The sequence below is a fragment of the Paucibacter soli genome (assembly GCF_037482845.1).
GTDB lineage: Bacteria > Pseudomonadota > Gammaproteobacteria > Burkholderiales > Burkholderiaceae_C > Paucibacter_B > Paucibacter_B soli.
This window is the reverse complement of the sequence record NZ_JBBHJW010000007.1, coordinates 279,996-333,753: the sequence shown is the minus strand read 5'-3', so window position 1 is coordinate 333,753 and position 53,758 is coordinate 279,996. Positions and strand designations below refer to the sequence as shown.

Here is a 53,758-nt window from a genome sequence, read left to right as displayed (position 1 = left end):
CCCCACCAGCAACCGCACCAGCGGTGCGCTGCTGGTGCGCTGAGTTAATGAGTAATGTCTGAATCAATGAATGACATGGTAGCGGTGACCCTCTGGTTGACGGGCTTGTCGGGCTCCGGGAAAACCACCTTGGCGCAAGCGGCGCACCGAGCCTTGTGCCAACAGGGACGGCTGAGTTTTGTATTGGACGGCGACGTGGTTAGAACTGGGTTGTGCCGGGATCTGGGCTTTTCACCATCCGATCGAAGCGAAAACATCCGGCGTGTTGCCGAAGTCGCGCGCCTAATGAACGAGGCCGGGGTGACGGTGATATGCGCCTTGATATCGCCACTGCGGGAAGATCGTGCGTTGGCTGGTGCTGTCATTGGGGCGACGCGCTTTTACGAGGTTCATGTATCGACGCCGTTGGCGGTCTGTGAGCAGCGGGACCCGAAGGGGCTCTATCGTCGCGCCCGCGCCGGCGAGATTAGCGAGTTCACTGGTATTTCGGCGCCCTACGAGGCCCCGCTGACGCCTGCCTTGGTACTTGACACCAGCGCACTGCCGATGGGCGCTGCGCTTGAGCGCCTGCTGGATCTGTGGCGTCGCGCCTGAATATGCCCATCTAAGTGGATAAGATGGCCTGTGCCAGTCGCGCTGCATGCAGGCGCAGTTCAGGCACCGCAGTGGCCTCCCAGAATTGCGCCTTTAGAAGTGGGCCGATATAGTGCAACCCATCCTGGGGATGGCCCTGTTCATCGAGCAGGCGGTACTGCTCGTCGACGTGAATGCCGAGCCCGAGCGGGCAGCGCTGCAAACGCCCCTGCTCTGCCAGTCGCCACAGCAGGGGGCAGGTATCAGCGGTGATGCTGGCGCTGGGGCCGGTGCAATTGATCACCCTGACAGCCTCGAACTGCTGCAAGGCGCTTGCGTGCCGCGGTCGCCATGCCAGACGCAGGCCGGTGACACATGGTTCTACGGCCACCAGGCGTCCCGCCGCGACCTGCAACTGGCCGGTATCGAGCGCGGCTTGCACGGCGGTGATCGCATCGGGCGCCGCGCGGTGCCGGTGCACATCCCAATAGACCTGGGCATGCCGCAGAAACTGCGCGCGTTGTCGCATGGACAGGCCGGCCCATAGCTGCGGCGTCTGGCTGCGCAAGCCCACCCAGAGGTCGCGCCAGTCGCCGCCAACTGCCCGCAGCTTCGCGGCTTCCGCGCGCAGGGCTCGCAGCAACTTTACAGGGGTATGTGGCGCTGCCACCCAATCCGGCCTCGGTTGCCAGGCGGTCGGCGGCAACTCGTTGCGCCGATGTGCAAGCGGCGGCAAGCCCCGTCGTGACAAAGCCAGAATCCTGCCTTCATGCCCTTGTTTGCGCAGCGACAGTAGCGTATCGACCATGGTCAGGCCCGTGCCCAGCAGCAGCAGAGACGCGTCAGGGGGCAGGTCTTGCAGGGCGTTTGCAGACCAAGGGTCGTTGACATAGCGCTTTGGCGGCAGGTGACCCAGTGCTGGCAGAGGACTTGTCGGTGCGAAATGGCCCAGCGCAAGGATCACCTGATCGACCTTCAGGACGGTGCCGTCGGCCAGGCGCAGCAGTTGTTGATGATCAAGCAGTTCGGCGACGGCCTGATCGTATCGAGTCACCTGCATGTCGCGACGGCTCGCGATGGCTTCGTCGAGTCTTGCCGCCAAGTAGTCGCCATAAAGCCGCCGGGACACGAACTGGTGGGCATCGTGCGGGTTCCCCTGCGAGCGTAACCAAGAAATGAAGTCGTCGCTCCGCGCCTCGTCGAGGCTCATGCGTGCCGCCGGAACATTAAGCACATGGCTGTCGGAACTGGTGCCATAGGCCAGGCCGCGTGCGTAGCGACCCGAGGCGTTAATTATGGAAATCCTGTTTCCAGCCGGGGAGCGCCGCAGCAACTGATAGACCAGGGATGCGCCGCTGAATCCGGCGCCGATGACAGCGATATGCACGTTGAACCCGCAGTTTGTTGAAACGGTATTTTCTCGCCTGCGGCCTAGGCAGCGTATGGCTTGAGTTCGAACTAGCAGCAACTAACCGAACAAAACTGCGGGCGCCGCGCCGCGCTGTCAAGCGTAATGGCGCAAACACTTACCCGACTAGCACGTCTTTACATTGAAGGCTGTGCGTTTCCCGCAACGCGATATCGAAAAGTCGGGCCACAAAGTGTTTACTCTAGCTACCTGCTTCGAGGGCTCTGCTAAGCTTCCCTGCGTCTCACTGGCACCGCACCGTGCTTTCTTTGATAACGGCTAGGGGCGTGAAGGGGAGATGAGCGGTTCGTCGGTTAGTGCTTACCTGCGCGATGGCTTTGCAACTGGGCTGTCTTGCGGATTGGCGTTGACAGGTTCGAGGTTCCGTGCCTTAGAATCGCCGGCGAGCGGCTTATGCGCTCGATTCGCGAATCAGTGCGTCATGTTCCAACAAATTTGTGGAGTCTATTTAATGAAAAAGCGTAATGTCTTTGTGCAGGGTGCAGTGGCTGCGGCTCTGGTTGCTGCCTTCGGTGTGGCTCAAGCCGGTACCATCACCGCTGGTAACGTCAACTACGCGGTGGAAGCCATGGCCTCCACCACCCCAGTGACCCTGGGCAACGTGGTTTACAACATGGGCGTGGCGCGCACGACGACCCAGCCGTTCACGCTGATCTATACGCTGAGCAGCGGCACCTTCAATGCCACTCCGGCTGTGCCTACGGCCGCTGGCGGTACCGCTGCGATCGTTGGTTCGTCGCTGAAGCGCGGTGGCGCCGGCAGCAATGAAGTTGTGTACGACATCGTCGTCAGCGGCAACATCTCGGCTACCGATACGCTGACCCTGGTGGCTCCGGTGGTGGTGGGTCACAACCTGACGACGTCTGGCAATGCCGTGTCGATGTCGGTCAAGCTGCTGGATACCGGCGAAACCGCTTGCGTGGACAACTCCGGTACGCCTTCGACCTGCGCGGTGACCTCGGCTCGCGCTACCGCTGCCAAGGCTTCTGGCTTTGACGCGGCGATGGCCACCAACGACACGACTACCGTGACCGACGTCGGCGCAACCGTGCCCTTGGCCGGTTTCGTGGCTGGCACTGGCGCTGGTATCGGCCTGGACACCGCGACGGTTGCCAAGGTCGCCGTGAGCGTCAACAACAACACGGCTGGCGTCAAGGGCACCGGCGGTGTGGTTGACTACACGCTGGTTGCAGGTGACACCGTGACCCTGACCTTGACCGATGCAACCGGCTTCCTGGGTCTGAAGGCCAACAAGCTGTGTTTCGACAAGGACGCCGACACGACCCTGTGCGAAGCGGGTGAAGTGTTCACCGTGAGCGGCAACACCGCCACGTTGGCGGGTATTCCGGGTAATTCGGCCGCTTTCGGCATCGGCGGTGCCGCTTCGGGCACGCTGTCGTTCGAGACCGATGCTACGACTCCGATGGGCGTGTCGCGTACCATCGGTCTGGCTGGTGCTGTGACCCCGACGACCGCTGGCGCTGTGGGTTTCAGCTACGCGCCTAACGCCAGCTTCTGGCAGTGGAGCTCGAACGGCACGCAGCTGCAGTCGCCCTGGTTCACCACCTACACCGGCTACCAGAGCAACTTCTTCCTGACCAACACCGGTACCAACCCCGCCAGCTACACCGCACGCGTGCTGACCGAGACTGGCAATGCTTGCACGGCAGGTACCGGCGCTTCGGGCACGATCCCGGCCAATGGTCAGCTGTTCGTGTCGGCCACCGGCGCAGCTGGCCTGTGCTCGTCGATGGCTACCGCAACCCGCGGCACGGCGATCTTCACGATCAATGCCCCGAGCGCCACGGTGCAAGGCGGCTACAACGTGGTCGCTCCGAACGGTTCGATCAGCAACCAAGTGCTGGTTCGCCCGGGCAGCAACTAATCAGTTCGTATCATCGACTGATGAAAAGAGGGCTTCGGCCCTCTTTTTTTATGAGTGATCGCTTTGGCTGACCGACGTTCACGATGGTGCGTCGAGAAGGCGATCGAGCCGATCCTCAGACCTTTAGAGTATGTGTACCGTGGGTGGCCCAATGATGCGTAGATGGAATTGGATTTGTGGAGGCGCAGTTGCGATGCTGGTCTGTGGCTTGGTTCAGGCACAGCAACTTGCCGGGCCGGTGGCTGCGCCATCGGCTACCAAGGCCGTGGAGGCGCCTGCGCTGGTAGCCCAGCTTGCACTGGCCAAGAAGGGGAGCGCCGATGCGCAGTTCCTAGTTGCCGGTATGTATGAGCGCGGCCAAGGCGCGCCGCAAAGTTATGTCGAAGCGGCTAAGTGGTATCGCTTGGCTGCTGAGCAAGGCCATGCAGGTGCGCAGTTCTTTCTGGGCGCGATGTATGGCAGCGACCGTGGGGTGCCGCGTGACTTCGTGGAGGCCGTGAACTGGTACCAGAAGTCGGCGGCCCAAGGCTACCGTGACGCACTCTATCCAGTCGCGTACGCCTATGAAAACGGCATCACGGTGCAGCAGGATTTTGTCGAGTCGCACAAGTGGTACCTGAGGAGCGCCGAAGCCGGGGTTTGGCAGGCCATGGACAGGTTGGCGCGTGCTTATACAGCGGGTGAGCTGGGCCTGAAACCTGATGCCGAGCAGGCTTCGATTTGGCGTGCCAAGGCAACTGCGGCACAAGGCGACCAGAGGATCATCAACGCGCCGGCTCGGCAGCGTTCGGCCAATCAGAACGAGGCAAACAAATGAAGCAACAGAAGTGCCGCATTGGGCATCGCGGCTTCACGCTGTTGGAACTGCTCGTGGTGCTGGTCATCATTGGCCTGATCGCTGGACTGGTAGGCCCAAAGCTGTTTTCAAAACTGGACCAGGGTAAGGTCAGTGCCGCCAACGCCCAGGTCAAGTATCTGAGAAGCTCGGTCGACAGCATGAGGCTGGACCTTGGGCGTTTTCCGACGACTGAAGAGGGATTGGCTCTGTTGATGAGGCCGCCCGTGGACCCCGCCCAGGCCGGTCGTTGGCGCGGGCCTTATTTGGCCGACGCCTTGCCCCTGGACCCTTGGGACAATCCTTATCAGTACAGTGTTCCAGGCGCCGATGGTCAGCCCTTTGCCCTTTACTCCTTTGGTGCGGACGGCAAGCGGGGCGGAGAGGGTGATGCCAAGGACATTGGGATCCTTCCTGCGCAATAGGCCGGCGGTATCGGGCTTTACGCTGCTGGAGTTGTTGGTGGTCATGGCCTTGATTGCCATGCTTGCCGGGCTTGTTGCTCCCAGTGCACTGAAGGCTGTCGAAGCCGCCAAGCGGCGCGGTGTGGCGGCGGACTTGAAGTTCGTCTTGCAGTCCCTGCCAGTACGCGCCTTCCATTCCGGTGAGGAGCTCAATCTTGATGCGGACGCCTTGCGCAAGCTGCAGCCTGAATTCCCGGCGGATTGGGGCATGCTGGTGCGGCCCAAGTTGCACTACAGCCATACCGGCATCGCTGCCGCGGCCGAGGTCAAGCTTTTGCCGCCTGGTGAGGCAGTGACGCTCACCTTCCGGGTTTTGCCTGTGACCGGCGAGGTCGTCGAGCAATGAGTGTCGGAAGCATCCGTGATGCGGGCTGCTAGGGCGCGCTCTGCAGGGTTTGGCCTGCTTGAGGCGGTGGTTGCTTTGACGTTGCTGGCAGGGACGGGCGTGGTGCTTTTTTCCTGGATCAATCAGAACGTGCAAGATGTTCGGCGGCTCAAGGTGGCCGAGCAGGAGGCTGCCATGCTCTTGTCGGCGCAGGCCCTGATCGAGACTGTCGATCCGATGCATGCGTTGGAAGGCGAGTTGGATTCCGGTGATCTGCATTTACAATGGGCGGCCCAGTTGATTGAGCCGGCCCGGAGCAATAGCGCGTTTGGACCGGAAGGCCCGGTGCCGGGTGCCTGGCAGCTCGGCTTGTACAGACTTGCGGTGCAGGCGCGCGATAAGCAAGGGCTTTCGATACGTTTCGAGCAATTGCGAGTTGGCACCCGCAGACTGCGCCCTATCGGAGCAGGGCCATGAAGAACCGGGGGCTGACGCTGCTTGAAATGCTGGTGAGCTTGGTGATGGTCAGCATGATCAGTGCCTTGCTTGGTCAGGCCTTGATGCATCTTCGGCGGATCGAGGAATTGCTGGATGGCGGGCGCCTGCATGCAAGCGTCGAGGGCGTGCGGATGGAGTGGATTCGTTCTGCGCTGGAGTCTTTGCTTCCGGCCCCGATCAGTGCCACGGAGCGCTTTCGAGGTACAGAGCGAGAATTGACCGGGCTATCGGCCGACGCCCCGACTCCGCCATCACCTGGTGTGGGAAGCGTCACTTTCTCCGTTGTGTACGACGCAGTGCTGGATCAGACGAGTCTTGAAATGCGAACCGGTGCCGCTGAAGAGGCACCGCAAGTGCGCCTGCTTCGCTGGCGCGGCAAGAAGGGCGGGTTCCGCTACATGGATGGCGCAGGTGCCTGGCGCGATACCTGGCCAGACCCGCAGCGCAAACTGCCGGCACTGCCCAGGGCAATCGCGCTTGATATGGGGGAGGACCCTCCTGGGCAATTGGTTGCCGTTGTCAGGGCTTATGGCACCGAGTCTGTGCCCACCCGCGCGGCGCTGGAAAACCTTTGATGCGCGCCGAGCGGGGTTACGTTTTGATTGTGGTTCTGGGCGCGCTTGCCCTGATTGCCGTTGTGGCTGCGCGCTTCGCGCAACGGTTGGATGGGTTGCGAGAACAGGTGCTTTCGATGAAGACTTATGCGCAGCAGCGTCTCGATCAGCACAGCGCGCTGGCCGCTGCCCTGTATGTCGTGACGACAAGGCCGCCTGGGCCGGGCGGCTTTGGATCGATAGCGCGACCGGACTTGTGGGCTGATGGCCGCAACTACCAGTTCCCCTCCGGGGCGCAAGTCTCGATTCAAGACCAGCGTGGCCTTTTCTCGCTGGCATCCTTTGAACGATCCGACTTGGAGCGCCTGTTGCGCTCGCTAGGTGCTGAAGCGGGGAGCACGGATGCACTGATCGACGTTCTGTTGGACTACCAGGACACGGACTCATTGAAGCGCCTCAACGGTGCCGAGGCACCAGACTATGCAAGCGCTGGTTTGCCGCCGCCGCGTAACGACTGGCTGATTTCGTCGCGAGAGCTTGAGCGCATGCCTTTGTGGCGTGATCGCCCGGAGTTGCTTCGCAAGCTTGATCGGCTCGCTTCGATTCGCCGTGGGGCTGAGGTCAACATCAATACGGCACCTAAGGAATTGCTGGGGGTCATCCTGCCGCAGGCGCGGCCTGATCAAGTGGAACGCTTGGACGCTTGGCGGCGGCAGATCCCCTTCGTCACTGCGGCTGCTGCCCAAGAAGCCGCAGGCCTGATGATCGCCAGCGAAGCTTACGCCTTCCATGTGGGTGACCAGTTCCTGCTGCGCGTTGCAGCCGCAGGGGCGCCCAGGGCGCTGCAGTACAATTTACAGCTTGCTCCCGACGGGAGGGATGCGCCTTGGACCATTTTCGAGGCGCACCCGGTAGTCAATTCAAAAACAGCTGCTGTACGCCCAGAACGTGCGACTCCCTTCCCCCTGGAACTCCGCCCAAATTGACGCTTACAGCCTTCCGCGCCTAACGCTGGAAGGACCTGTCCTGACGTCGAACACTAGACCGTCCCGCCTCATCTTGTCGCGCGGCCTGTGCCGACAGCGGTACTTCGGTCTGGACGGCATTCCGCCAGCTGAGCGCCGATCGGCACTGCGAGCCATGGTGTTGGCGTGGGCACCGTTCGAGCATTGCGGCTTTTGGCTTGGTTTGAAAGACGGTGCAGCGCTCGCTTATGCATGGGATGTGCAGCGTCTGAGCAAGATGCTTGAGCCGCTGGGTTTGGGTCCGTCCGATGTTGAGTTGTTGCCCGAGTCGCTGCTGCGCGCACCGGCTTCTGCGGACGGTTTGGTCGTTCAGCAAGGGCTGGACGGTGTCGAGGCCCAGCATTGGCAACAAGGCTGGCCGGTGCAATCGCGTTGGTGGCGCCAGGCGCCCGATGACGCGGCATGGCAGGGTTTTCTTAAACAAGCTGGGCTCACTGACAGTGCCAATCCGCCTGTAGAGTCTGCAGTCTGGCGAAAGCGTCCTTGGCTTGCGGGAGCGTCGGTTGATCGGGAGCAGCTGAGTTCGCGAGCCGAGCGACTGGCGATTCGAACGGTTTTCGGTTTGATGCTGGTGCTTAGTGGCGCAGTGGCGGAGCAGATCTGGAGTGCGCAGCATCAACGCGATGCCGTTCGCGGACAACTTGACGCAGCGAAGGCCTTGGCGGCTCCCAACATCGCGGTTCGTTCAGAAGCCTTGGGATTAGCTGAGCGCACAAACCTGTTGGCGCGGGAGTTGACCGGCCCCCGTCCGCTTGACGTGATGCAGCACCTTGCCGAGATGCTTCCTGCCAAGGGTGTCATGTTGAAGGAGTTGGAGCTTGTTGGCAATCGTCTGCGTCTCAGCTTGGAGCTGTCTGCGGACGTTCAGCGTACAGCAATCGTGCGGGAGTTGCAGCTTGGCGGCTGGTTCAGCGGCGTTACCGAACTCCGTGATTCAAGCGGGCGCGGGTGGGCCGTGTTTGAGATGACCCTGAGTTCGGCGCAGGTGCCTGCAGTACGACCCAAGCGAACGGCTGAGCAAGCTCCTTCACCCAAACCATGACCCCCACCTTACTCAAAGCCTGGCTGGACATCCGTGAGCAATGGGTCGCCAATGCGCGGCTTCGCGTTGGCAGCCTGCTTGTTTTCGCAATTCTTTGGATCTACGCCCTGCTGTTGGGCGATGACTATCAAGCGCGGCTGAACAAGGATGCGGCTGGGCTGCGCGCCGAATTGCAACTCGTCCAACCGATGGCCAGCGATACGCAATGGCGCGGGCGGCTGGAGGACGCTACCCAACGACTGCAGGCTGTGCGCTCAATGATGTGGGGTGAGGGTGACCTCGGCCTGGCCGAAGCGGCGTTGCAGGACTGGCTCCGCCTGACCGCCACCAAGACACGACTTCCCTTGCGTGATTTGCAGCTCTCTCGAGGTGAGGAGGCAACCCAGGCGAAGCGCAACGCGGATGAGGCCTGGCGTACGGTGAAGGTCCGGATGACTGCTGATTTTGATCGCGCAGCATTGCTTGCCTTCTTGTCAGAGATTGGGCGCAGTGAGCGAGTGCTGGTGGCCGAACGGTTATTGATGCGTCCGGGCACTGTCGGGCAACTTGTAGAGATAGACATTCGTTCGGTTGCGGCCATGTCAGCGGAGGGGGCTCCATGACGCTGGTTGGTGATCGCCTGGCATCAAGGCGTTCGGCGGCACTGCTTGCGGTGAGCGCAGTCGCAATTGGTTGGTGGCTGGGGAGCCTTTTTGCGCCGGGCGCATCTGACCGGTCTGTTGTGCAGCCGATGCGGGATGCTTGGCAGCTTGAATTGCCGCCAAGACAGGTTGATCAGACGGCGTTGGCTGCGGTGGTCATGAGCGCGCCCTTTTGGGGCAGCGCGGCACAGGCCACATCGGCGCCTGTTGTGCCGGTGATCGATGAGCGCTGGCGCATCGCAGCGGTTTTTGGGCATGGCAAGGACCGAAACGTTCTGGTAGTTTTTAGCGCAGAGGGCAAACCCCCGTTGCGACTTGGTGTAGGCGACAAGCTGCCCAGTGGGCACAGAATTGTGAGTGTTGGTGAGCGGGATGTTTGCATTCAAATTGGCAGGAAAACGTATCGCATGGGGGTCGAGGCAGGTGCTCTCTGAACCAACAAACGTGAATCTCACCCCGCTGGTGTTGGGCCTCGCATGTGCGCTGCTTGCGGCTTGTGCGCTACCTGATCGCCCGATCATCCCCGCGCCCTTGTCGCTTCCCAAGACGGCTGCTGCGGCAGTCGACGTCGACCGAACCAACCGCGGTGTCATGCGCGTTGAAGAGCTGCCAGCGCCGACCCGTCCTGCGGCGACCAAGCCGGCAACCCCGCTATCGCCAGCAGCTCTGCAAGCGGCCTCGACGGCGTCCAGTGAAGGCGTGAGCGTCAATCTTGAACAGGTCACTCTGGGGGTGTTCGCGCAGTTGGTCTATGCCGACATGCTCAAGAAGAACGTCAACATTGATCCTCAGGTGCTGGCGCGCAAGGATTTGGTGACCTTTCGATCGGGCACTTCGCAGGCTCCGGAGCAACTGGAAAACGCAGCGAGATTGCTGCTGAAGAGCTATGGTGTGGCGGCCATCGACCTAGGCGGTTTGGTCCGGGTGCTGCCTGACAACGCGAACCTTGGTCATTTGCCTGAGATTCGACGCGGCACCGCGCTGCCGGAAACGCCTCTGCCGCTGAGGCCGGTGTTCCAACTCGTTGAATTGCAAGCGGTGCGACAGACGGAAGTTGTCAGTTGGTTGCGGACCCTGTTTGCAGACCGTGTAAAAGTGCAGGAGGACCCTGGTCGAAACGCTGTGCTATTGAGTGGCACTCCGGACAATATGGGCGCCGCCTTGGAGGCGCTGCGGGTGCTGGATCAGCCCTCGTTCAGTGGGGCGCAGAGTGTGGCCATTACGCCGGTCTATTGGTCCGCCGATGAACTGGCACGCCGGCTTGTTGATGTGCTGAACGCGCAGGGCTATGCCGTGCAGCCGGTGAATCAACCGTCTGGCGTTCGCTATCCAATCATCGTTCTGCCTGTGTCTGGCCTGAATTCGGTGTTTGTATTTGCCAATAGCAGCGATGTTGTCAAGCACATTACCGAGTGGGCCCGAACCTTGGATCGCCCCAATGAACGTGGCATCGGCAAGAACTTTTTCACCTATGCCGTCAAACACACGGATGCCTCACAGCTTGCCCAGACACTTGAGCAATTGCTGAGTGGGGTCCGTCCCAGTACCGCTGCAGCGGCAACGACAGCTGCAGCGCCAGCGGGTACTGCGGCCGCCCCGGCCCGCAGCAGCATGGTGGTCGTTGACAAGGCCAGCAATATGTTGATCTTCCAGTCCAGCCAAGACGAACATTCGCAGTTGATGACGCTGCTGCAGACATTGGATCGACCGGCCAAGGGCGCATTGATCGAAGTGACCGTTGCTGAGTTATCTATCGACGATAACAACCAACTGGGTGTCGAGTGGCTGGCCACCCATGCAATGGCCAACGGAGCTCAAATCATCGGCGGCACGAAGGGTGGGCTGCCCATCGGCAATTCCGGGGCAACGTTCCGTGTGTTTGATACGGTAGGGGGCGTACGCGCGGTGCTGAACGCGATGGCGTCAAGCAATCGCGCAACCATTCTTTCGAGCCCGCGCGTTCAGGCGCGCAATGGCGAGACCGCCACGATCCAGGTGGGTCAGGAAGTTCCTATCGTTACTAGCCAACAGACTGCGGCCGGCGCAGTCAGTCTGCCGACCCAAGCAGCCGTACTGCAGACGATTCAATATCGCAACACCGGCGTGATACTGAAGGTGAAACCGGTGATCCACTCCGGCGACCAGATTGATCTAGACGTCACCCAGGAGGTCAGCGCCGCGCAGTCCACCAGCACCGGGGTGAACAATTCACCTACGTTCAGCACGCGGAAAGTCGACACCAAGCTCTCCCTTAAGAATGGTGCCACTGTCCTGCTTGGAGGCCTGATTTCCGACGAGAACAATCATGGCAGCGCAGGTGTTCCATATTTGAAAGACATCCCTTTGATCGGAGCGTTGTTCAGCAACCAGACACGTGGAGGTGTTCGGCGCGAGCTGATTGTCTTGATCACACCCTATGTCATTGACGACAACCATGGCGCCGAGGCGGTGACTGACGCATTCAGGAGAATGCTCGGGCCATGGGCGGGTAACGTGCCTGGCGTCAGGGCCGAGCCCGAGCCTTCCAAGTGATGTCCGGATCAACTGTAGGTATGACGAAGCTCTTGGGTGAAGTGCTTCTCGAATTGGGGCATATCGGCGCCAGCGAACTGGAGCAGGCCCTGGCCTATCAAGTGGTTCACGGCGGACGAGTTGGCGCCGTGCTGATGCGGATGGGCGCCCTGTCGGAAGAGGCACTCTTCCTTGCCCTTGCTGAGCAAGCGGGCCTGCCGCTGATTCGGAATGATCAGCTCAGCGAAGCGGAAATTGAGTCAGCGCTGGCGGTGAGCGAATATGGGCGCGCCTGGTGGTGGCGGCAACAGGCATTGCCCTGGCTGGACGCCGAGGGTGGTTTGCACATTGCAACGGCTGACCCGCGCAATCCGGACTTGCTTGAATGCCTGGAGTCGGGTGCGCAAACCAAGGTGAGCTGGCATTTCGCGATGCCGAGTGATCTGGAGCGTTGGCAGCATCGCCTGGAGCAACAAGAGCCTTCGGGCTCGGCCGCCGATGCCCGTTCTTTGCGCGAATTGGCGGAAGACGCGCCGGTTATCGCGTTTGTCAACAACGTCATTGCCCAGGCGGCTGAAGCGCGAGCCTCAGACATACACCTAGAGCCCGGCGAACGTGAGTTCCAGGTTCGCATGCGTATCGATGGCGTGCTGCATTCGCGCATGTCGCTGCCGATGAGCCGATACCCAGCCATCAGCTCGCGCATCAAGCTGGTCTCGCAGCTCGACATTGCAGAGCGTCGTCTGCCTCAGGACGGTCGTACCTCGATTCGAGTCGCAGGTATGGACATGGACGTTCGTGTCTCTTCCATTCCTGCAGTGCATGGCGAATCCATCGTCATGCGCTTGCTGCCCAAGAAGCGCGCTGACCTCGCGCTTGAGCGGCTTGGTATGGCTGACGACCATTTGGCCATGTTCAGGGATTGGCTGGCTTGGCCCAATGGCTTGGTGCTGGTGACCGGCCCGACAGGTTCGGGGAAGAGCACAACCTTGTATGGCGCTTTGCACGCCGTCAACGACCTGAGCCGCAAGATCGTCACGGTTGAGGATCCGGTCGAGTTTCGACTGCCCAATATTGTGCAGATTCAGACACAGGCGGAGATTGGCTACACCTTCGCAAGAGCCCTTCGCGCCATATTGCGGCACGATCCGGACATCATCATGGTTGGTGAAATCCGCGACAAGGAGACGGCCGAGATCGCCGTCCAGTCGGCGTTGACGGGGCATTTGGTGCTGGCCACGCTCCACACGAACGACGCGTTGTCGGCCATCACGCGCTTGGTCGACATGGGGATCGAGCATTACCTGGTTGCGGCGGCGCTGCGTGGCGTCATGGCGCAACGACTGGTGCGTCGGCTGTGCCCGGAATGTTCAATTCCGATTCAGCCGACGGCCTCGTTGGAGGAGCGCTGGCGAGCAAGGCAGTCCGGCCAAGCGCGGGCCGAATGGAAGCAGGCAGTGGGGTGCCCCAGTTGTCAGTCGACCGGCTTCCGTGGCCGAGTCGGTATTTATGAGCTCGTCCAGGTAGACGAAGCCATGCAGCATCTGATTGCTGCCAATTCGACCGCGAATGAGGTTCGGGCGTTGGCGGATGCTCATGGGCGCCGAAGCCTGGTTGATGATGGTTTGCTCAAGGTTGCTCGCGGCAGCACGACGTTTGACGAGGTACTTCGCGCCAGCGGTGGCGCCGCGGAGGCTTGATTGAAGGATAAGCCGAAACAGTTTGAGTACCGTGCAATGGATTCGTCTGGCGCGATACGCTCGGGACAGTTGTCCGCGAGTGACGAAGGTGATGCTGCGCGTGAGTTGCTTCGCCAAGGGCTCACACCGATCGAACTGAAGGACTTGGCGGCGTCACTTGCGCGTTCCGCGACGACCCGGCGAGCGATCACCGCGGGCGAGCGACTCTCCTTGCTTCAAGAGTTGGCGACTTTGCTTGGCGCTGGTGTTTCGCTGGCTGAAGTGCTGCCGTCCTTGGCGATGGGGCATGGCGGCAGAGCGCTGGGACAGGTGATGTTAAAGGTCTCGGCCGATGTCAGTGCCGGCAAGAGCTTGTCCCTGGCATTGCGTGAAAGCGCTTTGCAGCTGCCTTCGTATGTGTTGGCGCTGATCGAGGCGGGCGAGGCCAGCGGCGAGTTGGCCACAGCCCTGACGGACGCTGCGGCACAAATGGACCACGAACGGCAGATGTCGCAGGAGTTGCGCAATGCCTTGGTCTACCCGGCTGTCCTGGTGTTCGCTGGCATCGTCGCCATCCTAATCATCTTCATTGGCGTCGTTCCACGCTTTGCGAGCTTGCTCAACAGCAGTCGGGCTGAAATACCTGCACTGTCGCGCTGGATCATCGAGGCTGGCTTGTATTTGAAACAGCATTTGTTTGAGTTTGGCCTGGGCAGCAGTGGACTTGTTTTGGCTGGCGTACTGCTCCTCGGGCAGGCTGACTTCCGGCAGCGCGTGCTGGAGTTCGCTGCCAAGTTGCCCATGCTCGGGACTTGGTTGTTGCGGGTCGAGATCGGACGTTGGGCCACCGTCATGGGAGTTTTGCTTACGAATCGCGTATCGATCATCACGGCACTGGAGCTCTCCGCGGGGACTCTGCAATTGCCCAGCATGCGGCACGAGATGTATGTGGCCAAGCGTGAACTGGAACGAGGCAGGGCGCTGTCTGATATCTTGAGCCAGCGCGCCTGGTTTCCCGCCGTGCGGCTGAATTTGCTGCGGGTCGGTGAACGCTCCGGTGAGTTGCCGCGCATGCTTCGCACGCTCGGCGCCATCGAGACTGAGACGGCGCGCGTCCTGCAAAGGCGAGTACTGACCTTGATTGAGCCAGCTGCGATCTTGGGCATCGGCGCGGTGATTGGCGTGATCATGGTGGCTGTCATGATGGCAATTACCAGCCTCAATACGGCCGCAGGCTGAGTACCGCGATGGTCGCCAAGCCGGGCCACGAAGCCCTTGAAATTGACGGCTTGCGCGGTCTGGCTGCACTCATCGTTTTTTTTAGTCATGCCAGCGGCTTGGGCTTGCACCTGCTTCCCGGCCTGAACCTGCACGGAACAGGTAAGTCCGGCGTATACCTTTTCTTTGTCATCAGTGCCTTTTTGCTAACGCGGCAGTGGCTTGAACTCGACGCGCAGCGGCGCTTTGCCGCTGGCCAGTGGGGTGGTTACCTGTTGCGCCGCTTCTTGCGCATCTATCCCTTGTATCTGGTGGTGCTGCTGGTGGGCTGGGCCTTGGCGCCACGCGGCCTTGGCGTGACACTAGATGGCCAAGCAGTGCTAAGACATCTGTTGCTGCAGGAGGGATTGGGGGTGTATTGGAGTGTCGCGGCCGAGTTCAAGTACTACTTGCTGATCCCGCTGATGGCGCTATGGCTCTCCATACCCATCGAGCCGCTGTTGCGTGCTATAGGCGTCGGGAGCTTGATTGCCCTTGTCATCTGCATGTTCCCGGCGCAACTGGCGCCTGACAACGGCATCGACTTGGGCTACTACTTGCCAGTGTTTCTTTGTGGCTCATTTGCGGCATGGTTGCGTCCAGGCAAGGCCAGCCTGCCAGCCTGGCTTCAGCACTGGCTCGAGCTTGTCGCGCTGATGGTGCTCTTGGCCACGGTGCCGGCCGTTCAAGTTGCCATGGGATGGGACCTGGGTAGCGATGCGTTGCACCGCAGCTTTCTCGGCTGGGGCCTGATTTGGTCCGCGTTGCTGCTCAGCGTCGTCGGTGGCTGGGCGCCCGGTTGGGCGCGTGCGCTTCGCTGGGCGCCCTTACGGGCATGCGGGCGCTGGTGTTTCGGCATCTATTTGCTTCACTTGCCCGCGCTCTACCTCGCCAAGCGAGCTCCGTTGCCCAATTCACTCAAAGGGCTGGCCGGACTCGCCCTGGCGCTGTTCTTGGCCTCGCTGAGCTATCGCTATTTGGAGCGACCGGCAATCCGGCTGGGCGCGCGCATCGGGCGCAATTCCAGTTAAGCGCCACGTAGCCTGTTCAGGCCAAAGCTAGTGCGCGCCAGGTCTTGTGTTTCCTGAAAGCGCTCAAGCACAGCAGCATAATCGGGAGGCAGTTGGCGCGAGTAGCGGCTTACTCGCCCCTTCAACGTTCTGTCCAGCGCTTCGGAGACCGCCGCTGAGCGTGGCGTCGAACTCGCTGGCCCGAGATGTTGCCAAACGGCGTGGACCGTGGCCTGGGCGGTATGACGCAGCTCATGCTGATCCACAAGCAACCATTGCTTGGCCGGCACGTTCTGCATGCACCAACGAAGGGTTTTCGTGCATGAGTCAAGTGCGTGCAGCAGGAATTGATCCAGAGCATCGGGGTCAGCGCCATCGGCGATCGAATGGGTGGCGAACATAGCCGTCCACATCTTGCGGTTTGACTCAAACACGTCCGCAGCCTCGCGTGCCATCCAGACGAAGCGAGCGTCAGGAAACCTGTGCAGGATCGCCCTTAACCTGAAGCTGTGGTTGGGCGACTTTAGAATCAGCGGCAGGTCGTAGGCGCCTGCGGAATCAAGGACTCCACGCAGGAAATCTTCCCAGGGCGCGAACCATTCGTCTTGTGCTAGCCAGAAGTCCTGATCCAAGGTCTGCTTCAGCTGTAGGAGCCTATGCGGCATCAGAAAGGCGCGATAGGCCGAGGGCACACCCAAGGAAAGGAGCGCGAACTCATCTTCCTGCGGCGAGTCGTGGCGTATTTCTAGCCCGTCCATTGGCCGAGCGAAGGACTTGCTGTTTGCCGGACGACGGCCAAGTCGAAAGGATGCGGGGTTCATGCACTGCCATGTCTGTGGTGTTGGCCACCCCGAACGAGCGTGGAGAAGTTCGTGCATCACCGTGGTGCCGCTGCGCCAGGGGCCGAGTATCAATAGCGGTGCCTGCAGTGGCCGAGGGGGCGGCATGTTGGCTTGACTGAGCCGCAGATTAACCCCACTCCATAGCCCCTGCCAGCGTTGCAGCCAGCGTTTGCGCGCGGGCTGCGCGGCCCAACCCGGATCGGCCCTAAGCCAATCGAGCAACGGTGGCGACAGGGCCAAGCTGGCGTCTGGGTGTTTGATTGTGTTCAATTGCTTGTACCCATCTGCGACCAAGTCGCCAATCTGCTTTCAAGCAGTTGGCTCAGTCGTGCGAGCAGCTCAGGGCGTAGCAAGAACAGATCAGTTGTTTCTGCTGGGTCGGCTTCAAGGTCGAACAGTTCGTTGCGGTTCTCTTCGCGATGGTGGATCAGCTTGTATCGCCCATCAACTACAACGAAATGCCCGCTGGTCAGCGGTGCGAAACGGCTTTGACGTTCCATGCTCATTGCATATACCGGACGTGCGTCAATTTGCCCCGTTGCGAGCGCCGGGCGCAAGCTGCGCCCGTCCATTGCGATGGCTGGGCGGACGCCGGCGTAGTCCGCGATGGTGGGGGCCAAATCGGCCTGGCTGACGGGGGTGTCGATGCGGTGAGCATGTGCCTGCCCCGGAAGCTTGATCAGCAAGGGCACGTGAAGCAGGGCGTTGTGCATGGCCGATGTTCCGTGACCCAGCAAGCGCTTTTCGAAGGACTCGCCATGATCCGAGGTGATGATGACAAGCGCGCGATCCAGTCGGCCTTCCAGCGCGAGCTGGTCCAGGAACTCGCCAAGCGCTTGATCCGCGCCCATGATGCTTTCCTGGTAGCGCAGACGATGCTTATCGACAGATGGTTGGTCCGTGTCAAGGTAGGGACCAGCGATTCGTTGATCTGCCCATCGGTCCAACTGCCCGGGTGGGAGCAACCGATATTTTGTCGACGCTGGAGGGAGATATGGGTCATGTGGCGGCATCGTGTGGACCCATAGAAAAGCGGGACGGCTTGCCTCATGACGCTTGAGTATTTCGTGGGCCGCATGATACGAAAGCCTTGGATCGTATGGATGCGTCTCGGCATGCGCATGGATGTCATAGGTGTAGACCATGGGGAACAGCGCTGTTCCCCATGCCGCCAAGGTCGATTCAGGAAACCTGCCGAACCATTCACGCAGCTGCATGCCTATCGACGAGCTGCGCGCGATCAGTACTTGGTCGTAGTCCTTGTAAGTTCCATGTTGGCGCGGGCTGGCCAGCAGATTGGCAGACACCGAATAGCTCGAATAGCCTGCAGAGCGCAGGCTGGCGGGAAGGGCTGCTTGGCGAGCCTCTGGCGTGATGCTGGCAACGACTTGGGTGGCCTTGTGCGACCAGGGAAGCAAGCCAGTTTCCATGGTCGACGTCGTCGGCGTCGTGAAGTTCGAACTGGCGTAGAAACGCGAAAAGCAGCTGGCGGATTGTGAAAATTCGTGCAGACGAGGCATCAGCGACCTGGTCTTCTCGTCACAGGCTCCAGCGTCGGCAGCGGCCAAGGTATCGATGGAGATCAGGATGATGTCAGGCGCGCCCGCTTGTGCAGGTGCTGCCGCTTGCGTGGGGCCGTGAAGCCGCGCCGGTGGCCAGATGAGCAGTGCAAACACGGAGACCGACAGGCTGGTCAGCGTGGCGTTACGCAGCGCCAACAGGGCTTGTATTGCCTTCAGGCCGATGGCTCCCAGCCCATAGCGGCGCCCGGCGGCGATAAGCGCGGCAAGCAAGGCCAGCCCGAGGCCCAGCCGCAGTCCTGACCCAAGCGTTGGGCTCGTATCCGACACGGTCTTGAACCAAAGCCAAGCCGTGCCGCCGATCTGCCATGAGCACAGCCAGGCCAGCGGAACAAACACGATCAGCCAGGAGACCGCGGTGCGGACGGGATCAGCCATGCGCAGGGCTCTGGACAGCCCAGCAAGCAATAGCGTCAACGACGCGAGAGCGATAGCTGGCACGGCCAGCAGCAGCAGCGCCAAGGCGATGTCCAGCCAAAGCTGTGCCGGCGTCACGAACATCAGCAAGGCGTCTGCCTGCCGCAGTAATACGAATGGAAGCCACAGGAAGCTCAGGCCCGCGTAGGTGACCACGAACATTCGCATTGCCGTTGCCTTCGGCAAAGCTGTCATGCGTCAGGTTTTCCGGTCAGGCGGTTCCAGAGTCCCCTTGCCTTGGCTGCCAGCCAGCGTCGCAAAAACAACCAAGCGCCGGCGATGGCCGCGAACAAGGGTGCCAGGATCTGGAATAGCATGCCACCGGCGTTCGGGTCGATATAGGCCATTGCACTGCCGGGCGCAAACAGCACGACAAGGGTTGCCGCCCAAAGGGCGAGGCGGTGGGATGGCACGTTGTGCATAGTTGTAGTGACTGGCGCTGCCGACTCTGGGCAGAGATGGTACATGGAGCGGCGGCTGCGTGTCAGCCGCCCTTGGGCAGTGTAGGCGGTGGTAGGTGCTTGGCCAGGAACCGATAGGCACTCAAACTTGTCGCGAAGCCGGCATGCCGGGTAGCCCAGCCCCCAGCGCGCGGAGCCAGCGCCTTTCGAAGAACGCGTCCAATCATCAAGCTCCCTTCCGTCAGCATGGCAAGGATGAGACGACCCAGCGCCACGCGCCAACCATCGCCCTGAGCCTGCTTCCTCACGCACTGCCAGACCTGCTGTCTGTAGGCCCAGCAATGAAACAGGTTGCGGGCGTAGAGCAGGTTGAGGTGTCTCGGTTCCAGGCGATGATGCGTTTGCTTCAAGGCCTCGTTGAAAGAGTAACCCCAGCCGTTGTACGGCGAGAAGAAGCGTGGAATCGCCGAGTCCCACTTCAGGTTCTTGAACCGACGGAGATAGGGGCTGTCCTCGAAGCTGTGTCGATCAGTCTGCGCGGCGCCCGCACCTGCTTCGCTAACCGGAGAAGCCCCAGGGATACAGAACGGATAGTCAAGATGTACCGCTCGTCGTGCCGCGGCGGCGATGAGTATGGCGCTATAGATGTCGGGGCTGACACCGCCGAAGACATGCCCGTGTCGGGCGCGCACCCGCCGCAATAGCTCGTTCGATACCAATCCGTGATAAACGCGAGGGAGGCGCTCCAGTCCTCGGCCGATATTCCGCTTCGCCGCAGCGATTTCATGCGCAACGTCGATGGGGCGGACCCGTGAACTGTGTGACCAGACAAAGACCTTGCCCTGATAGGCATCGCCAAAGTACTTGGACTTCACTCCCGGCCAGTAATACGCAACGCCGAAGCGCTTCGCGTAGGGGATCACCACGTCGATGTCAGCGGCGCGCGCCCAATCGCAAACCATTTCGAGATGAGGCCCCACCAGATCGTCATCTCCAATGTAGAGAACATAATGACCCTCGCAATGGCCGAGCGCGCCCTCGAAGTTTTGGACAACGTTCCATTTGTCCGGAGTTTTCAGGTATTTGAGGCGCGGCAGATCCAGGCCTCGCTGCCGAATGGCAATCTCGAGCGCGTCGCCGTCGCTCGAGTCAGCCACGATTATTTGCGCCGTCGTCGTCGCTTCCAGGGCCGCGGCAATGCATTCGATGGCACAGTGCATGCGATTGCGCGTCGGAATCACAACTGAGACTGGTATTTGTTTCATCATAGAGATTGAATCGCCCCGGATTTACTAGACACTCGCGAGCCGTTGGAAATGGCGTTGTTCGAACTGTACCGGTGACAGGCCATCAGCCGTGGAATGCCGGCGCGTCGGGTTGTAAAACATCTCGATGTAGTTGAAGACATCGGTGCGCGCGTCATTGCGTGTTGCATAGATTTGGCGGCGAATGCGTTCGCGCTTGAGCAACTGGAAGAAGCTCTCAGCCACGGCGTTGTCATGGCAGTTTCCGCGCCGGCTCATGCTGCTAATCAGGCTGTGGTCGCGCAGGAATGTCTGCCATTCATGCCCGGTGAATTGGCAGCCCTGATCGGAATGCACGGTGACGGGGCTGGTGGGCTTGCGCCGCCACAAGGCCATCATCAGCGCGTCCAGGACCAGGCTGGTGTCGATACGGCTGCCCATCGACCATCCCACGACCTGGCGCGAGAACAGGTCCACCACCGCAGCCAGGTAGAGCCAGCCTTCGTGGGTGCGACTGTACGTGATGTCGGTCACCCACGCTCGATTGGGTTCATCCACCCTGAATTGGCGCTGCAGATGATTCGGAGCAACGATGGCGGGCTTGCCGCCACACATGCCAGGACGGCGCCTGTAGCCTGTCTGGGAGCGCAGCCCTTCGAGCTTGAGCAGACGCGCCACGCGGTGCTTGCCGCGGCGCCCGCCCAGGTCGCGCATGTCCAGCGTCAGCTTGCGATAGCCGTACACGCCGCCACTCTGCAGCCAAGCCTGCTTGAGCAGACCGCGCAGGCGCTTGTCCGTAAGCGTCCGGCGAACCCGCCTTGACGAGCGGGTTCGCGTCAGCGCAGCTTGCGAATCGCCCGGTTGGCTGCGTTGATGCTGAAGCCCCGCGGATCGAAGGGGCCACCCCACCAGCGCCAGTAGTCGGCATGCTGCTCGTGCGTGGGGTTGTGCATCGCCTCCAGGAAGTCCATGTAGCCCGGCGTCCCGCCCACATCTTCCGGCGGACAGGCGTTCTCGCCAGCCAGGCACATCGGCCAGTCGTTGCGGCCCTCCTGCACAGGCAGCCGTTCTTCGACCGTGATGCGGTGATCCCAGCCGTCGCCGAAGTCGTAGCTGTAGGCGAAGGACTGGACCTGCTCCCCCAGCACGGCGCCGACGGTGAACTTGCGCTCGTCGAGCATGTCGCCACTGCCGCCCCATTCCTCGTTGGGGATGCCGTAGCGCCGCTGCTCGATATGCCAGTCATGCAGATGGCTGTTGGTCCAGCCCATGGCGGCCTGCACGACACGGTCGAGCTTGGCCAGCTTCAGACTGTCGGGCACGAGGATGCGCCGCCAGATGGGCGGCTTGATGTGCTGCAGTTCAATGCGCAGCTGGTAGATGCGCTGGGGTTGGGCGCGCTGGAACTTGGTGCTCATTCAGCAAGTGTCGCAGCGCCTGGCTGCCAGCGATGCGGCAGCAGCTCGGCAATGCGACTGGCGGGCTGCGTCGGCAGCCGCTCCAGCACGTCACGCAGGTAGGCGTAGGGGTCCAGCTGGTTGAGCTTGGCCGAGTGGATCAGGCTCATCACGGCAGCGGCTCGCTTGCCCGCGCGCAAGCTCCCGGCGAAGAGCCAGTTCTGCCGGCCCAGCGCGATGGGCCGGATGCGGTTCTCCACCCAGTTGTTGTCGATGGGCAGTTCGCCGTCGCCGAGGTAGCGCGGCAACGCCACCCAGCGCTTGAGCGCTGTAGTCGATGGCTCTGGCTGTGGCCGACCCATCGGGCACGCGCTGGCGCTGTTGTCGCAGCCACTGGTGCAGCGCGTCGGCCAATGGCCTGGCCGCCCGCCGGGCATCGAGCCTGGCTTGGCTGTCGGCGTCGGCCACTTGCCGCTCCACCTCATAGAGCTGCCCGAAGAACTTCATCGCCTGCTCGCCGACCTGGCTGCCATGATTGGCCCAGAGTTCGTGGAACTTGCGCCGCGCGTGCGCCATGCAGCCGACCTCGGTCACACCCAGATCGAAGCAGGCCTTGTAGCCGGAGAAGTCGTCACAAACGAGACGGCCCTGCCAGCCGGGCTTGTCTTGCGTCCCGGGCAGCCCCAGGAAGTCTCGGGCGTGCTGGCCACCGCGGCTCTCGGCGAAGTCGAAGACGACGGCCTGCAGTGGATTGAACTGGGTGGTGCAGTAGCTCCACAGGTAGGCACGGTGCGTCTTGCCATCTCTCAGGTTCGCCGGCTTGAGCATCGCCACCGGCGTCTCGTCAGCGTGCAACACCGGTTGGCGCAGCAGCTCTGCGCTCAGCGCATCCACCAGCGGCTGCAACTGCAGGCCGCATTCGCCGACCCACTGGGCCAGCGTGGAGCGCGCGATGGCGTGTCCGGCTCGCTCGAAGATTGCCTCCTGGCGGTACAGCGGCAGGTGATCGAGATACTTGGCGACCAGCACCTGGGCCAGCAGGCCGGTCGTCGGCAGGCCCTTGTCGATGACGTGCGGCGCGACCGGCGCCTGCACGATCTGCTCGCAGCACTTGCACACCCACTTGCCGCGGATGTGGCGCTCGACGGTGAAGACGCCAGGTTGGTAGTCCAGCTTCTCGGCCACGTCCTCGCCGATGCGCTGCATGGCCTGGCCGCAACCGCAGGTGGTGCTCTCGGGTTCGTGGCGCACTTCGCGGCGCGGCAGCTGCGCAGGCAGCTTCTCACGGCGAGGCTGCTGACGCTCGCCTGCAGCCTGGGCGGGCTGCAGCGCCTCGATCCCGGCCGCCACCGCCGCCAGGTCGCTGTCCAGTGTCTCGTCCAGCAGGCTCTTCTGCTCGGCGCTGAACTTCTCGCTCTGCGCGGCGAACCTCAACCTCTTGAGGATTGCGTTCTCGTGCGTGAGCTTGTCGATGATGGCCTGCTTGAACGTCACCTCGGCCCTTGCCGCGCGCAAGGCGTCGCGCAGTTGCTGTGCATCGAGGGTGTCGAGGTCGTCGGCGATCACGGGAAGTGATCGTGCCAGCGCCACCCCATGGCCGCCATCGGCAGATGCAGCAATAGACGCGTGGCTACAGCAGGGTGATGACGCCGGCTTCACCCAGGCGTTGCCAGGGCAGGCCGAGCACCAGCGCGTCGAACTGACCGCGGCTCAGACTCAGCGTGCCCGTCACATCCCGGGGCCAGATGAAGCGGCCCGCGTTCAGGCGCCGCGCGGCCAGCCACACGCCGATGCCATCGTGCACCAGGACCTTCATCCGGTTAGCCCGGCGGTTGGCGAACAGGTAGGCGTTGTGCGGCCGGGCCGCACCGAAGACCGAGACCACCCGAGTTAGGGCAGCCTCAGTGCCGGCCCGCATGTCGAGCGGCTCGATCGCCAGCCACAGTGCATCGACCCGTATCAACGCAGCATCTCGCGCAGCCACGCGGCGCAGGATGACGCACTCGCCATCGGCCAGCGAACCCGCACGCTGATCAGGCCGCGTTGCAGGTCTACTTCGATGCACTGCGGCGCATCGCAGGTCGGCGGCGCCGCCATGACGGTCACCGGAACGAACGCACCAGCGATGGCGGTCTCGCGATCATTCGTCTCGGATCGCCTCCACTTGTGGACGAGGTTGGCGTTCAGGCCATGGCTCATTGCCACCTTGGCCACCGACGCGCCAGGTGCAGCGCATTCGGCAAGGACTTGCCGCTTCAGTTCCGGGCCGTGGCGCCGGCGCGTGTCCGGCTTGGCGTCTGGCATGGTGTCCACCTCTCTTGCTTGGTGGACACCATCCTGGCTGGCACAGGCTCGGCGTTCAAGATGGGTTCGCCGGACGCTTACGCTTGTCCAGACGAGCGCGCGGGCTCACAGGCTTGGCCTTCCAGGCGTAGTACCCGCTGGGGTGAATCTGCAGGACCCTGCACATGCGCCGCACGCTGTACTCCTGATCGTGCTGCTTGACGAACGCGTACCTTTCCCGGACTGCTTGGCAAAGTACGCGGCGGCTTTTTTAAGGATGTCGCGCTCCTCGGTCACGCGCCTGAGCTCGGCCTTGGGCCGGCGCAGTTCTTCGGTCTGCGTCGCTTAAGCTTGGCGCTCGCCAGCGGGCGTCTGGTACGTCTTGATCCACTTGTACAGACTGTGCTGGCTGACGCCGATCCGCGCAGACACCTCGGCCACCTTGTGGCCTCGCTCGGTGATCTGCTTGACCGCCTCGATCTTGAATTCTTCGGGGTATGGTTGCTTCGTCTTCATGGCACCTCCTATTGGGCCTCAGTTTGAGGCTCGAAGGTGTCTACAGAATCCGGGGCGATTCAGATACGGCCAGTGAGGCGGGTTCAGCAGGCGTCCGCGCGAGCGCCCGTCGACAGAAGAAGTACATCAAGGCGCCGTCCGCGGCTGCACGCAGCGTCCATGCCATTGCAGCGCCGGTCACGCCGAACTGACGGGTCATGATGTAGATGGCTACCATGAAAACGGGCAATTCCACAGCGTGGATTGCCGCAGTCAGCCGGAACAAAGCGCGACCCTGAAGGTAGGTAAACGGCACCATCGCCAGGGAACTAAGCAGCATGCCCGCCAACAGTATTTGCAAGGGTACGCTACTGTGGCGCGCGAACTCTGCATTGATCCACCACTCGAGCAGCGGATAGGCCCAAGTGATGCCAGCACCGCAGATTGGCAGCATCACGACAAGAATACCTAGTATCGCGCGCGTTAGGAGGCGCCCGATGACGCGCCGGCCTGGATCACTGGCCTCGGCAATCGCTGGATACATGGCGCTTGTCAGCGCCGTCGGCATAACCCACAGCTTGGTCACTAGTTCGTGCGGCACGGCGTAGTGACTTATGGCCGTAGGCGACACGATGGCGCCGATGATGAACCGATCAACGTAGCCCAGCACGGCGCTGATCAAGTTGCTGAAGCTGAGCCAGCCGCCTGCCCTTATCAGTCGGCTCATGAGCGTCAGGTCCAGCTGTGCTCTTCCGAGCGGCACTGAACTTTGCAGCCAAATGCAGCATGCATGCGCCATCATGGTAAGGAAGCGGCCCGCCGCCAGAATCCAGGCTATTAGGTCCAGTCGGTCGGGATAGACCAGCGCCACTGCCAGGGGCCCGAGAAAGCCGAATAGCCCCATCGGCAGTCGCAACAGGTTGACCGTGGCAAATGCGTGCTCAGCTTCCAGAACTCCGCGCAAGCCAGAGGTAATAGTGATTGTGGGCATCGCCGCTGCGAGCGCGTACGCTGCGCCCATGAACTCGTCTGGACCTGTGACCGTCGGAAATTGCTGACGGCCCCAGTATGCAAGCGCGAGCAACATCAGTCCGGCCAAGCTGCCCATGGCGCCAAGCAGGGTTAGCGCGTTGAGGACCAAAACCGCAGGCGATTCTTGACCATCTTGGCCGCGGATGGCCGCCAGTCGCTGCGTTAGCGCCCGACCCAAACCCAAATCAAACAAGCTCAAGTAATTGACTATGGCCCACATCAGCGCCAAGAGACCAAATCTGTCCGTCCCAAGCGCGCCGATCAAGAGTGGGATGGCGGGTACAGCAGCGAGTAGTGGGGCGCCCAGACCGAGCAGGTTGTAGACAGTGTTTTGGGTCAGCTTCACGCGTATCCAGCGGTACGAATTGAGTCGGCGAAATAGGGACTGTACCTTGCGGTGCGGCTTGGGCTCGACCTGATAGGGCTGCGTCTGCGCCTCTGCTACGCTTATGGGCGACGCGCAGGCGAACATCCGTCTGGCGCAATTCAAGTTGTTGCATCAAGCCTCTATGCGCGCGCGCGATCTCACGCCTCATTTGACGAGCCGACTGTTCAGGCTCTTGGAACTCTGCCGCCAGCCTGGCCTGATGTCCCGAGATCCTCTCAGCGGCAATCGGCTTGAAGGTCGATTGAGCTGGCTGGGGGGCACTCGATGAGTCCGGGCCGAATGCTGCTCTATGCACCCAACGTTCACACAGGCGGAGGCCTGGTGCTGCTGCAGGAATTACTCGATGCCTGGCCGGTTGAAGCGGCGCTGGTGGCCTGGCTGGATCGGCGCGCCATGCCGAAATTGCGCCTGTCGGTGCAAGCCGAGGTGCGATGGGTCCGCCCCAGCCTTGGCTCGCGTTGGGGTGCCGAACTGGCCTTGGCCGGGGTGGCCAAGTCGAACGACCGCATACTTTGCTTCCATGGACTGCCGCCGCTGCTATGTCGGGCGGCGCCTGCGTACCTATTCCTTCAGAATCGCAATTACTTGGGCAACGTGCCGCTGGATGAGTACGGCTGGCGCATTCGAATGCGCAACCGGATCGAGCAACTCATCAGCCGGACGCTCAAGCGTCGCGTCACTGCCTATTTTGTACAAAGTCCCACGATGGGCCGCACGCTGCAGGCCTGGTTTGGCCCAGACCCAGCACCGCTGCGGGTGCTGCCCTTTGCTCCTGCGATGGGCGCAGTGAAGCCGGAAGTGGCCATCCACGAGGCTTGGGACTTCGTCTTCGTTGCCGACGGCGAGCCTCACAAAAACCATCGGCGGGTGCTTGAGGCCTGGATCTTGCTGGCCAAGCAAGGCCTTAAGCCCAGTCTGGCGTTGACGCTGGGTGACCGGCACGCGTCATTGCGCGATTGGGTATTACATCAGGCCGCTGTTCATGGCCTGGCGATACGTAATCTGGCGCCCATGCCGCATGCCGAGGCGCTGCAACTCTATGGCCAGGCGCGTGCGCTGCTGTTCCCGTCGACCGGCGAGTCCTTTGGACTTCCACTGGTTGAGGCTGCGGCGCTGGGCCTGCCCGTGGTGGCCAGTGAGCGCGACTATGTGCGCGACATCTGCACCCCGGTCGAGACCTTCGATCCGGAGTCGGCGGTGTCGATCGCGCGTGCGGTGCGCCGCTTTTTGGGGCGGCCCGAGGCACCGCTCCAGCCGCTCAGCGCGGCCGAATTTCTGCGCTGCATCGATGGTGGCCTGCCGGGATGAGGGTGCTGCTGCTGAGCCAGCATTACTGGCCTGAGTCGTTTGCCATCAACGAGGTGGCTGCTGCGCTATCGGATCAGGGCTGCCAGGTGACGGTGCTGACCGGCAAGCCGAACTACCCCGAAGGGCAGGTGTTTCCCGGCTATCGGGTCCGCGGTGTCCAGCGTGAACATCATCAAGCTTGCGAGATCGTGCGCGTGCCGCTGCTGCCGCGTGGGCAGGGTGGGGCACTGCGCTTGGCGCTGAACTACCTCTCCTTCATCGTCGCCGCTTCGTTGCTGGGGCCGTGGGCGCTGCGCGGGCGGAGCTTCGATGTGATCCTCGTCTATGGCACCTCACCGGTTTTGCAGGCGCTTGCCGCGATTGCGCTGAAGCGCATCAAGCGTGTGCCGCTGGTGACCTGGGTCCAGGATCTCTGGCCTGAAAGTCTGGAACTGACTGGATATGTTCGCAGCAAACGACTGCTTGCGGCGACCGCTGTGGTAGTGGCTTGGATCTACCGTCGATGCGATTTGTTGCTGGTGCAGTCGCGCGGTTTCATGGAGCCGGTGCAGGCCTTGGCAGGAAGCACGCCCGTGCGCTATCACCCGAATCCGGGCCGGGCGCTTGCACCTCGCTCTCCAGGCGCCATGCCGGCGCTCGGCGGTGGTTTCAAGATCGTGTTTGCCGGCAACCTGGGCCGGGCGCAAGGCCTGCATACCGTGCTGCAGGCGGCGCAGCTGCTTGGCCCTGAAAGCGACATCCGCTGGGTCCTGGTGGGTAGCGGTGCACGCTTGGATTGGTTGGCAGAGCAGGTGCGTCTGCGAGGCCTTGAGCTGCAGGTGCTGCTGCCTGGGCGCTTCGATCCCGCGCAGATGCCGGCCATCTACGAGCAGGCAGATGTGTTGCTGGTATCGCTGGGCCGAAACCCGGCGCTGAGTCGCACCATCCCCAGCAAGTTGCAGGAATACCTGGGCGCCGGCCGACCCGTGCTGGCGGCGCTGGATGGCGAAGGCGCCATGCTGGTAAATGAATCTGGCGCGGGCTTGGCTTGCCCGGCCGAGGATGCGGCCGCGCTGGCCGCCGCTGCGCAGCAATTGCAGCGGTGCAGTGCGGCTGAGCGCGCTGCCATGGCCGAAGCCGGACGGCGCTGCTATGAAGAGCAGTTCGCCCCTGTACCGCTGGCGCGCGCGATGTGTGCACATCTGGCCAGCGTCTGCACAGGTGATCCTGAGCGAGAATCCTGTCCATGACAGGAACAACAGGTCGCCGTCTGTTGGTGTTGGGCGCCAACGGCATGCTGGGCAACGCGGTGCTGCGCTGGTTCGCGCAAGATCCGGGATATCAGGTTTTCGGCTCTGTACGCAAGCGGGAAACCATTCAGGAGCTGCAGCAGCGGCTGCCGCAGGTATGCTTCGTCGCCGATGTTGAAGGTGAGAGTCTGGCCAGCCTGCGGCATTTGTTCGCCGAGGTCCGGCCTGAGCTGGTGATCAACTGCATCGGCGTGGTCAAGCAACTGGCGGGCGCGGAGAACCCGGCGATCGCGATCCCGATCAATGCGCTGCTGCCGCACCGGTTAGCAAGGTTGTGTCACGCTGGCAAGGCGCGGCTGATCCACATCAGCACCGACTGCGTGTTTTCAGGCGCGCTCGGTGGCTACACCGAGGATGATGCGGCGGATGCGAGCGACCTGTATGGCCGCAGCAAACTGATGGGCGAGGTGGACTATCCACATGCAGTGACGCTGCGCACCTCCATCATCGGCCATGAGCTGAGCAGTGGGCACGGGCTGGTGGGCTGGTTTCTGTCGCAGCCAGGTCCGGTCAGGGGCTTCAGCAAGGCAATCTTCTCGGCGCTGCCCACCGTGGAGCTGGCACGTGTGATTCAGCAGCATGTGATCCCGCATCCCGAGTTGCACGGCACCTATCATGTGGCGGCCGAGGCCATCAGCAAGTACCATCTGCTCGAACTGGTGGGTCAGGAGTATGGACGGCCGAATCCATTGCGGCCGGACGCGGAGCTGGTGATGGACCGCTCACTGAATGCCGACCGGTTCAATGCGGCGAGTGGCTACCGGCCGCCTGACTGGCCTGAGCTGGTGCGCCGCATGCGCGAGTTCAGCTGAGCTTGCGGCTATGGCCGGCGCAGTCGGCCAGCCAGCGCTCCAACTGGCCGATCAGGGTCGCCCGGTCAAACTCCTGCCGGCAATAGGCCTGGCCATTGCGTCCCATGGTGGCTCGCGCCTGTTCATCGAGCGCTGCCATTTCGGCCACACATGCGGCCAGTGCCGCGCCGTCGCCCGCCGCACAGACCAGACCGGCGCTGGCGTCGCGTATGACTTGCGCGCCTTCACCATCCAGCATGCCCAGCAGCGGCCTGCCGGCCGCCAGATAGGCCTGTACCTTGCCGGGAATGGTCATGGCGAAGATCGGCTCGGCTTTGAGCGAAACGAGCAAGGCATCTGCACCCTTGAAGAAGCCAGGCATGCGTTCCAGCGGATGGCGGCCCAGCATGAATACGGTCTCTTGCAGCCCACGGTTTGCAATGTCGGCGCGCACAGCCTCGGCCGCGCGCCCGTCGCCAACGATTAGCCAGTGGATGTCGCGTCGCTCGCGCAGTTGCTCGGCTGCATCGAGGATGGCCGGGAAGTCCTGGGCCTCACCGATATTGCCGGCAAACATGATGTTGAAGCAGCAGCAGTGAGGACCCAGCTCCGCTGCCATCTCGACCTTGCCAAGGTCCACGTCAAAGGCGGCCTCGGCCCACTGCGGAAAGTAGCGGGACTTGGCCGGCTCGCGCGACCAGCATTCGATGCGCGGGAAGAAACCGCGTGACTGGGCCAGGATTAGATCGCAGCGCTGGTAGATGAAACGTACCAAGGCCCCAACCCAGCCCAGCAGACGTGGCGAGCGCACGATGCCGATGGCCGAGAGCGTGTCGGGCCAGAGGTCCAGCACCCACAACAGCAAGGGCGCGCGCTTGATCTTCCTGAGCAAGAGCGCTGGCAGGGCCGCGGAGATGGGCGAGGTCTCGAACACGAAGATGGCGTCGAAGCCCCGGCCGCGGAGCTTCCAGGGTCCCAGCAAACAGCCCCAGAACACAAAGCTCCAGTAATTGAGCACCAGGCGTAAGCTGCCCTTGCCACGCGGGCGCAGCGGTACGCGGATCACCTCAGCGCCGGCGTAGCGGGCATAAGCCTGCGGATGGGCAGCGTAGTCGGCGAAGACCTCGCCGTCGGGGTAGTTGGGCCGGCCGGTCAGCACGGTCACCTCGTGGCCGCGCTGTGTTAGCTCGGCCACGATCTCGTTGACGCGAAACACCTCGGGCCAGAAATACTGGCTCAGCACGAGCACCCGCAAGACCCGGCCCCTCAGTCGTACTTGCGCCAGACCACGCGGTTCACGTAGTCGGTGTAGCTGTGGATGATGCGCACGACCTTGTCCGAGACATTGGGCATGCTGTAGTCGGCCACCAGGCGGAGGCTGCGCTGCTCGCCGCGCTGCTGGCTTTGCAGAAGGCCAAGACCCTGGCGCACGCGATCGACACTGAGGCCAACCATCATTACCGCCGCTTCCTCCATGCCCTCGGGGCGCTCGTGCGCTTCACGGAGATTAAGCGCCGGGAAGTTGAGGATGGAAGATTCCTCGTTGATGGTGCCGCTGTCTGACAGTACGGCGCGCGAAGACATCTGCAGGCGTACATAGTCCAGGAAGCCCAGCGGTTTCAGCAACCGGATGATGGCGTGGAACTTGATGCCTTCAGCGTCGATACGTTTCTGGGTGCGCGGATGGGTCGAGACGATGACCGGCAGGCCATGATCCTCGGCCATGGCATTGAGCACCGCCACCAGCTTGGCAAAGGTCTTCGGCGCTTCGATGTTCTCTTCGCGGTGGGCGCTGACCACGAAGTACTGCTGCTCCTGCAGTTGCAGACGTTGCAGCACGTCGGAGGCGTCGATACCCGGGCGGTAGTGGTTCAGCACCTCGAACATCGGGCTGCCGGTCTTGATCACCTGATCCGGCGCCATGCCCTCGCGCAACAGGTACTCGCGGGCGATGCTGCTGTAGGTGAGGTTGACGTCGGCGGTATGGTCGACGATGCGGCGGTTGGTTTCCTCGGGCACACGCTGGTCGAAACAGCGATTGCCGGCCTCCATGTGGAAGATCGGAACCTTGCGGCGCTTGGCGGCGATCACCGCCAGGCAGCTGTTGGTGTCGCCCAGCACCAGCATGGCCTCAGGCCGCTCCTGCTCGAGCACCTGGTCGATGCCGGCGATGATGTTGCCTATCGTCTGCGCCGCACCACCGACGGCAGCGTTGAGGAAGTGCGCGGGCTTGCGCACGCCCAGGTCGTCAAAGAAGACCTGATTCAACTCGTAATCGTAGTTTTGGCCGGTGTGCACCAGCACATGCTCGCAATGTTCGTCGAGCTGCGCCATCACGCGCGAGAGTCGGATGATTTCGGGGCGTGTGCCGACAACGGTCAGCACCTTGAGTTTTCTCATACTGAATTGACCTTCATGCCGATGGTGTCCGGGCGGGTGCGGTCGAAGACCTCGTTGGCCCAGAGCATGACGATCAACTCGTCGTCACCGACGTTGGTGATGTTATGGGTCCAGCCGGGAATGGTTTCAACGATGCGAGCCTCGCCGCCGCGCGTGATCAGGTCGTGGGTCTCGCCGCTGTCGATGTGCCGGAAACCGAAATGCGCCGTGCCCTTGATGACCAAGAACTTTTCGGTCTTGGTGTGGTGGTAATGCTCGCCGCGGGTGACGCCTGGGCCAGCGGTGAAGTAGGAGAACTGACCGCCGTCCGGTGTCTTGAGCATCTCGACGAACACGCCACGCGGATCGGCGTGGCGGGGCACGTCGTAAGCGAAGTCCTCGGTCGGCAGGTAGCTCACGTAGGTGGCGTATAGCGCGCGCTTGAGTCCGGTGCCGACGCGATCAATCATCAGACTGGTCCGCGTGGCCTTGAAGCCGCGCAGGGTCTCTGCCAGTTCACCAACGGTGGTCTCGTAGCTGGGGTTCACATCGACAAAGCCGCCGGGCACCTGCGGATTGTCCAGCAGGCCCAGGAATTGGTCGATCACGTCGTCGATGTAGACCAGGCGCAGCGCCGCGCAGGGATCGTTGATGGTGACCGGCAGGTCGCGCGCGATGTTGTGGCAGAAGGTGGCCACCACCGAGTTGTAGTTGGGCCGACACCACTTGCCGAACACATTGGTCAGGCGGTAGATGTACACAGGCACGCGGCACTGGCGGCTGTAGTGCAGCAGTGCGTTTTCCGCGGCACGTTTGCTCTGACCATAGCTGTTCTCCAACGCCGCTTGGGTCGAAGAGGCGAAGGCAATCGCTGGCGGCTTGGGCAGGGTGCCGAGGATGGCGACGACGCGCAGGCTGAAGTCTGCATTGCCGTCGTCGAACTCGCCCGGGTCCTTGGGTCGGTTGACGCCGGCCAGGTGAAACACGAAGTCCAGGCCCTGCAGTTGCTCGATCAGTTCGCGGTCGTTGGCCTGGTGCGAGATCAGACGCACGTCGGTGTGGCCAAGTTCTTTCAAGCGCCAGTGCAAATTGCGGCCGACAAAACCCGAGGCGCCGGTAATGGCAATACGCATGCGTTCAGTCCTCCGCGGTAGCGGCTTCGCCACGGGCGACACGCTGCATGAAGGCGAGCTTGAGCAGCAAGGCCCTCATGCCCTCGACGTCCAGGCGGGTGGTGTTGTGCGAGGTGTAGTCTTCATATTCGCTGATGCGCGACTCGCCCTCTTCCACGAACTTGCCGTAATTGAGGTCGCGGCCATCCGGCGGCACGCGGTAGTAATCGCCCAGGTCCTCGGCAGCCGCGCGTTCCTCGCGGCTGAGCAGCGCCTCGTAGAGCTTTTCGCCATGGCGCGTGCCGATGACTCGCACCTCATGCCTGGGCAGGTCCATCAGTGATAGCAGGGCTTGGGTCAGCACGGACACCGTCGCGGCCGGTGCCTTCTGGACGAAGATGTCGCCATTGCTGCCATGCTCGAAGGCGTACATCACCAGCTCCACTGCATCGTCCAGCGTCATCATGAAGCGGGTCATGGCCGGGTCGGTGATGGTGATGGGTTTGCCGGCCCGTACCTGGTCCACGAACAAGGGGATCACTGAGCCGCGCGAAGCCATCACATTGCCGTAGCGGGTGCCGCAGATGACCGTGCCGGTGCCCTCCAGATTGCGCGAGGCGGCCACCATAACCTTTTCCATCATGGCCTTGGAGATGCCCATCGCATTGATCGGGTAGACGGCCTTGTCGGTGCTCAGGCACACCACCCGCTTCGCGCCAGCGGCGATGGCCGCCTCCAACACGTTCTCGGTGCCCAGCACATTGGTGCGCACAGCTTCCATCGGATGAAACTCGCAGGAGGGCACCTGCTTCAGGGCAGCCGCGTGGAAGCAGTAGTCGACGCCGCGCATCGCGGCGGCCACGCTGCGGGCGTCGCGTACATCGGCGATGTAGAATTTCAGCTTGGGATTGGCATAGCGCTTGCGCATGTCATCCTGCTTTTTCTCGTCGCGGCTGAGGATGCGAATCTCCTTCAGCTCGGAGTCGAGGAAGCGGCGCAGCACCGCATTGCCGAAGGAGCCGGTGCCTCCGGTGATCAGCAGGGTCTTGTTCTTGAACATGGGGTCAGGCCTGGCGGCCGGGCAGGGCGGCGCGGAAGATCTCGTCCTTCTGTGCCGGGGTGGGATAGTTGATCAGCACCGCGCGGTACTGACCCTTGAAGACAAACAGGCTGCCGGCCGCTGCGCCGACCACGCCGCAGGCCCGAATCAGCGCTTCGATATCGGCCGGCGAACCGGCGCCTCCGAGTACCGTCATGGGGATGCGCAAGGCCTGACGCATCTGTTGGGCCAACTCGATGTCGTAGCCCTTCATGTCACCGTCGCGGTCGATCGAATTGATGACGATCTCGCCGGCACCGGCTTCCTGCAGCTGCCGGGCAAAGGCCAACGGGTCCCGCTTGTGGGCGGTGCGGGCGTTGTGGGTGCACAGCTCATAACCCTTGGCGAACAGCCCGGCCTTCTTGCGCACGTCGAGCACGGCCACCACGCTCTGCCGGCCAATCGCCTCGGCCATGCGGGTCAGCAGTGAGGGATCGGCCACCGCAGCGGCGCTCACAGAAACCTTCTCGACGCCCAGGTCGATGATGCGGGCGGCCTGCTCGGCATTGGTGACACCGCCGCCATAGCACAGCGGCATGCGGCACTCGGCCGCGAGCTTGGCAATCAGCGCGTAATTGGGCTCGGCGCGATTCACGCTGGCATCGATGTCGAGCACCATCAGCTCGTCGGACTCCTTCTCGTTGAAGATCTTGACCGCGTTGATCGGGTCGCCCACGTACTTGGGCGACTTGAAGGCCTGGGTCTTGACCAGGCCGCCCTTGTGCACGAGCAGACAGGGAATGATGCGGGGGCGCAGCATGTTGTTTACGGTTCCGCGAAGTTCTTCAGCAACTGTGCACCGAAGTGATGGCTTTTCTCGGGGTGGCACTGCACGCCATGGATATGGCCGTTGGACACCACGCAATCGAAGTCATGGCCGTAATCGGCCGTGGCGGCAACATGTTCGGGATTCTCGCAGGCGAAGTAGTAGGAGTGCAGGAAGTAAAAGCGTGGCTCGGGTTCGAAATCCTTGAACAGCTTGTTGCCCGGTTTGATGCGCAGATCGTTCCAGCCCATGTGTGGCATGGGCAGTTCCCTGGACTTGGGGTGGCTGTCGAAAGAGCGCACCCGCCCCGGCACCCAGTTCAGGCCCGGCAACTCACCCTCGTCGCTGCCAGTGGCCAGCATCTGCATACCCACGCAGATGCCCAGCACCGGTACCTGCTGGCCCAGCACCATTTCTTCCAGGCAGGGCCGCATGCCGGACTGGTTGAGCAGGTGCATGGCCTGATCGAAGGCGCCGACGCCAGGCAGTATCAGGCGCGTGGCGCCCTCCAGTTCTGCGGCACTGCGCGCACGCGTGGCCGGCAGATCCAGGCGCTTGAACATGGTCATGAAGGCCTGGATGTTGCCGACGCCATAGTCGACGATGCGAATCATCGGAAGTACCTTTTCTCCAGGCCCAGCCACCGAAAGAGGTTGGTGCCGAAGCCAATCATCCAGCGCTTGTTGCGATAGTCGCGGTAGGTCTTGTTCTCGCCCTCGAAAATGTGGTGCAACTCGGCAACGCTGAGGTCCAGCTTGTGCGCCACGTATTCGAATTCCTGCCTCAGGAAGTGCTCGTCCATTTCGGGCCTGGTAAGCCGCTCTAGCGCGGCTTCGCGCGTCATCTGGCCGGTCATGATCAGGCTGGAGAAATGGGCACGGCGCTTGTGGAAGCCGAACTTGCGCGGCAGCCAGTAGTCCTCGTAGAAGCGGGTGAAGCGCGATTCGTGATGCTTGTGCTGGAAACGCTGCCAGCCGAAGCGCCGCTCCAACTCATCCTCGGCCTCCTTCTTGACGAAGGGCACCAGGTTGAGCGGGTGGTGCACCGTCATTCCGAGGATCTTCTGGTAGTACAGCTTGTAGACCAGGATGTCGGTCAGCGGGAAGCTTTCCAGCGGGCGCTGGCCGAAGCGGCGGTGGATATCGCCGAACAGCAGCTTGTCGATGCCCAGATAGCCGCCCCATTCCTCGGGCTCGCGGCAGCATTCGGTCGAGAAGTTCGAACCGGTGATCACATGCTTGACGCCGTGCTGGCGGGCGAACTTGTAGAGCGAGGAGAAGAACGAGGCGTCCTGCGGCAGGTCCTGGTCTGGAATGCCGGCGCGCAGGAAGGCGACCTGCAGATCCTTCATCTCTTCCCAGTTGACCACTTCGGTGAACAGTTCCAGGCCGAGCCCGTCCACCAGCTTCTCAATATTGCCGACGGCCTGGTCGGTGTTCCAGCCGGCGTCGACATGGAAGAGCAGGGGGCGCAGGCCCATCTTCTCCTTGGCCACGTAGGCGGCGTAGGAGCTGTCGAGACCACCGGAGAGACCGATGATGCAGTCGAAATCACGGCCCTGGCCGGCGGCTCTGATGCGGTCGGCCAGCTGCAGCAGTTCGGCTTGGCCCTTGGCGCCAGTGTCCCAGTTCGGGCGAATCGTGGCCTCGAAGTTGCAGCAGAAATCACACCAACCCCGCTCGTCGAAACGGATGTTCGGGTCGCTGGTATCCATGACGCAGTGGCTACAGATCTGGTACGGACGCTTGATTGACTTGGTCACGGGAAAGGCTCTTTCGATTCTATAAGTCAGTAGTTGCGCAGCGCCAGCTTCTTCAGGCGAAGTGCCGGGCGCTCGATCAGGCGCCAGGAGGCCAAGGCCAAGGCCACAGTGATCGTGCAGGCGGCGACAACGGTCCACGGTGTTCCCACCTTGTCGTGAAAGACCAGCAGGTTGATCACCGGCATGTGGTAAATGTAGACGCCGTAGGAAATGTCGTTCCGGCCCAGGAGGTGCTCGGACAATTCTGGTCGCGCATAGGCCAAGCGGAACATGAGCATGGCTAACAGCAGGTAGGAGAAAGGATTGACCTCGTTGCCGGTGACTTGCCATCCCAACAGGCGCCCGACCACACCCGCAGCGGCATAGGCCATCAGCAAGACGAATGGATGAAGTCGAAGCAGCCGTAGCTGCCAGTCGCGGCGTGTCGACAACCAGGCGCCAAGGACGAACATATAGAACCAGGGCGGAAAACTGACCGAGAACAGTTTGGCCCCAAAGCCTGCCGTCCAGTGCGACATTACCAGATTGGCAATTGCTCCGAGGACCAGGACCAGGATCCAGCACCAAGCCTGGCGCATCGTCAGCCATGCCAGCAACGGCGTAAGCACATAGAACTGCAATTCGACCGCGACGGTCCACAGGCTGCCATTGAGTACACCGACGCCAAAACCGCGCAAAAGCTCGGCGTTGTATATCTGCAGGACGGTGAGCTGGGCGCCCACCCAGAGCAGGAAAGACCGCGAACTCAGCGTCGACCATGAGAGATAGCCGGTGAACATCACCAGCGCGACCGATACGACGAAGCAGACGATAAGGGCAGGATAGATGCGCAAGAGCCGGTTGATCGCGAACTGGCCCAGGCTGCGGCTGTGGCTGTATGACTGATAGATCAGGAAGCCGCTGATGAAGAAGAAGATGGGCACGCCGGGAAATAATCCCAACAATTCCGTCCACTGGCTGGCGAAGCCCATGTGCACCAAAGCATGTTTGATGGCAACTTGCAACGCGGCCATCAGTCGTATGAGATCGAAATTGTTTGCGGTTGGCACAAGCTTGGTTTGTGTCGGGACGGAGGATTCGGCGCGCATGCTCGGTTCAGTTAATCAGGGAACGATACTGGTCCTGGTGCATTTCTGTGGGCCGCTGGGTGGGCTTGGGGGGATACCGCTTGGCATGCTAGGCGATGGCAGCTCGTGCAATGTCGCTGTACGAGAATTTCTTTAGCCCCTGTTCCATGGCGATTTTCTTCATGCCCCTGTATTTTTCCTTCTCAAACAAAACATCATTGATAATCCGTGCTATTTCATCGGCGTCGTCGTCATACAAGAACTCGCAATTCCCGCCAACGTCAACATGTGTGATTCCTTGCCAATACTTGAAAATGCAGGGCGTACCAACGCCGACAGCTTGCTCCCATAGAACCGAGTGCGTGCCGGGAAAAACAACTAGGTCGGAGAGTATGAAATAGTCGAGAATTTCGTCTGAATTCAACCAGCCGACATAGATGACTGAATCAGTGCGCAAAAGGCTATCGAATAGCTCCTGCATCTCAGGTGCGACGGTTCCGAATACAATCAACTTGACGTCTGGTCGGCCTAGTTTGGCCATCGCCTGCATCACCAGATGAATGTTTTTTTGCGCGTCGATCTTGCCGCCCGTCGTGACGATCAGATCTGACTCATCAATACCCAGTGCTTGGCAGCGCTCCGGCCGGATTGATGCCCGATGTTTGTCTTTCAGGACCTCATCGTCAACCCCCATCACAAGCAGTTCAATTTTCTTGGGGTCAATTGCATAGGCGTCCCGCAGGAAATCGCAGCGCAATGGAGTCACCCCATAGAACTTATCCACGAACGGCGCAAGTAGTTTTGCGTAGTATCTCCAAATGATGTGGTGGAAAACATTTTTCGATAGCCAGGTACGTGCGCTGTTGATGTAGTCCGTATGGCAGTCGACATAAATCTTGACTTGTTTGTTTTGTTCTGCATACGCTATAACTTTGCTGATGTCCATGAATGAAAAGTCATGGACAAAAATCAAGTCTGGCTTTTCATTCGCCAGCAGACTAGCAAGGCCCTTGTAGGATCGAATGAACCTATTTAGCCTGTAAAACGGCTTTTTATAATCCACTCGAATTACCTTGAAACCATCTTTGGTGATTTTTGTGGATTCTGCGTCGAGCAGACATGGTTTTCCGTTGGAGTCAAAAGAAACCAACGAGGCGATGACGGTTACCTCGTGCCCTTGCAGCGCGTGATACTTCGGCAGCATGTTCTCTTGGTACGAGTAGTCGTCAATGAAAAAATTTGACAAGCAAAGGTGAACAATTTTCATTGAATGGCCGCGTAATGTTGTAAGACGCATCGCATTGCCGGTTCCTCTGAATACGTAGGTCTGCCGGCTTGGGATCGGGTGACGCTGCGCACTGGACTCGGACATATTCCAGTTTTCGTCACACCGATAAGGTCGCCGGTGTAATTGCCTGCGGCGGGCCTGGTGGTGCGCGCCGCTGTTCGATAAGGTGGCGCGCGTAAATGCCTAAGGCTAGGGGGAATAGCTGATGCGTGTAGTGCTTGGCCGTGATTGCAAACAGGGCGGTAAGAAAGACTAGCGAAAAGGCAAGGCGATAAGTTGGGTTGCGAAAACTCAGGCGCTGCAGCAGAAACAGGTCAACTGCCGGTACGGCGATCAACACGACAAAAACTATGAAGCCAAGCAAGCCGAGGTCGACCCAGGCGGATAGGGCATTGTGAATGTGCTCTCCGCGCGCATGGCTTTGAAAGCTCCCAATCCAGGGGCTTCCGGCGATGCTGCGCCAGCCGTCCCTGAGCATTTGGGCTCGCTCATTGGCTGACACATCGTCGCTATAGTCTAGAAATAGCAGCACAGTTCGACTCTCAGGATATAGATCTGCCAGCAGCGGCAGGGATGCAATGCCAATTGCCAGCATTGAGCTGGTCACGAGTAGCGTGATTGCCTTGTGTTTGGAGTCGAGAAATTCAATGGTGGAGAACAGCAATAAAATGCCGATAAATTCGGTGCGTGCACCGTTCAAGAATAATGTGGGGATTCCAAAGAGATAGACGAGAACCCGCTGCCAACGCTGCTGCATGGGAGCCACGACATAGAGCATGACCACGCTGTACACAAAGGCAAAGGCTTGGTAGTTGGCCAGATTCTCGTTGAACCCTTGTAGGTCAAGTGCGGCGACGGCAAATGTCCCTTCGTCTGCATTGAAAGCAATGATGGCCGTCATTAGCACCAGGAACGCAAGCAGCCAGCGCTGAAAGTTTGGATCACCGAGTGGTGCCAGTCGGGCCAGCATGAAGAGGGTCAGGAACTGGAATATAATGCCGAACTGGTCGGCCACAGCATTTCCGCGTGCGCCAATGGCGAATTGCACGGCCAATACGCTGGCATAATAAAAAACAAAACCGGCGTAGACGGTATCCAATGGCAGGCGATGCTCGCGAGATTCCAGCAAGTGCTGCGCATATGCGAAACTCATTGGCAGCAATAGTATTGCCGACATGGCCGTGGAATAACCACCCAGCAAGCCTGGCAGGAATTCTTTGCCGACTAGCGTGTGATAGATGAAGAATCCCGGCAGCAACCAGTAAAAACAGATCCGGACGAGTCTGTCGCGGGTATTGATTGGCGCGCGCATCAGGCTTTCCCGGGGGCAAGTAGGAGGATGCAAAGCGCCAGGATTGCCGCACCGGCGGCCCACAGAAGGGCAACGCCGGCGCCGCGTCTCAGCCCAAGGATCATGCTGCGCCAATCTGCTCGGACAGCAGACATGACGGCGATCAAATAGCCCAGGTAGAAGATTGCGCCGGATACTGCGTAAGCCTCGGAAACAAGCAATGCATGCCATCTCCAGGTGCCCCAGACCATGGCGACTCGGAACGCGAAGCCGCCACTTTGCAATAGCAATGCGGCGCGCAGATGGCCGGTGACATGCAAGCCCAAGCCGACCGGTACGGCGAGAAACTGCAGCAGGAACCAGGGCGTCATCCACAGTACCAGTACGCCTGCGCGTTGCCAGTCTGAGCCAAGTACCTGGCCGAACAGAAGCGGGGCAAGAATGCCTGTGGCGAGCATTGGGCCTGCCCCAGCTTTGAACAATCCGCTGAAGATTTCAACCGTAAATGGTCCCAGATGGCCTTGGCGATATTCGGTGGGCGCGCGCGACAAATAGACTTGGCCAATGGCTGTGCCGATCAGCGACATTGGAGCCTGTGCCACATACATGGCCATCATCAGGTAGCCAGCTTCGGAAGGTGTGGCCAATGCGGCTATCATGATCACTGGCACCTGTATCGCGGCACTATTGGCCAATGACTCGATGGTGGAGAACAGAGGGAAGCGTCGGTACTCAAGGGCGAGCGTTCCAATCCGAGACCATGACATTGACGGCAATGCCCGCAACAGCGCACCGCCCAGTCCAAGGCAGGCAATGCCTGTGTTCATTACGTAGCCCAGAAGCAGGCCGAGCGGATGCATGCCTGCCCATCCCAGACCGACTTGGGTCGCCGCACTTCCGGCAGATTGAGCAATCCGTGTGCGCGCCAACAGCGTAAAATGTTTCCCTCGCACGTGCCAAAACTGTAGTGCGCTATAGGCACCGGCCAGGAGCAGTCCTAGTGGCGCCAACCAGAGGTAGGGGCCCAACTGAGGTTGACCCAGCAGGCCCAGCAACCATTGCGGAACCAAGGCGACCAGCAGACCCAGTACGAGGCTAAGGCCGGTGCAGCACAGCATGGACAGGACAAGCAGGTGCAGAGCGTCCTGATCCGTTTGAGGCAGTGGAATCGCCAACTCGTAGCGCAAGCAAGCTGCAATCGAAATGATGCCCAGGAAGCTGGAGAACACTGCCAATAGACCGAATTCAGCGGGGCTATAAAGCCTGGACAGCACTGGCAGCGCAGCGGCCGTAAGTCCATGCGCCAGGGCAGTACCGCTTACCAACACCAACACTGCGCGCAAAAACGCGCCGCGTGCAGGGGGAGGGGGGGCGGCAGTCATGAGCTGGGGTGAAAGGCTGGTGTTCACGAATCGTTCAGAGGCCTGCCGGTGCACTGCTGCCAGTACGAAACGGATCTTGCGACCCTTTGGGCTTTGATAGGACCTGTGTCATGAGCTCAAACGAAGGCTTGCAGCGTCGGGCCCTAGCTAAATGCTGACCCACCCTGCTCAATATCAGTCGACGCGTGTGCCCAAGCGGCGACGGCGCGCCAGCAGAACTCCAGTGTGAATGCAGATGCCGAGGAAAGTCAGGCCGGCCGCCGCTAGCATCAGCATGCTGCGCTTCGGCTTGGACTTGCGCTCTGGCACCTGGGCGGCGTCAATTAGCTGCAGTTGGCCGCCGTCGCGGCTTTCATCGACTTTGGCAAGTTCGTACTGGCGTGCGAGCAGGTCAAACAGCGCCTCGTGGTACTTGAAGTCGCGATAGGCGCCTAGATAGCCAGACTGGGCGTTGGAGGATTCAGCACGCCCCTGCCGTTCCATTTCAGTACGCAGACCACTCACGATGGCGAGCTGCTGTTGTACTTCGGCTGTCTGGTCCGAAAGGCTACGTCGCAGGGCTTGCAGGCGTATGTCGGCGGTGGTGGCTTCAGCCTTGAGTTTCGCGAAGGATTCCGCTGTTGCCTTGGGCTCCGCGCGAATGGCTCCCGCCGAAATGCCGCTGCCTTGCAACGCTGTCTGGGCTGCTTCGAGTTTTTCGCGCGCGGTATTAAGCTGGCCTTCAAAGAAGGCGCGTCGCTGCTGAGCCTCGGTCAGGGCTAAGCCCGCGGTCAGCCGGCGCAACTCCTCCACGTAAGCTGCAGCCATCTCAGCAGCCCGCTTGGGGTCGTGGTCATCGACCTCGAGTGTGATCAGCCCATCCTTCTTGCCGAGGCTGGTCCTGGTGTTCTGTGCCAATTCCAGCAGCGCGTCATGCCGCAGCTTGGTGTCATAGATTTGCTTCAGATCGAAGCGGTCCACCATGCGGTCGGCAACGGTGCGGCTTTGCAAGAACGCGAGGTATTGATCGCCACTGCTCTTAACGCCGCCGCCGGCAATGCCGGCGAGCGCTCCTAGCGACGCAAGTGCGCCCGCCGCGGCGCCCTGCTGCTGTTGCGGTGGCAAGAAACTGGTACGAGCCGTAAAGGTGGGGCTGATCAAGTAGCTCCCCCCGAGTGTCAGCACACTGGCCAAGACCGGAGCACCAGCCGCTAGCCGCCATCGTTGCCGAATGGCGGCGGCGAAATCCCCCAAAGTGATCTCGTCAGAGCGAGTCGCGGACACGCCTACGGCGTTGTTGTAGTGAATGGCTTCTGTCATGCGGGGCGGCCTCAGTTCTTAATCGTCTTCAGGGCCGCGGCACCCAGGCCGAACTGGTACAGGATCTGTGTCCATTCCTTCGCCTCTTGGGCAAATGAGGTCTTGTTCAGCTCTTCAGGCACAAAGATGGTGTCGCCCGGCTCTGCCGCGATGCCATCCAATGCACCTCCAGCCATGAACCAGCCCGACTTCTGCCGCGAACTGATCACGCTGCCGTTGGCACGAAGTACGAAGACACTGTTCGTGTCGGCACCGCGCGTGGGGCCTCCGGCTAGCTTCAGGTAATCCGTGACCGTGCCACCATTGCCAAAAAGATAGCTACCACCATTGAACACGCTGCCGAAAACGCCGACGGTGGTTGGGCGGGCCGGGATCAACAGGCGATCACCATCTTCAAGGGCCAGGTCCGGCAATGTTGTGGCGCTGGGCGCCAACTGCAGCACGATGCGGCCTGAGGGACGCACGCTGCGCAGTCTCTCGATCAATTTGTCGGTGCTGACGGCTCGCGCCGCCTGGGCGTTAGCTTCGTCGCCGGTGCTGGCCTTTTGCGTGGTGGCGTTGCGTGTGAATTCGGTCTCAAGGTCGCGCAATGCACGGTCGTAATTGGCCTCCTGCACTGAACGTACGCTGTCGCGATTGAATTCGGTGCCGAAAATGAATGCTCCGCTTGTCAATCCGCCGGCTGCCTTGATTGCATCGCCCATGGTGCTGTTGGGCGGCAGGATGTAATCACCCGGTCTGTGCACCTCGCCCTCGACACGCACGCGCTTGTTCTGGCGATGCTGTGGGAGGGTAGCGCTGATGGCGCTGACCGCTCGCAAAACGTCGCCAGCGCGCGGGTGCTGGCTGCCTTGTTGCGGCAGCGCCAGTTCGGCGATGCGTGTCGCGGTGCGCTGCTCCAGGCGTTCAATCAAGATGCGGCTTCGATCTGCCACAGCGGTAAAGCCACCAGCCATGTTCAGCAAGTCGTGGATTGTTTCCTTCTCCGTGATTTCGAAGATCCCGATGTTGTTGACGCTGCCAGTCATGGCGACCTGGCTGCCGATCGGTCCGATGTGTATGACATCGCCTGCCTGCAGCACTCGGTCAGCGCTCTTGTCGCCGCGAAGCAGCAGGTCGTACAGGTCGAGCTGGCTCAGCAGCTTTCCGCCCCGGCGCAGTTCGATTTGGCGAAAGCTTCCTGCGGCGGTGGGGCCGCCTGCCTGCATCACGGCGTTGACGAGCGTCGATAGGCTGCTGACCGTGTAGGCGCCTGGGCGCTGGACGAAGCCCGTCATGTAGACGCGGATGCTTCGCAGGCGCCCCAGCGAGGCACTGAGCTTGAAATTGCGAAATACCTGGGCAACTCGCTGCTCTACGGCAGCCGTCAGATCGGCATAGCGCAGTCCGGCAACCATGATCGGGCCGACGCGCGGAATCGCAATACGGCCACCGCGGTCCACAGTGAGCCGCAAATCGGCCTCGACCGAGCCCCAGATGGTCAGCAGAACCTCGTCACCGACGCCGAGCAGGTAGTCCGATGGAATCTGCGATGCGGCCTCATCCGTCATGCTTGCCACGCCGCCGCTGGCCATTAGACTGGCACCGAATCGACGAATTTCCACGTCCCTGCCGACGATGCTCTGAACATACGACTCGAACTCGTTTGGCACTTGGATCACCGTCCCGCGCTCACCATCGGGGCGCGGCTGCAAACTGTCTTCCTTGCGGCCTGGCGACGCGCCACCAGTGCGAGGCGTGAGCCGGATCGGCCCGCCCTCGAGTGTCTGTTTATCCTCATTGATTGGTGAGCCGCCAATCGGGCTTGGCGCGGCCAAAGCCGGGCCAAGCTGCATCCCAGCTATCAGCAGAGCCAATGCGGCGCGGCCCAACCATCCGCAACCGTATGCCGGCCGATGGTCGGCAGGCTCAATGCTGTTGAGCATCGGTCGCTCCGGTGTCTCCCAAATCTCGCTGACTTTCATGCAATCTCGCTGGCTGTATGCATTGTTTAAGCCGTGAATCCCGGCGCTACGCCATGTGGCGCTTGTAGACCGGCGGCATTCTAGCGGCACCGCAAGCGGTGCTTTGCCATCGGTAAGAACGAGTCGCTACACTCGCAGCCTTGCGGAGTGCGGCGGACGGCACTCTTTGATTGCCCTTAGTTTGGCGCACGCGACTCCATCCATGTTGGCCGTATTCGTATCCAGTTTTGCAGTGGCGCTCATCGCAACACTGCTCATCGTGCGTTCATCGCATCTGCACGGCGGCTTGTCTGCTGATCACGATTTTTCAGGCCCGCAGAAATTTCATGCGCGACCGGTTCCGCGAATCGGCGGCATGGGCATCTTCCTGGGCTTTTGTGCGGGGGCGGCTGTGCTTTGCTACAAGCGCCCGGAGTTCAGCGCCAAGGTGGCATGGATGATTGTTTGCTGTCTGCCAGCATTTCTGTCTGGCTTTGTAGAGGATCTGACCAAGCAGGTGAGCCCGCTGCGCAGGCTGCTCGCCACCATGGTGGCGGCTGGTCTTGGCGTGTGGTTGCTCGGAGCGGGCATTGTCCGCACGGAGATTCCGGGATTGGATTGGCTGGCTGCGAGTGCGGTTGGCAGCTTTGTGTTGGCCTTGCTCGTCGTCAGTGGAGTCGCGAACTCCATTAATATCATCGATGGGATGAACGGGCTCGCGTCGATGTGTACCGCCATCATGCTGGCCGGCCTTGCCTATGTGGCGTTGCAGGTCGGCGACCACTTGATCGCGGCGCTGGCCCTCATTGCGATTGGGGCTACGCTCGGGTTTTTTCTTTGGAACTATCCCAACGGCCTGATCTTCCTCGGCGATGGCGGAGCCTACTTCTTGGGTTTTGTACTGGCGGAACTGTCCATCCTGTTGCTAGTGCGCAATGAGGCGGTCTCGCCGATGTTCCCGCTCACGCTGTGTGTCTACCCGGTGTGGGAGACAGTGTTCTCGATGTATCGCCGCCGTTTTGTGCGCGGCAGGCCTATGGGCATGCCGGATGGCATTCATCTGCACAGCCTGATCTACAGGCGCGTAATGCGTTGGGCGATAGGCAGCAGGGATGCGGCGGCGCTGACCCGCCGAAATTCACTGACCGCCCCCTACTTGTGGGTGCTCTGTAGTTTGTCTGTAGTGCCGGCCGCGTTGTGGTGGGATGACACCCCCATGTTGCGCATGCTGCTGGCGAGCTTTGTCGCCAGCTATGTCTTCCTGTACTGGCGCATCGTGCGCTTCAAGGCACCGCGCTGGATGGTTGTGAACTCGGCCGAGGGCAGGCTGGAAGACGGCACCACTTCCAGTTGATGCCGCGGGTCTTGGGGGGCTTGGGGCATTCCGGGGATAATGGGCTGATGACCGACACCCTGATTCCCGAAGTCGCGCCTGCGCGCTTCGACACGCTGCCCCTGGACGCCAAGCTCTTGCGAGCCGTGGACGACTCCGGCTATACCAGCATGACGCCGATCCAGGCCAAGGCCATCCCCATTGTGCTGGCGGGCCAGGACGTGATGGGCGCGGCGCAGACCGGCACCGGCAAGACGGCCGCGTTCTCCATCCCCCTGCTGCAACGCATGCTCAAGCATGAGAACAGCAGCGCCTCACCGGCCCGCCATCCGGTGCGTGCGCTGGTGCTGGCGCCCACGCGCGAGCTGGCCGACCAGGTGGCCAACAACGTCAAGGCCTATTCCAAGCACACCAATCTGCGCGTGGCCTGCGTGTTCGGCGGCATCGACATGAAGCCGCAGACGCTGCAGCTGAAGGCCGGCGTCGAGGTGCTGATCGCCACGCCCGGCCGCCTGCTGGACCATATCGAGGCCAAGAACGCGGTACTCAACCAGGTCGAGTATGTGGTGCTGGACGAGGCCGACCGCATGCTGGACATCGGCTTCCTGCCCGACCTGCAGCGCATCCTCAGCTACCTGCCCAAGACGCGCCAGACCCTGCTGTTCTCGGCCACCTTCTCGCCCGAGATCAAGCGTCTGGCCGAAAGCTATCTGCAGAATCCGCAATTGGTGGAAGTAGCGCGCCCGAACGCCACCGCCACCAATGTGGAGCAGCTGTTCTACAGCGTCACCGACGACGAGAAGCGCCCGGCAGTGCTGAAGGTGCTGCGCGAGCGCAGCATCAAGCAGGCCATCGTGTTCGTGAACTCCAAGCTGGGCTGCGCCCGCCTGGCACGTTCCTTCGAGCGCGACGGACTGCGCACCAATGCCCTGCATGGCGACAAGTCGCAGGACGAGCGTTTGAAGGCGCTGGAAGCCTTCAAGCGCGGCGAGGTCGATGTGCTGGTGTGTACCGATGTGGCCGCGCGCGGCCTCGACATCGCCGACCTGCCCGCCGTTTTTAACTTCGACGTGCCCTTCAATGCCGAGGACTATGTGCACCGCATCGGCCGCACCGGCCGAGCCGGCGCCTCGGGCATTGCGGTGACCCTGGTGGGCAAATCGGACGCACGTCTGATCGCCGACATCGAGAAGCTGATCAAGAAGAAGATCGAGCTGGATGCGATCGAGCTCGACGAGGAGCGGCCGCGCCGCCCGCGCCGCGAGTTCGAGGATCGCCCCTTCGAGGCCACGGTAGCCGCACCGGTCGCCCCGCGCCCCAGCTACCGTGCACCCGCGGCGCCGCGCGACCCGCTGTTCGACCAGCCCTATGAGGCGCGCAACAACGGCGAAGCGGCGGCCTGGGAAAAGACCCCGGCCAATGCCGCATCGCTGGGCAAGGGCCTGTCGAGCTATATCAAGCCCAAGAAAAAGGTAGCGGCGCTGTTCGGTGCCAAGCGTGCGCCGGTGGCCGAAGCCTCCGAAACCTGATCAGGCGAGCAGGGCGAACACCGCCGGCACCTTGTCCGGCAAGCTGCCGGGCTGCTTGCGCCATTCCGCCACGCTGGCGCTGCGCGTCCAGCCCTGCGCCAGGCTGATGCCGCAGCTGACCGACAGGCGCGTGTCCGGCTTCAGCTGCGTCAGCAAGGCCTCCAGCAAGGCGCTGTTGCGGTAGGGCGTCTCTATCATCAGCTGGGTCTGCTGCAGGCGCAGCGAATGCGCCTCCAGTTCGCGGATGCGCGCGCCGCGCTGTGCCGCGTCCACGGGGAGGTAGCCCACAAAGGCAAAGCTCTGACCGTTCAGGCCGCTGGCGGCCAGCGCCAGCAGCAGCGAGCTCGGTCCGCTCATCGGTACCACCGTGATGCCTGCGGCATGTGCCGCCGCCACCAAGATCGCGCCGGGGTCCGCCACCGCCGGCAGGCCGGCCTCCGAGATCAGGCCCAGGTCATGACCCGCCAGCGCCGGGGCCAGCAGCGCCTGCCAGGCACGGCCGGTTTCGGGCGCGGGCTTGTGCTGCCCCTTCGGTGGGCGCGGTAACTCTGCGATCTGCACCTGCTGCAGCGGCTGCGCCAAGGGGCAGATGGCATCCACGCGTTTCAGGAAGGCGCGCGTGGTCTTGGCATTCTCGGCCGCCCAGTGGCCGAGGCGCGCCGCCGTGACTATGACCTGCTCGGGCAGCACCTCGCGCAGATCCACCGCGGCCCCCTCGACGCCAAAGTCCAGCGTGTTGGGCACCAGAAAAAGCCGCCCCGGCTTGGCGCCGCTCATCGCGCGGCCCCGCCGTGCAGCAGCGGATCGATGCCGGCACGGCGCAGCAGCTGTGCCGTGCGTATCAGCGGCAGGCCGATCAGGGCGGTCGGGTCATCGGATTCGATCGCGGCGAGCAGGCTGATGCCCAGGCCCTCGGACTTAGCGCTGCCGGCGCAGTCATAAGGTTGCTCGGCGTGCAGATAGTTGTCGATCTCGGCATCGCTGAGTTCGCGGAAGCGCACCCGCACCGGGGCCAGGTCTTGCGCCGCAAAGCCGCTCGCCTGACAGACCACGGCCAGCGCGGTTTGAAACACCACGCTATTGCCGCTCATGCTGCGCAACTGCGCCTGCGCGCGCGCGTGGTCGCCCGGCTTGCCGATGCTCTGGCCGTCCAGATCGGCCACCTGATCCGAACCGATCACCACGGCTGCGGGGAAGCGTGCGGCCACGGCCTGTGCCTTGGCCAAGGCCAGCCGTCCGGCCAAGGCCGCGGGCGTCTCGCCGGGCCGGGGGCTTTCGTCGACATCGGGTGCGCAGACTTCGAAGGGCAGGCGCAGGCGCTCCAGCAGTTCGCGGCGGTAGCGCGAGGTGGAGGCCAGGATCAGGGGGCGGGGCAGGGTGCTCATGCCGGGGATTGTCCCATCGGCGCGCATAGGGCGTGTTTGCGATCCCGTCATGGGGCCCGTTGCCCCGCAAAGGCAGGGGATGCAAGGCGCAAACCGCAGCCGGGTTGGACACCCGGCGAGGATTTGCAACGCCGCAGACGCTGCCTTGCGGGCACCATGCCGGGATCGCAAACACGCCCTTACACTTGCGGCATGAAAGAGCGAGTTGTAGATCCTCTGAAGCTGGACGTCGAAGCCTTTGCGCGCGATGGTGCCGGCCTGCAGGGAAGCTGGCCTGCCAGCACGCTGGCGCGCATGGCCGACAGTGCGGCGCCCGAGGCGCCCGTTGGCGAATGGCCGCCGGTGCAATGGGCGGTGCGCGGTGAGCGCCGCACGCCCAAGGGCGGCGAGGCCGAGATCTGGCTGCATCTGGAGGCCGACGCCCGGGTGCAGCTGACCTGCCAGCGTTGCCTGAAGCCGGTGGAGGCGCATGTGGCGTTCGCCCGCTGGTTCCGCTTTGTGCGCGATGAGGCCGTGGCCGCCGAGCTGGATGCCGACAGCGAGGACGATGTGCTGACCCTCACGCGCCAGCTGGATCTGCGCGAGCTGGTGGAAGACGAATTGCTGCTGGAACTGCCCCTGGTGCCGCGCCACGAGAGCTGCCCGGAGCCGCTGCCGCGCCCGCTGGAGGACGAGGATGACGCAGCGCTCGACGAGGAGCGGCCGAACCCGTTTGCGGCGCTGGCGGCACTCAAGGGCAAGGGGCGCGCACAATAGTCGACGCGCCGGGCTTTCGCCCGCAGCGCAAGCCGTGCTAGAATCGCGGGCTTTCCCGGTTGAATCAATTGCCGGGACGCCGAGGCGTCGGTGGCGGGCTGGTCTGGAGCAGCATTCGAGCATCTCGGATGCGCCAAGACACCGTGACCCGCCGAGCAAGCCTCAATCACCGAAGCCGAAGGAGAAATCATGGCCGTTCAGCAAAACAAGAAGTCGCCGTCCAAGCGCGGTATGCACCGCTCGCACAATGCCCTGGTCACTCCGGGCACCGCCGTCGAGCCCACCACGGGCGAGGTGCACCTGCGTCACCACATCAGCCCGAATGGCTTCTACCGCGGCCGCAAGGTCCTGAAGACCAAGGCTGACGCCTCCTAAGACATGGCTGGCTGCGGCCGCCCCGGCGCGCCGCACGCACCTAGCATGTTTGTACAAAGCCCGGCTCATCGCTTGCGCGTCGCCGGGCTTTTGTGCTGTCTGGTCGCTGTGATTGAGGCACCTCGCGCGTCGCCTGCTCTGCGGGTGCGCCCGCTTGCCGCTGCGATGCGCCTCGCGTAAGGTCGCCGGCTTGACGCCAGGCTCCGCTGCACACCTCCCCGTTCCCATGTCTTCTTTCGTCTCCATTCAGCCCGCCGATGGCGTGGTGCGCCTCTCCGTCGATTGCATGGGTGGCGACCACGGCCCGAGCGTGATCCTGCCCGCCTGCCGCGCCTTTCTTGCTGCACATCCGCAGGCCGAGTTGCTGCTGGTCGGGCGTAGCGAGGCGCTCGCCGAAGCCAAGGCATGGCCGCGCTGCACCGTCGTGCCCGCCACCGAGGTGGTGGAGATGGACGATCCGCTCGAAGTCGCCTTGCGCCGCAAGAAGGACTCGTCGATGCGCGTGGCCATCAACCAACTCAAGGCCTCGGATGGCGTGGCCGCGGCGCATGCCTGCGTTTCGGCCGGCAATACCGGCGCCCTTATGGCGGTGGCGCGCTATGTGCTCAAGACTCTGGAAGGCATCGACCGCCCGGCGATTGCCAGCGTGATGCCCAATCAACGCGGTGGCTTCACCACCATGCTGGACCTGGGCGCCAATGTCGACTGCAGTGCCGAGCATCTGCTGCAGTTTGCGGTGATGGGGTCGGCCCTGGTGTCTGCCGTCGATGGCAAGGCCGAACCCAGCGTGGGCCTGCTCAATATCGGCGAAGAGCTCATCAAGGGCAATGAGACCATCAAGCGTGCCGGCGAATTGCTGCGTCAGGCCGCGGCCGCGGGCCAACTGAACTTCTACGGCAATGTGGAAGGCAACGATATCTTCAAGGGCACGACCGATCTGGTGGTCTGCGATGGTTTCGTCGGCAATGTGGCGCTCAAGACCGCCGAAGGCCTGGCCACCATGATGACCACCTTCATCAAGCTCGAGTTCGGCCGCAACCTGCTCACCAAGCTGATCGCGCTGCTGGCGCTGCCGGTGTTGCAACGCTTCAAGAACCGCGTCGACCATCGCCGCCTGAACGGTGCGGCCCTGCTTGGGCTGCGCGGGCTGGTGTTCAAGAGCCATGGCTCGGCCGACGCCCTGGCCTTCGAGACCGCCCTGAACAGGGCGTATGATGCCGCCCGCAACCGGTTGCTGGACCGGGTTCACGATCGCATCATCGCCACGCTGCAAGCCATGCCCGCACAGACGGGCGAGCCCGTGCCCGGCGATGCAGGAGACAAGGCGGCCAAGGCCGTCCAAGCTGCATGACGACTACTAGCGCAACGAACGCACCTCGCTTTGCCCGCATTCTCGGTACGGGCAGTTACCTCCCTCCCAAGCGCCTGACGAATGCCGAGCTGGCGGCGCAGCTGGCCAAGGATGGCATCGAGACCTCGGACGAGTGGATCGTCGAGCGCACCGGCATCCACGCGCGCCACTTCGCCGATGCGGGTGTCGCGGCCAGCGATCTGGCCCTGCCGGCGGCGCGCGCCGCCCTCGAGGCGGCCGGCATCGCCGCCAGCGAGATCGATCTCATCATCGTCGCCACCTCCACGCCGGACATGGTGTTCCCCTCCACAGCCTGTCTGCTGCAGCACAAGCTGGGCATCTCGGGCGGCGCTGCCTTCGATGTGCAGGCGGTCTGCTCGGGCTTTGTCTATGCCCTCACGGTGGCCGATTCGATGATCAAGACCGGCGCTGCCAACAAGGCCCTGGTGGTCGGCGCCGAAGTGTTCTCGCGCATCCTGGATTTCAAGGACCGCACCACCTGCGTGCTGTTCGGCGACGGCGCCGGTGCCGTGGTGCTGGGCGCCAGCGCCACCCCCGGCATCCTCGCCAGCGAGCTGCATGCCGATGGCAGCCATGCCAACATCCTGTGCGTGCCGGGCACCGTCGCTGGTGGCCGGGTGCTGGGCGATCCCCTGCTCAAGATGGACGGCCAGGCTGTGTTCAAGCTGGCCGTGGGCGTGCTCGAGAAGGTGGCGCGCTCGGTGCTGGCCAAGGCCGGCCGCAGCGATGCCGACATCGACTGGCTGATCCCGCACCAGGCCAATATCCGCATCATGCAGGGCACGGCCAAGAAGCTGAAGATGCCGATGGACAAGCTCATCGTCACCGTGCACGAGCATGGCAATACCTCGGCCGCCTCGATCCCGCTGGCCCTGGACGTGGCGGTGCGCAGCGGCAAGATCAAGTCGGGTGACACCGTGATGCTGGAAGGCGTGGGCGGTGGCTTCACCTGGGGTGCCGTGCTGCTCGACTTCTAAGAAACCAAGGAAACGAGACATCAAGATGAGTGCGAACTTTGCATTCGTGTTCCCCGGCCAGGGCTCGCAGGCCGTGGGCATGCTGGACGCCTGGGGTGATCATCCCGCAGTGAAGCAAACGCTGGACGAGGCTTCGGCCGCGCTGGGCGAAGATATCGCCGCGCTGATCAATCAAGGCCCGAAGGAGCAGCTGGACCTCACCACCAACACCCAGCCGGTGATGCTCACCGCGGGCATTGCCTGCTACCGTGCCTGGATCGCCGAGACCGGCCTGACCCCGGCTGCCGCCGCCGGCCATTCGCTGGGCGAGTACACCGCGCTGGTGGCCGCCGGCGCCCTGAGCCTGGCGCAGGCCCTGCCGCTGGTGCGCTTCCGTGCCCAGGCCATGCAGCAAGCCGTGCCGGTGGGCGTGGGCGCGATGGCCGCCATCCTGGGCCTGGAGGCTCAGGCCGTGCGCGAAGGCTGTGCCCAGGCCGCCGCAGCGGCGGGCGAGGCCGTCGAGGCGGTGAATTTCAACGACCCCAAGCAGACTGTGATTGCCGGCACCAAGGCCGGCGTCGAGAAGGCCTGCGAGCTGCTCAAGGCGGCGGGCGCCAAGCGCGCGCTGTTGCTGCCCGTGTCGGCGCCCTTCCACAGCAGCCTGATGAAGCCGGCCGCCGAGGCCTTGAAGGCCAAGCTGGCGGCCACCGAGTTCGGGGCCCTGCAGTTCCCCGTCATCAACAACATTGACGTCGCCGCGGCCGGCGATGCCGAGGCGCTGCGCGACGCGCTCTACCGCCAGGCCTTCGGCCCGGTGCGTTGGGTGGAGGTGGTGCAGGCGCTGAAGGCACGCGGCCTCAGCCACATCATCGAATGCGGCCCCGGCAAGGTGCTGGCCGGCATGTGCAAGCGCATCGATGCCGAGATCCTCAGCGCCACCGTGCTGGACCCGGCCTCGCTGGCGGAAGCCAAGACCCTGTTGGGCTGACCGAATCATGAGTGAATCAACAAGCAAGCAAGTCGCCCTCGTCACCGGTGCCAGCCGCGGTATCGGACGCGCCATCGCGCTGACCCTGGCCGAGCAGGGCTATACCGTTGTTGGCACGGCCACTAGCGAGTCCGGTGCCGCCGCCATCACGGCCGCCCTGGCGCCCCTGGGCGGCCGCGGCATGAACCTGAATGTGAACGACGCGGCGGCGGTGGAAGCGGCCGTGGACGCGATCGTCAAGGCCGACGGCGGCCTGCAGGTGCTGGTCAACAACGCCGGTATCACGCGTGACACCCTGTCCATGCGCATGAAGGACGAGGACTGGGATGCGGTGCTGGACACCAATCTCAAGGCGGTGTTCCGCATGAGCCGCGCGGTCATGCGCACGATGATGAAGCAGCGCTATGGCCGCATCGTCAACATCACCTCGGTGGTGGGCGCCTCCGGCAATGCCGGTCAGGCCAACTATGCCGCCGCCAAG

The 53,758-nt window shown here is 62.3% G+C and carries 50 protein-coding genes and 3 pseudogenes (1 of these 53 running past the window's edge); 26 read left to right on the top strand and 27 right to left on the bottom strand.

Annotated features, from left to right (window positions below):
* The first annotated feature begins 66 nt into the window (after positions 1-66).
* Positions 67-594, top strand: coding sequence for an adenylyl-sulfate kinase (gene cysC, locus WG898_RS16340; protein WP_339603858.1), 528 nt, complete (start codon positions 67-69; stop codon positions 592-594).
* A gap of 10 nt (positions 595-604) precedes the next feature.
* Here cysC and WG898_RS16335 read toward each other — a convergent pair whose 3' ends face one another.
* Positions 605-1,960, bottom strand: a complete 1,356-nt coding sequence (locus WG898_RS16335) for an FAD/NAD(P)-binding protein (protein WP_339603857.1) — start codon at positions 1,958-1,960, stop codon at positions 605-607.
* A gap of 463 nt (positions 1,961-2,423) precedes the next feature.
* Between WG898_RS16335 and WG898_RS16330 the strand changes: the two genes are divergently transcribed.
* From WG898_RS16330 to WG898_RS16265, 14 genes are all read left to right on the top strand, one after another.
* Positions 2,424-3,887: a hypothetical protein gene (locus WG898_RS16330; protein ID WP_339603856.1), complete on the top strand. Its 1,464-nt coding sequence runs from the start codon at positions 2,424-2,426 to the stop codon at positions 3,885-3,887.
* Positions 3,888-4,080: 193 nt separating this feature from the next.
* Positions 4,081-4,704, top strand: a complete 624-nt coding sequence (locus WG898_RS16325) for a tetratricopeptide repeat protein (protein ID WP_339603855.1) — start codon at positions 4,081-4,083, stop codon at positions 4,702-4,704.
* Positions 4,701-5,147: a type II secretion system major pseudopilin GspG gene (gspG, locus tag WG898_RS16320; RefSeq protein WP_339603854.1), complete on the top strand. Its 447-nt coding sequence runs from the start codon at positions 4,701-4,703 to the stop codon at positions 5,145-5,147. Before WG898_RS16325 ends, gspG begins: the two co-directional genes overlap by 4 nt.
* Positions 5,053-5,532, top strand: a complete 480-nt coding sequence (locus WG898_RS16315; RefSeq protein ID WP_444718956.1) for a type II secretion system protein — start codon at positions 5,053-5,055, stop codon at positions 5,530-5,532. Before gspG ends, WG898_RS16315 begins: the two co-directional genes overlap by 95 nt.
* The gene (locus WG898_RS16310) at positions 5,533-5,988 is read left to right on the top strand and encodes a PulJ/GspJ family protein (protein ID WP_339603852.1); all 456 of its coding nucleotides are present in this window, start codon (positions 5,533-5,535) and stop codon (positions 5,986-5,988) included.
* Complete coding sequence (locus WG898_RS16305; protein WP_339603851.1) at positions 5,985-6,584, top strand: prepilin-type N-terminal cleavage/methylation domain-containing protein; 600 nt, start codon at positions 5,985-5,987, stop codon at positions 6,582-6,584. The genes WG898_RS16310 and WG898_RS16305 overlap by 4 nt, the downstream gene beginning before the upstream one ends.
* Complete coding sequence (locus WG898_RS16300) at positions 6,584-7,549, top strand: type II secretion system minor pseudopilin (protein ID WP_339603850.1); 966 nt, start codon at positions 6,584-6,586, stop codon at positions 7,547-7,549. The genes WG898_RS16305 and WG898_RS16300 overlap by 1 nt, the downstream gene beginning before the upstream one ends.
* 73 nt (positions 7,550-7,622) lie before the next feature.
* Positions 7,623-8,630, top strand: a complete 1,008-nt coding sequence (locus WG898_RS16295) for a hypothetical protein (RefSeq protein ID WP_339603849.1) — start codon at positions 7,623-7,625, stop codon at positions 8,628-8,630.
* On the top strand, positions 8,627-9,232 hold the full coding sequence (locus WG898_RS16290; protein WP_339603848.1) for a GspMb/PilO family protein: 606 nt from the start codon (positions 8,627-8,629) through the stop codon (positions 9,230-9,232). Before WG898_RS16295 ends, WG898_RS16290 begins: the two co-directional genes overlap by 4 nt.
* Positions 9,229-9,705, top strand: a complete 477-nt coding sequence (locus WG898_RS16285) for a hypothetical protein (RefSeq protein ID WP_339603847.1) — start codon at positions 9,229-9,231, stop codon at positions 9,703-9,705. Before WG898_RS16290 ends, WG898_RS16285 begins: the two co-directional genes overlap by 4 nt.
* A 10-nt stretch (positions 9,706-9,715) precedes the next feature.
* Positions 9,716-11,803, top strand: coding sequence for a secretin GspD/PilQ domain-containing protein (locus WG898_RS16280; protein ID WP_339603846.1), 2,088 nt, complete (start codon positions 9,716-9,718; stop codon positions 11,801-11,803).
* A 20-nt stretch (positions 11,804-11,823) separates the two neighbouring features.
* Positions 11,824-13,482, top strand: a complete 1,659-nt coding sequence (locus WG898_RS16275; RefSeq protein WP_339603845.1) for a GspE/PulE family protein — start codon at positions 11,824-11,826, stop codon at positions 13,480-13,482.
* A complete protein-coding gene (locus tag WG898_RS16270; protein ID WP_339603844.1) occupies positions 13,483-14,700 on the top strand; it encodes a type II secretion system F family protein in 1,218 nt (405 codons plus the stop codon).
* Positions 14,701-14,708: 8 nt separating this feature from the next.
* Positions 14,709-15,749, top strand: coding sequence for an acyltransferase family protein (locus tag WG898_RS16265; RefSeq protein WP_339603843.1), 1,041 nt, complete (start codon positions 14,709-14,711; stop codon positions 15,747-15,749).
* On the opposite strand, the gene WG898_RS16260 is transcribed toward WG898_RS16265, so the two are convergent.
* From WG898_RS16260 to WG898_RS16210, 11 genes and pseudogenes are all read right to left on the bottom strand, one after another.
* Complete coding sequence (locus tag WG898_RS16260; RefSeq protein WP_339603865.1) at positions 15,746-16,675, bottom strand: sulfotransferase; 930 nt, start codon at positions 16,673-16,675, stop codon at positions 15,746-15,748. The genes WG898_RS16265 and WG898_RS16260 overlap by 4 nt on opposite strands.
* Positions 16,676-16,836: 161 nt before the next feature.
* Positions 16,837-18,729 (bottom strand): sulfatase family protein, encoded by a 1,893-nt coding sequence (locus WG898_RS16255; protein ID WP_339603842.1) that lies wholly within the window; start codon positions 18,727-18,729, stop codon positions 16,837-16,839.
* A 29-nt stretch (positions 18,730-18,758) separates the two neighbouring features.
* The gene (locus WG898_RS16250; RefSeq protein ID WP_339603841.1) at positions 18,759-18,989 is read right to left on the bottom strand and encodes a hypothetical protein; all 231 of its coding nucleotides are present in this window, start codon (positions 18,987-18,989) and stop codon (positions 18,759-18,761) included.
* A 62-nt stretch (positions 18,990-19,051) separates the two neighbouring features.
* On the bottom strand, positions 19,052-20,236 hold the full coding sequence (locus WG898_RS16245; RefSeq protein ID WP_339603840.1) for a glycosyltransferase: 1,185 nt from the start codon (positions 20,234-20,236) through the stop codon (positions 19,052-19,054).
* 24 nt (positions 20,237-20,260) lie between these two features.
* Positions 20,261-21,019, bottom strand: a pseudogene (locus tag WG898_RS16240) (IS3 family transposase); the annotation flags it as partial.
* A gap of 29 nt (positions 21,020-21,048) precedes the next feature.
* Positions 21,049-21,630, bottom strand: coding sequence for a plasmid pRiA4b ORF-3 family protein (locus WG898_RS16235; protein WP_339603839.1), 582 nt, complete (start codon positions 21,628-21,630; stop codon positions 21,049-21,051).
* Positions 21,627-23,199 (bottom strand): annotated as a pseudogene (gene tnpC / locus WG898_RS16230) (IS66 family transposase). Before tnpC ends, WG898_RS16235 begins: the two are co-directional and overlap by 4 nt.
* A gap of 40 nt (positions 23,200-23,239) precedes the next feature.
* Positions 23,240-23,593, bottom strand: a complete 354-nt coding sequence (gene tnpB, locus WG898_RS16225) for an IS66 family insertion sequence element accessory protein TnpB (RefSeq protein ID WP_339603838.1) — start codon at positions 23,591-23,593, stop codon at positions 23,240-23,242.
* Positions 23,569-23,913 carry an IS66-like element accessory protein TnpA gene (gene tnpA / locus WG898_RS16220; RefSeq protein WP_339603837.1) on the bottom strand — a complete coding sequence of 115 codons (345 nt, stop codon included), beginning with the start codon at positions 23,911-23,913 and terminating at the stop codon, positions 23,569-23,571. Before tnpA ends, tnpB begins: the two co-directional genes overlap by 25 nt.
* 79 nt (positions 23,914-23,992) lie before the next feature.
* Positions 23,993-24,408 (bottom strand): annotated as a pseudogene (locus WG898_RS16215) (transposase); the annotation flags it as partial.
* Between the two features lie 40 nt (positions 24,409-24,448).
* Positions 24,449-25,765, bottom strand: a complete 1,317-nt coding sequence (locus tag WG898_RS16210) for an oligosaccharide flippase family protein (RefSeq protein WP_339603836.1) — start codon at positions 25,763-25,765, stop codon at positions 24,449-24,451.
* Between the two features lie 321 nt (positions 25,766-26,086).
* Here WG898_RS16210 and WG898_RS16205 point away from each other — a divergent pair, with 321 nt between their 5' ends.
* From WG898_RS16205 to WG898_RS16195, 3 genes are read left to right on the top strand one after another with little or no spacing between them, the layout of a single operon-like run.
* Positions 26,087-27,115, top strand: coding sequence for a glycosyltransferase (locus WG898_RS16205; RefSeq protein WP_339603835.1), 1,029 nt, complete (start codon positions 26,087-26,089; stop codon positions 27,113-27,115).
* Positions 27,112-28,344 carry a glycosyltransferase family 4 protein gene (locus WG898_RS16200; RefSeq protein WP_339603834.1) on the top strand — a complete coding sequence of 411 codons (1,233 nt, stop codon included), beginning with the start codon at positions 27,112-27,114 and terminating at the stop codon, positions 28,342-28,344. Before WG898_RS16205 ends, WG898_RS16200 begins: the two co-directional genes overlap by 4 nt.
* Positions 28,341-29,216 (top strand): dTDP-4-dehydrorhamnose reductase family protein, encoded by an 876-nt coding sequence (locus tag WG898_RS16195; RefSeq protein WP_339603833.1) that lies wholly within the window; start codon positions 28,341-28,343, stop codon positions 29,214-29,216. Before WG898_RS16200 ends, WG898_RS16195 begins: the two co-directional genes overlap by 4 nt.
* On the opposite strand, the gene WG898_RS16190 is transcribed toward WG898_RS16195, so the two are convergent.
* The 13 genes from WG898_RS16190 to WG898_RS16130 all read right to left on the bottom strand — a co-directional run bounded on the left by WG898_RS16190 (position 29,209) and on the right by WG898_RS16130 (position 44,604).
* Positions 29,209-30,444: a glycosyltransferase family 4 protein gene (locus WG898_RS16190; RefSeq protein WP_339603864.1), complete on the bottom strand. Its 1,236-nt coding sequence runs from the start codon at positions 30,442-30,444 to the stop codon at positions 29,209-29,211. The two genes, WG898_RS16195 and WG898_RS16190, sit on opposite strands and share 8 nt — an antisense overlap.
* 17 nt (positions 30,445-30,461) lie before the next feature.
* Positions 30,462-31,595 (bottom strand): non-hydrolyzing UDP-N-acetylglucosamine 2-epimerase, encoded by a 1,134-nt coding sequence (gene wecB, locus WG898_RS16185; protein ID WP_339603832.1) that lies wholly within the window; start codon positions 31,593-31,595, stop codon positions 30,462-30,464.
* On the bottom strand, positions 31,592-32,707 hold the full coding sequence (gene wbjC / locus WG898_RS16180; protein ID WP_339603831.1) for a UDP-2-acetamido-2,6-beta-L-arabino-hexul-4-ose reductase: 1,116 nt from the start codon (positions 32,705-32,707) through the stop codon (positions 31,592-31,594). Before wbjC ends, wecB begins: the two co-directional genes overlap by 4 nt.
* Before the next feature lie 4 nt (positions 32,708-32,711).
* Positions 32,712-33,746: a polysaccharide biosynthesis protein gene (locus WG898_RS16175; RefSeq protein WP_339603830.1), complete on the bottom strand. Its 1,035-nt coding sequence runs from the start codon at positions 33,744-33,746 to the stop codon at positions 32,712-32,714.
* 4 nt (positions 33,747-33,750) lie between these two features.
* Positions 33,751-34,545, bottom strand: a complete 795-nt coding sequence (locus WG898_RS16170) for an AglZ/HisF2 family acetamidino modification protein (RefSeq protein ID WP_339603829.1) — start codon at positions 34,543-34,545, stop codon at positions 33,751-33,753.
* A gap of 5 nt (positions 34,546-34,550) precedes the next feature.
* Positions 34,551-35,165 (bottom strand): imidazole glycerol phosphate synthase subunit HisH, encoded by a 615-nt coding sequence (hisH, locus tag WG898_RS16165; RefSeq protein WP_339603828.1) that lies wholly within the window; start codon positions 35,163-35,165, stop codon positions 34,551-34,553.
* Positions 35,162-36,313 (bottom strand): N-acetyl sugar amidotransferase, encoded by a 1,152-nt coding sequence (locus WG898_RS16160; RefSeq protein WP_339603827.1) that lies wholly within the window; start codon positions 36,311-36,313, stop codon positions 35,162-35,164. The genes hisH and WG898_RS16160 overlap by 4 nt, the downstream gene beginning before the upstream one ends.
* 26 nt (positions 36,314-36,339) lie before the next feature.
* On the bottom strand, positions 36,340-37,401 hold the full coding sequence (locus tag WG898_RS16155; protein WP_339603826.1) for an acyltransferase family protein: 1,062 nt from the start codon (positions 37,399-37,401) through the stop codon (positions 36,340-36,342).
* Between the two features lie 88 nt (positions 37,402-37,489).
* Positions 37,490-38,752, bottom strand: coding sequence for a glycosyltransferase family 4 protein (locus WG898_RS16150; RefSeq protein ID WP_339603825.1), 1,263 nt, complete (start codon positions 38,750-38,752; stop codon positions 37,490-37,492).
* Between the two features lie 13 nt (positions 38,753-38,765).
* Positions 38,766-39,980, bottom strand: a complete 1,215-nt coding sequence (locus WG898_RS16145) for an O-antigen ligase family protein (protein WP_339603824.1) — start codon at positions 39,978-39,980, stop codon at positions 38,766-38,768.
* Entirely contained in the window at positions 39,980-41,368 is a 1,389-nt protein-coding gene (locus WG898_RS16140) for a lipopolysaccharide biosynthesis protein (protein ID WP_339603823.1), read from the bottom strand. Before WG898_RS16140 ends, WG898_RS16145 begins: the two co-directional genes overlap by 1 nt.
* Positions 41,369-41,515: 147 nt before the next feature.
* On the bottom strand, positions 41,516-42,640 hold the full coding sequence (locus WG898_RS16135; protein ID WP_339603822.1) for a GNVR domain-containing protein: 1,125 nt from the start codon (positions 42,638-42,640) through the stop codon (positions 41,516-41,518).
* A gap of 11 nt (positions 42,641-42,651) precedes the next feature.
* The gene (locus tag WG898_RS16130) at positions 42,652-44,604 is read right to left on the bottom strand and encodes an SLBB domain-containing protein (RefSeq protein ID WP_339603821.1); all 1,953 of its coding nucleotides are present in this window, start codon (positions 44,602-44,604) and stop codon (positions 42,652-42,654) included.
* 205 nt (positions 44,605-44,809) lie between these two features.
* Here WG898_RS16130 and WG898_RS16125 point away from each other — a divergent pair, with 205 nt between their 5' ends.
* Positions 44,810-45,937 (top strand): MraY family glycosyltransferase, encoded by a 1,128-nt coding sequence (locus WG898_RS16125; RefSeq protein ID WP_444718959.1) that lies wholly within the window; start codon positions 44,810-44,812, stop codon positions 45,935-45,937.
* A gap of 47 nt (positions 45,938-45,984) precedes the next feature.
* Positions 45,985-47,445, top strand: coding sequence for a DEAD/DEAH box helicase (locus WG898_RS16120; RefSeq protein WP_339603819.1), 1,461 nt, complete (start codon positions 45,985-45,987; stop codon positions 47,443-47,445).
* Here WG898_RS16120 and WG898_RS16115 read toward each other — a convergent pair whose 3' ends face one another.
* The gene (locus WG898_RS16115; protein ID WP_339603818.1) at positions 47,446-48,222 is read right to left on the bottom strand and encodes an SAM-dependent methyltransferase; all 777 of its coding nucleotides are present in this window, start codon (positions 48,220-48,222) and stop codon (positions 47,446-47,448) included.
* Positions 48,219-48,830 carry a Maf family nucleotide pyrophosphatase gene (locus WG898_RS16110; protein WP_339603817.1) on the bottom strand — a complete coding sequence of 204 codons (612 nt, stop codon included), beginning with the start codon at positions 48,828-48,830 and terminating at the stop codon, positions 48,219-48,221. The genes WG898_RS16115 and WG898_RS16110 overlap by 4 nt, the downstream gene beginning before the upstream one ends.
* Before the next feature lie 192 nt (positions 48,831-49,022).
* Between WG898_RS16110 and WG898_RS16105 the strand changes: the two genes are divergently transcribed.
* From WG898_RS16105 to fabG, 6 genes are all read left to right on the top strand, one after another.
* A complete protein-coding gene (locus WG898_RS16105) occupies positions 49,023-49,586 on the top strand; it encodes a YceD family protein (RefSeq protein ID WP_339603816.1) in 564 nt (187 codons plus the stop codon).
* Between the two features lie 189 nt (positions 49,587-49,775).
* Positions 49,776-49,961, top strand: a complete 186-nt coding sequence (gene rpmF, locus WG898_RS16100; RefSeq protein WP_285231067.1) for a 50S ribosomal protein L32 — start codon at positions 49,776-49,778, stop codon at positions 49,959-49,961.
* Between the two features lie 226 nt (positions 49,962-50,187).
* On the top strand, positions 50,188-51,312 hold the full coding sequence (gene plsX, locus WG898_RS16095) for a phosphate acyltransferase PlsX (RefSeq protein ID WP_339603815.1): 1,125 nt from the start codon (positions 50,188-50,190) through the stop codon (positions 51,310-51,312).
* Positions 51,309-52,310: a beta-ketoacyl-ACP synthase III gene (locus tag WG898_RS16090; protein WP_339603814.1), complete on the top strand. Its 1,002-nt coding sequence runs from the start codon at positions 51,309-51,311 to the stop codon at positions 52,308-52,310. Before plsX ends, WG898_RS16090 begins: the two co-directional genes overlap by 4 nt.
* Positions 52,311-52,335: 25 nt before the next feature.
* Complete coding sequence (gene fabD, locus WG898_RS16085; protein WP_339603813.1) at positions 52,336-53,277, top strand: ACP S-malonyltransferase; 942 nt, start codon at positions 52,336-52,338, stop codon at positions 53,275-53,277.
* Positions 53,278-53,284: 7 nt separating this feature from the next.
* A protein-coding gene (fabG, locus tag WG898_RS16080; RefSeq protein WP_339603812.1) for a 3-oxoacyl-ACP reductase FabG crosses the window boundary here: on the top strand, positions 53,285-53,758 show its 5' portion. The gene runs 270 nt beyond the window's last position; only the first 474 of its 744 coding nucleotides appear in the window; it begins with the start codon at positions 53,285-53,287; its stop codon lies beyond the right edge, outside the window.

What these genes read in the sequence shown, in the direction of transcription:
- cysC (WP_339603858.1), top strand. Translation starts at nt 67, where the DNA reads ATGAATGACATGGTAGCGGTGACCCTCTGGTTGACGGGCTTGTCGGGC.
- WG898_RS16330 (WP_339603856.1), top strand. Translation starts at nt 2,424, where the DNA reads ATGTTCCAACAAATTTGTGGAGTCTATTTAATGAAAAAGCGTAATGTC.
- WG898_RS16325 (WP_339603855.1), top strand. Translation starts at nt 4,081, where the DNA reads ATGCTGGTCTGTGGCTTGGTTCAGGCACAGCAACTTGCCGGGCCGGTG.
- gspG (WP_339603854.1), top strand. Translation starts at nt 4,701, where the DNA reads ATGAAGCAACAGAAGTGCCGCATTGGGCATCGCGGCTTCACGCTGTTG.
- WG898_RS16315 (WP_444718956.1), top strand. Translation starts at nt 5,053, where the DNA reads ATGGTCAGCCCTTTGCCCTTTACTCCTTTGGTGCGGACGGCAAGCGGG.
- WG898_RS16305 (WP_339603851.1), top strand. Translation starts at nt 5,985, where the DNA reads ATGAAGAACCGGGGGCTGACGCTGCTTGAAATGCTGGTGAGCTTGGTG.
- WG898_RS16300 (WP_339603850.1), top strand. Translation starts at nt 6,584, where the DNA reads ATGCGCGCCGAGCGGGGTTACGTTTTGATTGTGGTTCTGGGCGCGCTT.
- WG898_RS16290 (WP_339603848.1), top strand. Translation starts at nt 8,627, where the DNA reads ATGACCCCCACCTTACTCAAAGCCTGGCTGGACATCCGTGAGCAATGG.
- WG898_RS16285 (WP_339603847.1), top strand. Translation starts at nt 9,229, where the DNA reads ATGACGCTGGTTGGTGATCGCCTGGCATCAAGGCGTTCGGCGGCACTG.
- WG898_RS16275 (WP_339603845.1), top strand. Translation starts at nt 11,824, where the DNA reads ATGACGAAGCTCTTGGGTGAAGTGCTTCTCGAATTGGGGCATATCGGC.
- WG898_RS16265 (WP_339603843.1), top strand. Translation starts at nt 14,709, where the DNA reads ATGGTCGCCAAGCCGGGCCACGAAGCCCTTGAAATTGACGGCTTGCGC.
- WG898_RS16260 (WP_339603865.1), bottom strand. Translation starts at nt 16,675, where the DNA reads ATGCCGCCCCCTCGGCCACTGCAGGCACCGCTATTGATACTCGGCCCC.
- WG898_RS16255 (WP_339603842.1), bottom strand. Translation starts at nt 18,729, where the DNA reads ATGTTCGTGGTCACCTACGCGGGCCTGAGCTTCCTGTGGCTTCCATTC.
- WG898_RS16250 (WP_339603841.1), bottom strand. Translation starts at nt 18,989, where the DNA reads ATGCACAACGTGCCATCCCACCGCCTCGCCCTTTGGGCGGCAACCCTT.
- WG898_RS16245 (WP_339603840.1), bottom strand. Translation starts at nt 20,236, where the DNA reads ATGATGAAACAAATACCAGTCTCAGTTGTGATTCCGACGCGCAATCGC.
- WG898_RS16235 (WP_339603839.1), bottom strand. Translation starts at nt 21,630, where the DNA reads ATGAGCACCAAGTTCCAGCGCGCCCAACCCCAGCGCATCTACCAGCTG.
- tnpA (WP_339603837.1), bottom strand. Translation starts at nt 23,913, where the DNA reads ATGCCAGACGCCAAGCCGGACACGCGCCGGCGCCACGGCCCGGAACTG.
- WG898_RS16205 (WP_339603835.1), top strand. Translation starts at nt 26,087, where the DNA reads ATGCTGCTCTATGCACCCAACGTTCACACAGGCGGAGGCCTGGTGCTG.
- WG898_RS16200 (WP_339603834.1), top strand. Translation starts at nt 27,112, where the DNA reads ATGAGGGTGCTGCTGCTGAGCCAGCATTACTGGCCTGAGTCGTTTGCC.
- WG898_RS16195 (WP_339603833.1), top strand. Translation starts at nt 28,341, where the DNA reads ATGACAGGAACAACAGGTCGCCGTCTGTTGGTGTTGGGCGCCAACGGC.
- wecB (WP_339603832.1), bottom strand. Translation starts at nt 31,595, where the DNA reads ATGAGAAAACTCAAGGTGCTGACCGTTGTCGGCACACGCCCCGAAATC.
- wbjC (WP_339603831.1), bottom strand. Translation starts at nt 32,707, where the DNA reads ATGCGTATTGCCATTACCGGCGCCTCGGGTTTTGTCGGCCGCAATTTG.
- WG898_RS16175 (WP_339603830.1), bottom strand. Translation starts at nt 33,746, where the DNA reads ATGTTCAAGAACAAGACCCTGCTGATCACCGGAGGCACCGGCTCCTTC.
- WG898_RS16170 (WP_339603829.1), bottom strand. Translation starts at nt 34,545, where the DNA reads ATGCTGCGCCCCCGCATCATTCCCTGTCTGCTCGTGCACAAGGGCGGC.
- hisH (WP_339603828.1), bottom strand. Translation starts at nt 35,165, where the DNA reads ATGATTCGCATCGTCGACTATGGCGTCGGCAACATCCAGGCCTTCATG.
- WG898_RS16155 (WP_339603826.1), bottom strand. Translation starts at nt 37,401, where the DNA reads ATGCGCGCCGAATCCTCCGTCCCGACACAAACCAAGCTTGTGCCAACC.
- WG898_RS16150 (WP_339603825.1), bottom strand. Translation starts at nt 38,752, where the DNA reads ATGTCCGAGTCCAGTGCGCAGCGTCACCCGATCCCAAGCCGGCAGACC.
- WG898_RS16145 (WP_339603824.1), bottom strand. Translation starts at nt 39,980, where the DNA reads ATGCGCGCGCCAATCAATACCCGCGACAGACTCGTCCGGATCTGTTTT.
- WG898_RS16135 (WP_339603822.1), bottom strand. Translation starts at nt 42,640, where the DNA reads ATGACAGAAGCCATTCACTACAACAACGCCGTAGGCGTGTCCGCGACT.
- WG898_RS16130 (WP_339603821.1), bottom strand. Translation starts at nt 44,604, where the DNA reads ATGAAAGTCAGCGAGATTTGGGAGACACCGGAGCGACCGATGCTCAAC.
- WG898_RS16120 (WP_339603819.1), top strand. Translation starts at nt 45,985, where the DNA reads ATGACCGACACCCTGATTCCCGAAGTCGCGCCTGCGCGCTTCGACACG.
- WG898_RS16115 (WP_339603818.1), bottom strand. Translation starts at nt 48,222, where the DNA reads ATGAGCGGCGCCAAGCCGGGGCGGCTTTTTCTGGTGCCCAACACGCTG.
- WG898_RS16110 (WP_339603817.1), bottom strand. Translation starts at nt 48,830, where the DNA reads ATGAGCACCCTGCCCCGCCCCCTGATCCTGGCCTCCACCTCGCGCTAC.
- WG898_RS16105 (WP_339603816.1), top strand. Translation starts at nt 49,023, where the DNA reads ATGAAAGAGCGAGTTGTAGATCCTCTGAAGCTGGACGTCGAAGCCTTT.
- rpmF (WP_285231067.1), top strand. Translation starts at nt 49,776, where the DNA reads ATGGCCGTTCAGCAAAACAAGAAGTCGCCGTCCAAGCGCGGTATGCAC.
- plsX (WP_339603815.1), top strand. Translation starts at nt 50,188, where the DNA reads ATGTCTTCTTTCGTCTCCATTCAGCCCGCCGATGGCGTGGTGCGCCTC.
- WG898_RS16090 (WP_339603814.1), top strand. Translation starts at nt 51,309, where the DNA reads ATGACGACTACTAGCGCAACGAACGCACCTCGCTTTGCCCGCATTCTC.
- fabD (WP_339603813.1), top strand. Translation starts at nt 52,336, where the DNA reads ATGAGTGCGAACTTTGCATTCGTGTTCCCCGGCCAGGGCTCGCAGGCC.